The sequence below is a fragment of the Stappia sp. WLB 29 genome (assembly GCF_023507705.1).
GTDB lineage: Bacteria > Pseudomonadota > Alphaproteobacteria > Rhizobiales > Stappiaceae > Stappia.
Genome location: NZ_JALBGD010000006.1, coordinates 226580 through 267490 on the forward strand (window position 1 = coordinate 226580; position 40911 = coordinate 267490).

The 40911-nt window shown below is 67.0% G+C and carries 39 protein-coding genes (1 of these 39 running past the window's edge); 14 read left to right on the forward strand and 25 right to left on the reverse strand.

Annotated features, from left to right (window positions below; all coding sequences use genetic code 11):
- Together MNI96_RS13770 and MNI96_RS13775 are read right to left on the reverse strand one after the other, a co-directional pair.
- A protein-coding gene (locus tag MNI96_RS13770; RefSeq protein WP_249694044.1) for a DUF2336 domain-containing protein crosses the window boundary here: on the reverse strand, positions 1-1019 show its 5' portion. It extends 31 nt beyond the left edge of the window; 1019 of the gene's 1050 nt are visible here — the first part of the coding sequence; its start codon is at positions 1017-1019; its stop codon lies beyond the left edge, outside the window.
- Positions 1020-1160: 141 nt separating this feature from the next.
- The gene (locus tag MNI96_RS13775; protein WP_249694047.1) at positions 1161-2348 is read right to left on the reverse strand and encodes a protein phosphatase CheZ; all 1188 of its coding nucleotides are present in this window, start codon (positions 2346-2348) and stop codon (positions 1161-1163) included.
- A 127-nt stretch (positions 2349-2475) separates the two neighbouring features.
- Between MNI96_RS13775 and MNI96_RS13780 the strand changes: the two genes are divergently transcribed.
- On the forward strand, positions 2476-3723 hold the full coding sequence (locus MNI96_RS13780; RefSeq protein WP_249694048.1) for an MFS transporter: 1248 nt from the start codon (positions 2476-2478) through the stop codon (positions 3721-3723).
- Positions 3724-3732: 9 nt separating this feature from the next.
- Here the strand turns inward: MNI96_RS13780 and dgcA are convergent, their stop codons facing one another.
- Positions 3733-4716: an N-acetyl-D-Glu racemase DgcA gene (dgcA, locus tag MNI96_RS13785; RefSeq protein WP_249694049.1), complete on the reverse strand. Its 984-nt coding sequence runs from the start codon at positions 4714-4716 to the stop codon at positions 3733-3735.
- Positions 4713-5726 carry an N-acetyltransferase DgcN gene (dgcN, locus tag MNI96_RS13790; protein WP_249694122.1) on the reverse strand — a complete coding sequence of 338 codons (1014 nt, stop codon included), beginning with the start codon at positions 5724-5726 and terminating at the stop codon, positions 4713-4715. Before dgcN ends, dgcA begins: the two co-directional genes overlap by 4 nt.
- A 230-nt stretch (positions 5727-5956) precedes the next feature.
- Between dgcN and MNI96_RS13795 the strand changes: the two genes are divergently transcribed.
- Genes MNI96_RS13795 through MNI96_RS13810 form a run of 4 tightly spaced genes read left to right on the forward strand, consistent with a single transcriptional unit; the run spans position 5957 to position 10212 of the window.
- Complete coding sequence (locus MNI96_RS13795; protein ID WP_249694052.1) at positions 5957-7102, forward strand: ABC transporter permease; 1146 nt, start codon at positions 5957-5959, stop codon at positions 7100-7102.
- Positions 7103-7912, forward strand: a complete 810-nt coding sequence (locus tag MNI96_RS13800) for an ABC transporter ATP-binding protein (RefSeq protein WP_249694054.1) — start codon at positions 7103-7105, stop codon at positions 7910-7912.
- An 18-nt stretch (positions 7913-7930) separates the two neighbouring features.
- Positions 7931-9580, forward strand: a complete 1650-nt coding sequence (locus MNI96_RS13805; protein ID WP_249694056.1) for an MlaD family protein — start codon at positions 7931-7933, stop codon at positions 9578-9580.
- Positions 9581-9600: 20 nt separating this feature from the next.
- Positions 9601-10212, forward strand: coding sequence for an ABC-type transport auxiliary lipoprotein family protein (locus MNI96_RS13810; RefSeq protein WP_249694058.1), 612 nt, complete (start codon positions 9601-9603; stop codon positions 10210-10212).
- Between the two features lie 590 nt (positions 10213-10802).
- On the opposite strand, the gene MNI96_RS13815 is transcribed toward MNI96_RS13810, so the two are convergent.
- Positions 10803-15212, reverse strand: a complete 4410-nt coding sequence (locus MNI96_RS13815) for an apolipoprotein A-IV repeat region-like domain-containing protein (RefSeq protein WP_502960342.1) — start codon at positions 15210-15212, stop codon at positions 10803-10805.
- Positions 15213-16772: 1560 nt separating this feature from the next.
- Between MNI96_RS13815 and MNI96_RS13820 the strand changes: the two genes are divergently transcribed.
- The 3 genes from MNI96_RS13820 (at position 16773) to MNI96_RS13830 (ending at position 18065) form a co-directional block, all read left to right on the forward strand.
- The gene (locus MNI96_RS13820; RefSeq protein ID WP_249694060.1) at positions 16773-16991 is read left to right on the forward strand and encodes a hypothetical protein; all 219 of its coding nucleotides are present in this window, start codon (positions 16773-16775) and stop codon (positions 16989-16991) included.
- A 266-nt stretch (positions 16992-17257) separates the two neighbouring features.
- A complete protein-coding gene (locus tag MNI96_RS13825) occupies positions 17258-17638 on the forward strand; it encodes an Hpt domain-containing protein (protein ID WP_249694062.1) in 381 nt (126 codons plus the stop codon).
- A 106-nt stretch (positions 17639-17744) separates the two neighbouring features.
- A complete protein-coding gene (locus MNI96_RS13830) occupies positions 17745-18065 on the forward strand; it encodes a 2Fe-2S iron-sulfur cluster-binding protein (RefSeq protein ID WP_249694064.1) in 321 nt (106 codons plus the stop codon).
- A gap of 60 nt (positions 18066-18125) precedes the next feature.
- On the opposite strand, the gene MNI96_RS13835 is transcribed toward MNI96_RS13830, so the two are convergent.
- From MNI96_RS13835 to MNI96_RS13845, 3 genes are all read right to left on the reverse strand, one after another.
- Entirely contained in the window at positions 18126-19007 is an 882-nt protein-coding gene (locus MNI96_RS13835) for an AraC family transcriptional regulator (protein WP_249694066.1), read from the reverse strand.
- A 181-nt stretch (positions 19008-19188) separates the two neighbouring features.
- Entirely contained in the window at positions 19189-20487 is a 1299-nt protein-coding gene (locus tag MNI96_RS13840) for an MFS transporter (RefSeq protein ID WP_349629177.1), read from the reverse strand.
- Between the two features lie 253 nt (positions 20488-20740).
- On the reverse strand, positions 20741-21943 hold the full coding sequence (locus MNI96_RS13845) for an MFS transporter (protein ID WP_249694067.1): 1203 nt from the start codon (positions 21941-21943) through the stop codon (positions 20741-20743).
- A gap of 77 nt (positions 21944-22020) precedes the next feature.
- Between MNI96_RS13845 and MNI96_RS13850 the strand changes: the two genes are divergently transcribed.
- The gene (locus tag MNI96_RS13850; RefSeq protein ID WP_249694069.1) at positions 22021-22986 is read left to right on the forward strand and encodes an AraC family transcriptional regulator; all 966 of its coding nucleotides are present in this window, start codon (positions 22021-22023) and stop codon (positions 22984-22986) included.
- Between the two features lie 112 nt (positions 22987-23098).
- Here MNI96_RS13850 and MNI96_RS13855 read toward each other — a convergent pair whose 3' ends face one another.
- From MNI96_RS13855 to MNI96_RS13885, 7 genes are read right to left on the reverse strand one after another with little or no spacing between them, the layout of a single operon-like run.
- Entirely contained in the window at positions 23099-23911 is an 813-nt protein-coding gene (locus MNI96_RS13855) for a transglutaminase-like domain-containing protein (protein ID WP_249694071.1), read from the reverse strand.
- Between the two features lie 20 nt (positions 23912-23931).
- Positions 23932-24207 carry a DUF1488 family protein gene (locus tag MNI96_RS13860; RefSeq protein WP_249694074.1) on the reverse strand — a complete coding sequence of 92 codons (276 nt, stop codon included), beginning with the start codon at positions 24205-24207 and terminating at the stop codon, positions 23932-23934.
- Positions 24198-24512 (reverse strand): hypothetical protein, encoded by a 315-nt coding sequence (locus MNI96_RS13865; RefSeq protein WP_249694075.1) that lies wholly within the window; start codon positions 24510-24512, stop codon positions 24198-24200. The genes MNI96_RS13860 and MNI96_RS13865 overlap by 10 nt, the downstream gene beginning before the upstream one ends.
- Positions 24513-24534: 22 nt before the next feature.
- Positions 24535-24792: a hypothetical protein gene (locus tag MNI96_RS13870; RefSeq protein WP_249694076.1), complete on the reverse strand. Its 258-nt coding sequence runs from the start codon at positions 24790-24792 to the stop codon at positions 24535-24537.
- A gap of 31 nt (positions 24793-24823) precedes the next feature.
- Complete coding sequence (locus MNI96_RS13875) at positions 24824-24967, reverse strand: hypothetical protein (protein ID WP_249694077.1); 144 nt, start codon at positions 24965-24967, stop codon at positions 24824-24826.
- Entirely contained in the window at positions 24945-25262 is a 318-nt protein-coding gene (locus MNI96_RS13880; protein ID WP_249694078.1) for a hypothetical protein, read from the reverse strand. The genes MNI96_RS13875 and MNI96_RS13880 overlap by 23 nt, the downstream gene beginning before the upstream one ends.
- A complete protein-coding gene (locus tag MNI96_RS13885) occupies positions 25259-25519 on the reverse strand; it encodes a hypothetical protein (RefSeq protein ID WP_249694079.1) in 261 nt (86 codons plus the stop codon). The genes MNI96_RS13880 and MNI96_RS13885 overlap by 4 nt, the downstream gene beginning before the upstream one ends.
- Before the next feature lie 388 nt (positions 25520-25907).
- Here MNI96_RS13885 and MNI96_RS13890 point away from each other — a divergent pair, with 388 nt between their 5' ends.
- Positions 25908-26681 (forward strand): AraC family transcriptional regulator, encoded by a 774-nt coding sequence (locus tag MNI96_RS13890; protein WP_249694080.1) that lies wholly within the window; start codon positions 25908-25910, stop codon positions 26679-26681.
- Positions 26682-27042: 361 nt separating this feature from the next.
- Here MNI96_RS13890 and MNI96_RS13895 read toward each other — a convergent pair whose 3' ends face one another.
- The 6 genes from MNI96_RS13895 to MNI96_RS13920 all read right to left on the reverse strand — a co-directional run bounded on the left by MNI96_RS13895 (position 27043) and on the right by MNI96_RS13920 (position 32358).
- Positions 27043-28224 (reverse strand): vWA domain-containing protein, encoded by a 1182-nt coding sequence (locus MNI96_RS13895; protein ID WP_249694082.1) that lies wholly within the window; start codon positions 28222-28224, stop codon positions 27043-27045.
- A 59-nt stretch (positions 28225-28283) separates the two neighbouring features.
- Entirely contained in the window at positions 28284-29360 is a 1077-nt protein-coding gene (locus MNI96_RS13900; RefSeq protein WP_249694084.1) for a YcjF family protein, read from the reverse strand.
- Positions 29357-30823, reverse strand: a complete 1467-nt coding sequence (locus MNI96_RS13905) for a YcjX family GTP-binding protein (protein ID WP_502960337.1) — start codon at positions 30821-30823, stop codon at positions 29357-29359. Before MNI96_RS13905 ends, MNI96_RS13900 begins: the two co-directional genes overlap by 4 nt.
- A gap of 59 nt (positions 30824-30882) precedes the next feature.
- Entirely contained in the window at positions 30883-31461 is a 579-nt protein-coding gene (locus tag MNI96_RS13910) for a SixA phosphatase family protein (protein ID WP_249694086.1), read from the reverse strand.
- Positions 31462-31557: 96 nt separating this feature from the next.
- Positions 31558-31776 (reverse strand): helix-turn-helix domain-containing protein, encoded by a 219-nt coding sequence (locus MNI96_RS13915; RefSeq protein ID WP_249694087.1) that lies wholly within the window; start codon positions 31774-31776, stop codon positions 31558-31560.
- Positions 31777-31788: 12 nt separating this feature from the next.
- Positions 31789-32358 (reverse strand): DUF2975 domain-containing protein, encoded by a 570-nt coding sequence (locus MNI96_RS13920; RefSeq protein ID WP_249694089.1) that lies wholly within the window; start codon positions 32356-32358, stop codon positions 31789-31791.
- Between the two features lie 96 nt (positions 32359-32454).
- Here MNI96_RS13920 and MNI96_RS13925 point away from each other — a divergent pair, with 96 nt between their 5' ends.
- Positions 32455-33108 carry a hypothetical protein gene (locus tag MNI96_RS13925; protein WP_249694092.1) on the forward strand — a complete coding sequence of 218 codons (654 nt, stop codon included), beginning with the start codon at positions 32455-32457 and terminating at the stop codon, positions 33106-33108.
- A 159-nt stretch (positions 33109-33267) separates the two neighbouring features.
- Here the strand turns inward: MNI96_RS13925 and MNI96_RS13930 are convergent, their stop codons facing one another.
- Positions 33268-33795, reverse strand: coding sequence for a hypothetical protein (locus MNI96_RS13930; RefSeq protein ID WP_249694094.1), 528 nt, complete (start codon positions 33793-33795; stop codon positions 33268-33270).
- A gap of 15 nt (positions 33796-33810) precedes the next feature.
- On the reverse strand, positions 33811-34656 hold the full coding sequence (locus MNI96_RS13935) for an AAA family ATPase (protein ID WP_249694096.1): 846 nt from the start codon (positions 34654-34656) through the stop codon (positions 33811-33813).
- Positions 34657-34942: 286 nt separating this feature from the next.
- On the opposite strand from MNI96_RS13935, the gene MNI96_RS13940 reads away from it, so the two are divergent.
- The 3 genes from MNI96_RS13940 (at position 34943) to MNI96_RS13950 (ending at position 39848) form a co-directional block, all read left to right on the forward strand.
- Positions 34943-36346: a flagellar hook protein FlgE gene (locus MNI96_RS13940; protein WP_249694098.1), complete on the forward strand. Its 1404-nt coding sequence runs from the start codon at positions 34943-34945 to the stop codon at positions 36344-36346.
- An 80-nt stretch (positions 36347-36426) separates the two neighbouring features.
- Complete coding sequence (gene flgK / locus MNI96_RS13945) at positions 36427-38310, forward strand: flagellar hook-associated protein FlgK (RefSeq protein WP_249694100.1); 1884 nt, start codon at positions 36427-36429, stop codon at positions 38308-38310.
- Positions 38311-38318: 8 nt separating this feature from the next.
- Positions 38319-39848, forward strand: coding sequence for a flagellar protein (locus MNI96_RS13950; protein WP_249694102.1), 1530 nt, complete (start codon positions 38319-38321; stop codon positions 39846-39848).
- Between the two features lie 178 nt (positions 39849-40026).
- On the opposite strand, the gene flaF is transcribed toward MNI96_RS13950, so the two are convergent.
- Both flaF and flbT read right to left on the reverse strand, forming a co-directional pair.
- Positions 40027-40350 carry a flagellar biosynthesis regulator FlaF gene (flaF, locus tag MNI96_RS13955; RefSeq protein WP_249694104.1) on the reverse strand — a complete coding sequence of 108 codons (324 nt, stop codon included), beginning with the start codon at positions 40348-40350 and terminating at the stop codon, positions 40027-40029.
- Positions 40280-40774: a flagellar biosynthesis repressor FlbT gene (flbT, locus tag MNI96_RS13960; RefSeq protein WP_249694106.1), complete on the reverse strand. Its 495-nt coding sequence runs from the start codon at positions 40772-40774 to the stop codon at positions 40280-40282. The genes flaF and flbT overlap by 71 nt, the downstream gene beginning before the upstream one ends.
- Between the last annotated feature and the right edge of the window lie 137 nt (positions 40775-40911).

A 40911-nucleotide genomic window follows, 5' to 3' on the forward strand; every position in this document is an offset into this window, starting at 1 on the left:
CGCATCGTGCGATAGGTGAAGACGTCCTGCGCCACCGTCTTAGTGCCGATGCCGAGCCAATCGCATCTCAGCCGCAGGAACTGGCCGTAGGTCTGGTGGCCGATCCCGGTCTCCTTCATCAGCATCGCGACGGCGCCGCCCGCCTGCGAGGCGAAGGTGTCGCGCACGGAGGAATCGCGCAGCGACAGGTGGCGCGACACCAGCCAGATGATGGCATTCATGTCCTTGCGCTCGACCAGCGTCCGGAAAATGCTCTCGAAGCCCAGTTCGCCCGAGGCGATCTGGATCTGGATCTCGTGGCGGGAGAGCTGCTCGCCGCCGACTTCCAGCCCTGCGTCCCGGTCGTCGTCGATGGCCGTCAGCGCCAGCCGGTCCAGCTCGTCCTGGTTTTCGAGCGCGCGCTCCAGATCGCCGGGCATCAAGGGACAGTCCGTCTGAGAGATCATTTTCATGTCGCCGAGAAAGCCCTCGTCCTGTGCGCAGCGGCGGGCGAGGGCGCCGAGCAGCCGATGGTCGGCTGCCGACAGGATCAGCACCGCGAGCAGGGCGCGGACGGCGAATTCGGCACCCCGGTTCTGCAGCAGGGCATTGACCACCGGGAACGCGCCGCGCGCGATCAGCGTGTCGACGATCTCCTTGGGCACCTGCATCCGGCGGGCGATGGCCAGGCGATGGCGGTCGGACCGGTTGCGCGAGATCTCGAGCAGTTTGCCCGTGCTGACGACCGGCGAGTGCTCCAGAACGGGCTCGCAGATGTCGAAGGGCTCTTCGGTCAGGCGATCAGCGAGCGGCTGGGTGATGCGCGCGGTGCGGGCGAGGCGCACGACGATGTCGAGGCGGACGGAGTGATCGAGCTGGTCGAAGACGTCCAGCACCAGTCCGGAAAACAGATGGCGTTCCGCTTCGGTCGGCTCCCGCTCGAGCTTGTCGGCATATTGGGCGCTGAGCAGGCGCACCAATTCGGATCGCGCCGACGGTTCCTGCGCCCTTGCCAGTTCCTCGAGCCGGTCGCGGATCATGCCCCTCCATCCATTTCGGCGTCTGTGTCTGCCTCGCAGAGATACCCTTAGATACTTGTCGGTCAAAGAGAAAACAGCGACGCGCCGTATTCGGTCTCCGGCCGGTCCGCATCCGCCGCCCCACCGGACTAACGGGCCGGATCAGCTGAACAGCGATTGCTTCTCGCCGGGGGACAGGCGGTCGAGCGGATCCTCGCCCTCGTCCGCCGGTTCGGCCCGCTGTTTCGGCGCGGGCGTCGCCTCGGCGTTGGGCACCACCTCGAATTCGGCGTCCCAGGCCGCGGTGTCCTCGTCGTCGACCATCACCACATCGTCGAAATCGTCTCCGACCGGACGGTCGGCCTTGTGCTCGCCCGGCTTTTCGAAGATGTCCGCATCGGCAAAGTCGATCTCGTCGAATTCGAGGCCGGCCATCCGGCGGGCGCTCTCCTCCTGCTTGTCGGAAAGCTCGCCGGCATCGAAGATATCGGCGTCGGTCTCCGCGTCCGCACCCGCACCGGCCGAGGCGAAGATCGCGTCGATCTCGTCGGCTGAGGCCGTCTCTCCGGAAAAGCCGCCGGCCGCTTCGGCGGCCTCAGCCGCTCCATCGCCGGCAACGTCCAGCGCATCGAAATCGACCGCCTCGATGTCGAACATCTCGTCGACCGCGTCCTGCGACACGCCCTTGCCGTCGAGCTGGGGCCCGTTGAGCAGATGCGCGTCGGGCCGGCTGTCTTCCACGAATGTGGTGTCCTGGGCACGGCTGCCCTCGAGGCCCCAGATGGAGATCATCAGGTTGATGCGCGATTCCAGATACTGCAGCACCTGGACGATCTTCTGGGTGCGCTGGCCGGTCAGGTCCTGGAACGAGCAGGCCATGAAGATCTCGGTGGCGCGCGCGTCGATGTCGTCGCAGCTCTCCTGGTCCGCGCCGTTCTCGCGCAGCGTCCAGGCGGTTTCCTGGATGGCTTCGGCGGCGGCGAGGATTTCCTGGGTGGCGCTTTCGGTCTTGGTGACGATGGCGTCGAGTTCGTTCGAGGCCTCGATGAAGCGGTTGCCCTCTTCCTGCTCGTGCTTGATGTTGGCGATCTCGCGCTTGGTGCGTTCGATCGCCTCCTGCATATCGGCGATGTCGAGGCGGATGCGGTCGATGCTGGGGACGGTGCGCTCGCGCACCATGACCTTTTCCAGGCGGGCGATGGCGTCCAGCACCATCTGGGTCTCCGGCTTCTGGTTCCGGCGCATGTATTCGTCCAGGAACCAGCGACCGCGATCCGTGTCCGTCAAGGCGGCCAGGAGCGCTTCGTAGTCGCTTTCCCGGATCGCGCTCGGCGTGCCCATATCAGCCATAACTGTCGTTCCGCGTTCCTGATCCGTCTCGGTTCCGGCTCGTCCGAAGACCGTCGGTCATGCTTAATCGCCAAATCCTTAAAATCGGTATAGAAGGCAGTTCCTCTCGGCTGGCGGATGTTTCCACATGCCTCTTCACGCAAGGGTTGCGGCGATCTTCGCAGCCTATTTCTTCGGCCTCGGCCTGTTTCTCCCGTTCTTTCCGCTGGTGCTGTCCGAAGCGGGACTGAGCCCCGGCGAGATCGGCACCCTGCTCGCCATCCCGATGCTGGTGCGGCTTGCGGCCAACCCGTTGATCGGCGCGGCCGTCGACCGGTTCGGCACGCCGGGCCGGGCCGTGGCCCTGCTCAGCATTCTCGCAGCCGTTGCGTTTTCTGGATTTTTCATCGCGAAAAGCTTCTTCGCCAGCGCCGTGCTGTTGGTGGTCATCTCCATCGCCTGGTCGCCCCTGATGCCGCTGGGAGATGCCCTGGCCGCCCGCGTGGAGCGCGAGGGCAAGGGCGATTACGGGCGGATGCGGCTGTGGGGCTCGGTCTCCTTCATCGTGGCGAACGTGATCGGCGGCGTGCTGATCGGCGAGTGGACGACCGGGGTCGTGGTCGGGGGCATCGTCGCCGGACTGGTTGCGGCCGGCGCCGCGGCGTTCAGCGTCAAGCTGCCGCGAATCCGGGTCGACGAAAACGAATCGGTCTCCATCGCCTCGCCCGACACCGCGCTTGCCGAGGTCATGGAGGAGGGAGCGCCGCGCGCCCTTCCCGCCCGCCGGCGGGGTCTGGCGGCCCTGCTGCGCGAGGGGGCCTTCGTGACGCCGGGCTTCCTGCTGGTGATCCTGGCGGCGGGTTGCGCGCAGGCCAGCCACGCGGCCTATTACGCCTTCAGCGCGCTCCACTGGTCGCAGACCGGCGTTTCCGGCGCGGCCGTCGGCATCTACTGGGGCCTGGGGGTGATCACCGAGATCGGCCTGTTCGCGGCCTCCGCGCGGGTGCGGGCGGCGTTGGGCGTCAACGGGCTGCTGGCCATCGGCATTGCCGGTGCCGTCCTGCGCTGGATCCTGTTTCCGTTCGTGGAGGATCCGGTCTCCATCGTCCTGGTGCAGCTGCTGCACGGCCTCAGCTTCGGCGCGACCCATCTCGGCGCCGTCGCTTTCGTCGCGCGCATGGCGCCGCCGCAGTGGGCGGGCGCGGCGCAAGGCGTCAACTCGATGGTGATCGGCGCGGTGACGGCGCTCGCCTCCGCGGCTGCGGGCGTGCTCTACGCGTCGAGCCCGGTCTCGGCCTTCCTGGCGATGTCGGCGCTGTCCGGCATCGGCGGCCTGTGCCTGGTCGCCGGCCTCGTCGTGTCGAACCGGGCGAAGCGGGCGAGCCGAACCGGCTAGCCCCCGCTCTTAGCCCCAGAGCTCGGGGCGCGGCGGATGCATCAGGCTGCCGTCGAAGACGAGCCCGGGCTCCCGGTCTTTCGACAGCAGCAGCGGCGCGTCGAGATCGACATAATCGGCGTCTTGCGCGATCAGCGCGCCCGGCGCCATCGCCAGCGACGTACCCAGCATGCAGCCGATCATCACCTTGAAGCGCATCTCGCGCGCCTTGCGGGCCAGCAGCAGCGCCTCGGTCAGGCCGCCGGTCTTGTCGAGCTTGATGTTGACCGCGTCGTAGAGCGGGGCAAGGCGTTCCAGATCCGCCGAGGTGTGCAGGCTTTCGTCGGCACAGACCGGGATCGGGCGCGGCAGGTGGGCAAGGGCCCCGTCCGCATCGGAAGGAAGGGGCTGCTCGATCAGCTCCACCCCGGCCGCGCGGCAGGCCTCCATGTTGCGCGCAAACAGCGCCTCGCTCCAGGCCTCGTTGGCATCGACGATCAGCCGGGCGGCCGGCGCGGCCGCGCGCACCGCGGCGATCCGCTCGTCGTCGCCTTCGCCGCCGAGCTTGATCTTCAGCAGCGGGCGGTCCTTCGCCTTCGCCGTGTCGGCGGCCATCTTCTCCGGCGTGCCGAGGCTGATGGTGAAGGCGGTGGTGACGGGGCCCATCTCGCGGATGCCGGCGAGGCTCGCCGCGCTCGTTCCGGCCCGCTTGGCGGCCAGATCCCAGAAGGCGCAGTCGATGGCGTTGCGCGCCGCGCCCGCCGGCATCGCCTGCTGCAGGCCGGCGCGGTCGAGCCCTCGGGCGATGTCGGGTGCGATCCGCTCGATATCGGCCATCACGCCCTCGACCGTCTCGCCGTAGCGGGCGTAAGGCACGCATTCGCCCCGGCCGCGATGCGGCCCTTCGCTCAGGGTGACCATCACCACATTCGCGTGGGTCCGGCTTCCCCGCGAGATGGTGAAGCCGCCCTCGATCGGCCAGCTGTCCGTGGCGACGTCCAGTTTGAGCGTCATGGCTTGCCGAACTCGGCCGCGATCCGCTCGACGATGGCCTCGCAGCCGAAGCGGACGGGGTCGGTTGCCGGCAGGCCGTATTCGGCCTCGGTGTCGGCGAGCAGCTTGCGCGCCTCGGCCTCGTCCAGCGCCACCGTATTGATGCTGATGCCGACGCAGCGGATGTCCGGATTGGTCAGCTTGCCGAGCGCCACGGTCATGTCGATGACCTGTTGGATCGTCGGCAGCGGCGTCTTGACGCCGCGCATGTTGGTGCGGGTCGGCTCGTGGCAGACGACGAAGGCGTCGGGCTGGGACCCGTGCAGCAGGCCGAGCGTCACGCCGGCGAAGGACGGGTGGAACAGCGACCCCTGGCCCTCGACCAGGTCCCAGTGGTTCTCGTCGGCGGCCGGCGAGATCCATTCGGCCGCGCCGGAAATGAAGTCCGCGACCACCGCATCGAGCGAGACGCCGCGCCCGGAAATGAACACGCCGGTCTGGCCGGTGGCGCGGAAGTCGGCGTCGAAGCCCTTGTCCCGCATTGCCTGCTCCAGCGCCAGCGCGCAGTATTTCTTGCCGACCGAGCAGTCGGTTCCCACCGTCAGCAGCCGCTTGCCGCTGCGCTTGGTGCCCTTGCCGGTGTCGAAGCGCATGTCGGAGTGGCGCACGTCGAACAGCTTGCGGCCGTTGCGCTCGGCCGCCTCGCGGATGGCGGGGACGGCGCCGAGGCGCATGTGCAGCCCGCTCGCCACGTCCATGCCGGCATCGAGCGCCGCGACGATAGACGCCACCCAGTGCTCGGGCAGCACGCCGCCGGCATTGACCGCGCCGATCACCATGGTCCGCGCGCCGGCCCTGGCGGCGTCGCGCGGCGACATCTCGGGCAGTTTCGCGTCCGCTTTGCACCCCTCCAGCCGATGCTGGCCGATGCACCAGTCGCGGCGCCAGTCGACGATGCCGAGACCCGTCTTGGCGGCCAGCGCGTCCGGCACGTCGCCGAGAAACAGCAGATAGGGATGGGCGATTTCCATCATGGTCTCCTGACAGTCGGAATTTTCGGTGTGGCTAGCCCGTCGCTGGCACACGTGTGGGGAGGGCGAAAGCGGTGGCCGGCTGGACGCTTGCATCGGCGCCAAGGTATACGTGGACCTTGGGAGGCTCGGCAAGGGGGGCGGGGCGTCCCGAATCCGCCCCGTCACGCGAGGGGGCAGGCAGCCTTGCTGCCTGAGGCAGGATGAACCGGGACGGGACGACGGCTGGCATGACTGTTGAGGCTGCACAGGAGATACCGCGTATCTCGGCGAAGGAGAAGGACGGCGACCTGCTCCTCGTGCTGGCCGGGCCGTGGACGATCCATCACAGCGACATTCTCGAACAGGCCATCGACGGCATCGGTGTGCCCGACGCCCGGCGCATTCATTTCGACCTGTCGCAGGTCGGACGGATGGATACGGCGGGCGCCTGGTTGATCCACCGCTTGCGCGGCGACCTGGAATTCCACGGCGCGCGCGTCAGCCTGCAAGGGGTGCGGCCGTCCTTCGATGCGCTGATCTCCGAGGTCGAGCAGCACCACCCGACTCCCTGGGCGCCGGTGCGTCACAAGCTGTCGCTGTTCAGCATTCTCGAGACGACGGGGCGCGAGGTCGTCGGCATCGGGCGCGACTCGCTCGCCATCCTGCATATCGTCGGCTCCCTGGTCAGTGTGTTGTCCGGCGTGTTCCTGCGCCCGCGCTGCCTTCGAATCGTCTCCATCGCCACGCAGTTCGACAGGGCCTGCATCGGCGCCGTGCCCATCGTCATGCTGATGAGCTTCCTCATCGGTGCGATCATCGCCCAGCAGGGCGGTTTCTATCTCCGGCAGTTCGGCGCCGACGTCTATGTGGTCGATCTGTCCGGCGTGCTGGTCCTGCGCGAGATCGGCGTGATTCTCACGGCGATCATGGTTGCGGGCCGGTCCGGGTCCGCGTTCACCGCCGAGATCGGCTCGATGAAGATGCGCGAGGAGATCGACGCGCTGCATGTCATCGGGCTGCGGGTCACGGAAGTGCTGATCCTGCCGCGGCTCTTCGCGCTCATTCTCGCCCTGCCGATCCTGACCTTCCTGTCGAATCTGGCGGCCCTGTTCGGTGCCGGGCTGGTCTCCTGGCTCTATCTCGACATGGCGCCGCGGGTCTTCATCAACCTGATGCAGCAGTCGGTCACCGTCGAGACGTTGATGGTGGGCATCGTCAAGGCGCCGTTCATGGCGCTGATCATCGGCCTTGTGGCCTGTGTGGAAGGCATGAAAGTCTCGGGTTCGGCCGAGTCGCTCGGCCATCACACGACCATGTCCGTCGTGAAGGCGATCTTCATGGTAATCGTCGTCGACGGACTGTTCGCCATCTTCTTTTCTTCGATCGGAATCTGAATGCAGTCCGATACCGCCCTTGCGCCGCCGACCGCGGACGAGACGAACGCGCCCGGCGAGGAGGTGATCCTACGCGCCCGCGGCGTGACGGTCGGCTTCGGCTCGACGGTGGTCCTCAAGGACCTGGATCTCGACGTGCGGACACGGGAGATCCTGGGCTTCGTCGGAGGATCGGGCACGGGAAAGTCGGTGCTGATGCGCGCCATCCTCGGCCTCACGCCGAAGCGGGCCGGCAGCATCGAGGTGTTCGGTGTCGATCTCGACAAGGCCTCGCCGGACGAACGGCAGGCGGTGGAGCGCCGCTGGGGCGTTCTGTTCCAGCAAGGCGCCCTGTTCTCCTCGCTCACCGTGCGGCAGAACATCCAGGTGCCGATGCGCGAGCACATGCGCATGTCGCAGCGGCTGATGGACGAGCTCGCCCTCTTGAAGCTGGACATGGTCGGCCTGCCGCGCAATGCGGCGGAGAAGTTCCCGTCCGAGCTCTCCGGCGGCATGATCAAGCGGGCGAGCCTCGCGCGCTCGCTGGCCCTCGATCCGGACCTCGTCTTCCTCGACGAGCCGACCTCCGGTCTCGACCCCATCGGCGCCGCCGCGTTCGACGATCTCGTGCGCAAGCTTCGCGACACGCTCGGGCTCACAGTCTACATGGTGACCCACGATCTCGACAGCCTGCATTCCATTTGCGACCGCGTCGCGGTATTAGGAGAAAAGAGGGTGTTGAAGGCGGGAACGGTCGCCGAACTGATGGAATTCGACAATCCCTGGGTACAGTCGTATTTCAACGGCGAACGGGCGTTGCGGCGGGTATAGGCAGGAACAGGCGTAAGCATGGAAACCCGCGCGAATTATATTGCCATCGGTGCGTTCGTCTTCGCGACGCTCATCATCGGTTTCGTTTTCATCTACTGGCTCGGCAGCCGGGCGGAAGGCCCGCGTGCGCTGCCGGTGAAGGTCGTGTTCAACGGGGCGGTGACCGGCCTGTCCGTCGGCGGCGCGGTGAATTTCAACGGCATCAAGGTCGGCGATGTCGGCGAACTGGGCTTCGATGCGAAGGACCCGCGCGTGGTGATCGCGACGATCCGCGTCAGCCCGAACACGCCCCTGCGCACGGATGTGAAGGCGACGCTCGGCTTCCAGACGCTGTCGGGCATCGCCTATGTCGATCTGTCCGGCGGGTCGACCAATGCACCGCTGCTGCTCGATCCCGGTGCCGAGGAACCGCCGGTCATCTATGCCGAGCGTTCGGCCTTCGAGGATATCGTGGAGGGCGCGCGGGACATCCTCAGCCGCGCCGACACCACGCTCGCCTCCATCGAGAGCGTGGTGAACGACAACCGCGAAGAGGTGAACAAGATCATCGTCAATGCCCGCGTCTTCTCCGATGCGCTGGCGAGCAATGCCGATGGCGTCGACAATTTCATGGCCAGCGTCGCCAGCACCGGCGAGGCGCTGCAGAGCCTGTCCGGACGGCTCGAGGGGCTGGTCGACAGCGCAACCGCCGTGGTCGATGCGGTGCCGCCTGCCCGCGTGACCGAGATCGTCGACAACGCCGCCGAGGTCACCTCGAAGGCGGCGCAAGCCGCCGACGGGCTGACGAGCCTGGTCGCCAATGCCGAGACCGCGGCGCAGGACCTGCAGCAGTTCGCCTCCGGCCTGACCACGAGCCTTGCCAAGGTCGATGCGGTGATCGACACCGTTCGGCCGGAGGCGGTCACGCGAATCGTCGACGGGGCGTCGGCCTTCGCAACCGTCCTTCAGGAGCGCTCCGCGGATATCGACCGGCTGGTGGTGTCCTCGACCCGGACGATGGAGAACCTGGAAGAGGTCAGCACGACGGTCGCCGAGGGCAGGGAAGACATTCGCCAGGTCCTGGCGGATGCGCGCACCATCGGCACGCAGCTCGTCGCCACTGTCGACCGGATCGACCGGGTCGTCGCCGCCGTCGATCCGGAGCAGGTCGAGAGCCTCGTCGCCTCCGTCGAGCGCTTTTCCGGCGAGATCGCCGGCAAGACGAAGATCGTGACCGACGCCATCGAGAAGGCCGGCGAGGCGGTCGACAATGTCAACGAATTCAGCCAGAGCCTGAAAGGGCGCGGTCCGCAGATCGACCAGATCGTGCGCGATGCCCAGGAACTGGCGTCGAAGCTCAATGCCACCGGCACCCGTGTCCAGAGCGTCGTCGACAAGGTGGACGCCATGGTCGAAGGCGACGGCGAGGGCCTGATCGCCGAGGCGACGCAGGCCGCCGCGTCGATCCGCAAGGTCGCCGACGTGCTGGCCGAGCGGGTCGGGCCGATCACCACCGGGCTGGAGCGCTTCACTGCGCGCGGCTCGACCGATTTCTCGAATGCCATGGCGCAGCTCAGCCGCACGCTGCTGGAGATCCAGCGCACGGTGTCCGATCTCAACCGCGATCCGCAGCGCGTGATCTTCGGCGGGCCGGACAAGCCGACCTTCGGAGGGGCACAGCGGCGATGATGCGAAAACTGGAGTTGCGGATGCGCGGGACGGGTCGCATCAAGGGGGCGGTCTCGGCCGCGGGACTTTCGCTGGCGCTGCTGCTTGCGGGCTGCGGGTCGGCCAGCACGCCCGACGCCTATTACGGGCTGACCACGCCGGCGCTTGCCGAAAAGGCGGCGGCGGGCCGCAGCGGCACCATCCAGGTGCTGGTGCCGGCGCCGCGCGCCCTGCAGGCGCTCGACACCTCCTCCATCGCCGTGGTCGATGCCGGTCCCGTCTACACCTATTTCCCCAAGGCGGCATGGACCGATACGCTGCCCAAGGTGGTGCAGGCGAAGATCGTCCAGTCGCTGGAGAACACCCGCGGCCTGCGCGGCGTCGGCCTGCCGGGCGAGGGGCTGCTGATCGACTACCAGCTGCAGACGGACCTGAGGTCCTTCCAGCTGCAGATCGACGGCCAGAACCGCGCGGTGGTCGAGGTGATGGCCCGCCTGGTCAACGACCGCAACGGCCGCACCAAGGCGAGCCGCGTCTTCCGGGCGGAAGCTCCGGCCCGCAGCACCAATGTGCGCGATGCGGTCGATGCGATGAACGCGGCGGCGGACAGCGTGCTGCGCGAGATCTCGGCCTGGGTCCTGTCCAACGTCTGATCGGCGCTCGTCTGGCGCCTTCGCGGCCGCCCGCTAGGCGAGGCGTCAACCGCCCACCAGTGGCATCTCCGGGTCGCGGTTCGCCTTGCCTGGGTTGACGCCCTGAGAGAAGGGCACGGTCCCGCATCCCCTCTGCCGTCACCCCGGACGAGCATCGCGAGATCCGGGGCCTATTCATTCCCAGAGCGGCGGCGAAACACACCAGCACCTACCCCACGCTGAGCCTGTCATCCCGGTTTCGGCGAAGCCGAAGACCGGGATCCAGTACCCCCGAACGGTTCGGCTCTGGCCTCGGCACTGCCGCGAGCGCCCCTCGCCGAGAAGCATCCGCTTTCGCGCCACCATCCGCCCCGGCGGATACTGGATGCCTGCCTTCGCAGGCATGACAGCCGAGATTGGGGCAAGCGCCTCCCGCCTCGCACCCGCTCAGGGCGCCAATGGTTCCCGGTTCTGCGCTTCGTTTGACCGGGATGCCCTCCGAGGGGGAGTGACCTTTCACCCCTCTGCCCCCAAACGACAAACGCGGCCCCGAGGGACCGCGTCTGCATTTCATGAAGCCTGGTCGGGCAGGGCGCCGCCGGCCCGCCGGATCAATCGAGCCGGCCGCTGGCATGCGCCAGCATGGTGTAGACCTTGCCCGTATCGGACGTCAGGTAGGTCTGGCTCATGATGTTGTCGCGGTCGTTGCGGGCGACCTGGGACAGCAGCTGCTCGAAATCGGCGAGATAGCGGTCGACCGCCGAGCGGAACTCGGCATCGCGCGCATATTTCTGACGGATCTCGTCGAAGGTCTGCTGGCCCTGCAGGGTGTAGAGGCGGCGCGTGAACACGTGCCTCTCGCCCTGCTTGTAGCGGTCCCACAGGTCGATGAAGGTCTCGTGGTCGATCGCGCGGGCAATGTCGATCGACAGCGAGTTCAGCGACTCGACCATCTGCAGCGGCGAGCGGCCCTGCGGCTCGTCGCCGGCCGGGGCCTCGTCCTGCGAGGCACGGCGCAGCAGGTCGGAAACCCAGCCCTTGCCCTGGCCGCCGCCGCGCGGAGCCTCGGCCTGCGGGGTCTGTTTCGGCGCGTCGAAGTCGCTCAGGGTCTTGCGGCGCAGCTCGCCGCGGATTTCTCCGCCGCGTGCGGGGGTCGCAGGCTGCTGGCGCGGGGCCGCCGGCTCCGGAGCCGGGGCCTGGCGGGCCGGCGCTGCCGCCGTCGCGACACTGGCGAGCGTTCCGGTCGCCGCACGCTCGCCGGCGCGCGAGGTGTCCAGCACGTTCGACTGGCGGGCGACGATCTCCGACAGCTCGGTCAGCGCGCGAACCTGCTCGCTGACGATCTTGCGCAGGGCCGAGGCGGACTGCTCCGCCTCTTCCGGCAGGTCGAGAATGCCGCGCTTGAGTTCGGCGCGGGTCTTCTCCAGCTCGCGGTGCACGTCGCGGGCGACGTCGCGCATGCGGGTCGTCGCCTCGGTGAAGCGCTCGGACGCCTCCGACAGGGTCTTCGACATTTCGGCGACGATGTCGTCCTGGGCGGCACGCACGGCCTCGCGGGCCTTCTGGCCTTCCAGGCCCGCCGACAGGCGCATCGACTCGAACTGCTCGCTCACCGATGCGGTTGCCGCCTCGGCCGCGGCCGTCAGCATGCTGGTCACCTCGCGGCTCTTCTGGTCGGCGCCGGTCAGGGCCGATTCGAGCTGCTTGGAGAAGGTGCGCATCAGGCTGTCCACCGCCTCGGTCTTGGCGAGCAGGGTGTCCGCCACTTCCTCGATGGCGGTCTTGCGCTCGCCGACGCGGGCGTCGACCTCGCGGTTGGTCTCGTCCAGGTGCTGGGCCGCCTCGCTGAGCATGCGGCCATGGTCTTCCAGACGGCTGGCCAGCGAGGAGATGTCGGAGAGCACCTCCTGCGAGATCTGCTTGAGCACCGAGGTCTGGGTCTCCAGAGACCCGGCCGAGGCCGTCGTCTCGCTGAGTGCCCGGTCGATGGCTGTGCGGAACTCGCCGGCGCTGCGCGACAGGGACGTCTCCACCTTGCCGAGATTGTCGCCGGCATTGGCGACGACGTCGCTGAGCAGGGCGTTGGACTCGGTCAGGCGGTCCAGCAGGGCGGTGATGTCGCTTTCCAGCTGCGTCTTGGTGCTGCCGAGCACCTCCGCGGCCGAAGCGCTGCGCTCGTCCAGCGTCGCGACCAGCGCGTCGCCGGCTTCCACCAGCTTGCGGGTGGCGTCGAGGCCGGTGCGGGCGAAGTTGTCGGTGACGTCGCGGCCCTTGACGGTGATCGCCTCCAGGATCGCGTCGTGGATCTCCGACACGCGTGAGGTGAGGGCATGCGCCCGCTCCTCGATGGCGTTGACCATGGCGTTGCCGTCCGTGCCGAGCAGCTGCGACAGCGTGCCGGCGCGCTCGTCCAGCGCCTGGTTGAGCGCATCCGCGCGGGACACCAGGTCCTCGGCGACCGCGTTGCCGCGCTCGGCCAAAAGGTCGGCCGCGGCGCGCACGGCGCCGGCCACCTGCGAGCGGACGCTGTCCGCCTCGCCGGAGACGGTGTTGCGGATCTCCTCGACCGTGCGGGCCAGCACCATGCGGGCCTGCTCGCTCTCTGCCGACAGGGTGCCTGCGACATCGGCGACGGTGCGCGTCAGGTCCTCGCGGACCTTGTCGCTCTCGCTGCCGAGAGCGCCGCTCATCTCGCCGAGCGTACCGACGAACAGGGTGCGGGCCTTCTCGCTTTCCGCGGCCAGCGAGCGGGCGGCTTCACCCACCGCCGACAGCAGCAGCTCGCGCAGGCGTTCGCCCTCGCTCGACAGGTTGCCGGTGGCGCCGGTGAGCGAGGCGACGATGGCCTCGGCGGCCTTCTCGCTTTCGCTCTGCAGGGCGCCGCGGGCTTCGCCGACCGAGCCGAGGACGATCTGGCGCAGACGTGCCCCTTCGCCTTCCAGCTTGGTGGTCGCCTCGTCCAGCGTGGTCTCGATGATCTCCTTGAGCTTGCTGCTTTCGCCCGACAGCGTGCCGCTCAGGCGATCCACCGTGCCGCCGGCCTCGATGACCACCTCGGAGAGGGTCTCGCGGGCGCGCTCGGCCTCGTTGGTCAGGGTGCCGGTGATGGCGGCAAGGCGCTCGGCCAGCATCCGCTCGAGCTCGGCAGAGCGGCTGTCGAGGGTCTCGGCGACCTCGAACACCTTGGAGCCGAGCGACACGTTGATCTCCGCGATGCGGTCAGACAGCGTGTCGGTGAGCTCCTGGCTCTGGCGCGACAGCACTTCGCCGGCATCGGTGAGACGCTGGTCGAGCGACTTCGACATCTCGGTCTGGCCGTCGACGAAGGCCGCGGCGATCTCGCGGGTCCGGGCGATCAGCGTCTCGCTGATCTGGCGGGCGCGGGCGTCCAGCGCCTGGTCGATGCGCTCGGTGCCGAGCGACATCGTGTTGGCCAGGTGTTCGGCCTTGTCGGACATGGCGTTGGCCGCCTGCTCGACCTTGGAGCCGATGGAGCCCTCGAAGGTGACGAGATGCTGCTCGATCGCCTCGCCGATCAGGCGCGAGCGCTCCGACAGGCTGGTGCCGATTTCCTCGGCGCGGCTGCCCAGCGTCGCGCCGACCTGGTCGACCTTGTCGGACAGCTGCAGGGTGATCGCCTGCGAGCGGTCCTCCAGCAGGTCGGACAGGGCGACGGTGCGCTCGTTGAGGGTCTTCTCGAACTGGCCGGTGCGCGCGTCGAGCGTCGTGGACAGGCGCTCGATGCCGCCGGACAGGGTCTGGTCGAAGCCGTCGATCCGGCTGTCCAGCGCTTCCGCCATGGTGGAGGCGCGCAGGTCCAGCGTGGAGCTCAGCGTTTCGATGCCGCCGGTGAGGGTCCGGTCGAAGCCCTGGATCCGGGTGTCGAGCGCTTCCGCCATGGTCGAGGCACGAAGGTCCAGCGTCGAGTTCAGCGACTCGATGCGGCCGTCGAGCGTTTCGCCCAGCTCGCTGGTGCGCCGCTCGAACGAGGCGACCAGCTCGGTGCCGCGCTCGCCGATCAGGTACTCCATCTGCTCCAGATGGCCGCTGAGGCCGCTCTGCAGGCTGGTGCCGCGCTCGTCCAGGGTCTGGCTGAGGCGGTCGCCGATGGAGGTCAGCTCGCCGGCGACGCGCTCGCCGCGCGAGCCGATGAGATGGGCGAGCTCCGTGCCGGTCTCCGACAGGGTGCGGGCGAAGTCGCTGGTATGCATCGACAGCGAGGTGCCGAGCGTCGCCGAGGCCTCGTCGAGCGCGGCGCGGAAGGCGCGGGTCTGGCCGTCGATGAGCTTGGCCATCTCCTGGCTGCGGGTCTCCAGGCGCTGGTCCAGGGCCTCGCCGTTGACGGAGATGGCTTCGTGGATCTTGTCGCCGACGGAGCCGAGGCGGTCGGCCAGTTCGGTGCCGCGCACGGTGATCGTCTCGGTGAGGCTGCCGGCCGTCTCGTCCAGCTTGGACGCGATCTCGCCGCCGCGCAGCGACAGGTCGACGACGATGGATTCGCCGGTGCCGCGCAGGATTTCCGCCACTTCGCTGGTGCGCGAGGACAGGGTCTCGACGATCTCGGCGCCCTTGACGGAGATCGTGTCGGTGACCTCCTGGCCGCGCAGCGAGATGCTCTCGACCACCCGGTCGCCGGTCTCGGCGAGCGAGGCGTCGAGGCCGGTGACGCGGCTGTCGAGGGTCGACAGCAGGTCCTCGGTGCGGGTGGTGATCGTGTCGATCAGCTTGCCGCTGGTCAGCGACAGGCTGGCGGTGATCTCCTCGCCGCGCTGGCTGATGGTGTCGCCGACGGTCTGGCCGGTGGAGGTGAGGGCCTCGGTGATCTCGTGGCCGCGCAGCGACAGGGTGTCGACGATGGACGCGCCGGTGCTCGCCAGCGTGTCGTTGATCTCCGTGCCGCGGCTCTCCAGCGTCTCGAACAGATTGGCCGAGGTTTCCGCCAGGCGGTCGTTGATCTCGCCGCCGCGCAGCGACAGGGTCTCGACGAATTCGGTCGCGGTCGCCGCGAAGCGGTCGTTGATCTCGCCGCCGCGNCTCGACGAATTCGGTCGCGGTCGCCGCGAAGCGGTCGTTGATCTCGCCGCCGCGCGTCTCCAGCGTTTCGGCGAATTCGCGACCCGTGCGGCTCATGCTGTCGACCAGCGTCTCGCCGGTCCCGGTGAGGCGGGCGACATAGCTCTCGCCGTGCGAGGCGAGGTTCTCGATCAACTCGCCGCCGGCGGTGCTGAACGTTTCGGTGATCTCGCGCACGCGGCCGTCGACGGTCGCGTTGAACTCGCTCACGCGCGCCTCGATGGCGCCGGTCAGACGGTCGGTGGCGCTATCGGTGATCTCGCCGATCTTCTCGGAGGTCGCCTGCAGCTGCGCCGCCAGGCTCTCATGCGCGCCGGTGATGCTGTCGCGGACGCGGTCGGCGTTGGAAACCACCGCCTCGCGCTGGGTGACCAGCTCGTCGATCAGCGCGCGGATCTTCAATTCGTTGTCGTTATAGGAGCGCTCCAGCGAGGAGACCTCGTTGTGCACCAGCACTTCCAGTTCGCTGGCGCGGGCGATGGCGCGCTCGATGCCGTCGCCCATGGCGGCGACTTCGCGGCGGATGGCCTGGCCGACGCTGAGGATCGACTCCTTGGCGACGTCCTCGGGCTCGGCGAGGCGCAGGGCGACCTCGGTCATGCCGCGGGCGACGATGCGCATTTCCTGGGCGCGGAAGATCATCAGGGCCATGGCCCAGAAGAACAGCACCGGCACGACGACGGCGACCGACAGCAGGATGAGCGAGGGCGAGGACGCGATGTCGCCGGCGCTCTGGACGCTGGACAGTTCGGTGCCGAAGATGGCGGAGGCCAGCCACCAGCCGACGGCCACCCAGACGACGCTGAGGGCGAGGGCGAACCAGAACGGGGCGGAGCTCGGCCGCCGCTGCAGGGCATAGATGAGGTTGCCGATGGTGCGGCGGTCGTCATTGGCCGCCGATGTCGGACGTCCGCCGCCGCGACCGCGCTTGGCCGGCGTGCGCTGGCTGTCGCTGGACGCAGGTGTCGCGGAGATGTCGCCGGCGCGCTCGCCGGTGCTGCGCTCGGAGCTTGCCGGTCCCGCACTCGCGGTCTCGGACCCGCTGCCGCTGGCCTTGTCGCTTTCGTCCAGGTCGCCGAAATCGATCTTCAGCGCCTCCTCGACAGCCGACAGGGCAGCCTCGGCGGGATCCTTCGCCTTCGGGGGATTTGCCATATCTAACTCGCCTCGCGTCCGTACTCGTTACACATCGGGTGCCGCGGCGCAAAACACGTCGCCGCAAGACCTTGCACAGCTTCACGGATTCGGCGATGCGCCTGAATCGCTTCCGGGAGAGGACTGCTGTTCGCGCCGCCGACCGGCCTCTGGTCGCTGGGCGCGGCTCTCCCGAACTTGCCGCACACCTAAAGCTAATGACACAATCTGCCGAGGCGAACAACAATTTGCAGAGTCATGACAAGGAGATGAGGGGGATGGCGAGGGCAGCGGCAAGGGGAGGGCGCGGATCCTCCACAGCAAGCGATGGCGCACGCGGTGCGCCTGGACGGGGCGGCCGGGCACCCTCCGCAGTGCAGGCCGCGTGGCTCGCCAGGGGGCTCGATCAGGCGGGCGGCAAGCTTCCGCTTTTCGATGCTGAGGGGCGCCGCGTTGCGGAAAAGACCATCCGCGCCTGCATTGCCGCGGGATGGGCAGAGCCTTGGTTTTCCAACCCGATCAAGCCCGACTGGCTCGTTTGCCGGCTGACGGAGGCCGGCCGGGCGGTGGCCTCGAACGCGCTGGAAAGCTGAGGCCGCGGGCGGCGGACTGTGCGTTTCCGTCCTCTTGCGATTGCGGTGCGGCGGGGCGATGCGGGGCGGCAAGGCCGGATCCGGCCGGCGCCTGGTCGCAGGCCGAGTGTTTACGCGCGTTAACCAAAGATTCACTTTGTTGGCCGGGGCGGTGGAAATCGCCGGCATGCTTAACCCGGTTTTCGCGGATTTTAACGATCCTGGACGGCAGACCCATGCGCGAGTGCTCCTGCGAGCCTCGTTCAGCTACAGGAGGTGCTGCCGTCATGCAGGCAACAGCGAGACATTCCGATGCCGGCCCCCGGCATGCCGAGCCTGCGTCCGGGACGCGGCCTCCGGTCGATCTGGTCCACCTGACGCGCCACACGCTCGGCAATCGCGACCTGGAGCGCGAGGTGCTGCGGCTTTTCGCCGTCCAGGCGCGGATGCTGGTGGGCCGCATGCAGGACGTGCAGGACGAGGCCGTGCTGCGGCGCCTGCTGCACACGCTGCTGGGATCCGCCAAGGGGATCGGCGCCTGGCGGGTTGCCGGCGCGGCAGAACGGCAGCAGGCGGCGCTCGACGAAGGCGCGCCGGCCGATCTGCCCGTGCTGGCCGGCACCGTCGAGGAGGCGGAGGCCTTCATCGAGGCGTTGCTGCGCGAGTGAGCGGCGGCGGCGTCGATCTGCGGCAGGATGCTTGACGTTTCGGCGCGAATGGTTATGTCGAAGGCGAGATATTCCAGTGCCATTCCAGCGCCGAGACCAGCCGCCAATGCCCAAGATCACCTATATCTCCGCCGACGGTGCCGAAACTGTCGTGGATGCTCCCGTCGGTTCCACCGTGATGGAAAACGCCATCAAGCACATGGTGTCGGGGATCGAGGCGGAATGCGGCGGCGCCTGCGCCTGCGCCACCTGCCATGTCTATGTGGACGATGCGTGGACCGGCGTCACCGGCTCGCCCGAGCCGATGGAGGAGGACATGCTGGACTTCGCCTACGACGTCCAGCCGACCTCGCGCCTGTCCTGCCAGATCAAGGTGACCGACGCGATGGACGGCCTCGTCGTCCGCGTTCCCGAGCGCCAGGCCTGACGAAAGGGCCGGGTGCTCGCGCGCCCGGCCCCTCGTCTTCTTCTTGCGCGTTGCGCGCTCTCAGCCTTTCAGGGGCAGGCAGACGGCGGTGAGAAGATCCGCCTGCGGCGTCTCCCGCGGATTGTTGAGATATTCCTCCATCGTCGGCCTGTCGTCCGGTTCCTCGCCGCTCCGCGGCAGCCAGGCCGAGAACAGCCTGTCCCAGGTCACGTGCAGGTCCGCATACGGGCCCTTGTGCATCGCTATCGCATAGCGTCCGGCCGGCATCTCCCGCAGCTCCAGGCCCGCGGGCAGGTCGCCGGCAAAACCGGCCCCGAAACCATCCGGCAGGGCGACGGCGGCAAACGACCTCAGCTCCCGCGCCGGCATCGAATTCGGGTCGTCGTAATACAGCCCGATCATCCGGGTCGCCGGGCCGAGCAGGCCCGCCCCGCCGGCGAAGGCGAAGGTCTTCTCGAAGGTGCTGCCGATCTCGATATAGGGTCCCTTGTGGGGGATGCCGGCAAGGCGCAGCGTGCCTATGTCCTCGATCCGGACCTGAAGGTTTTCCATGACGGTCTCGTCTCCCTGTTGCCTCTGGTAGCAAAGCGCCGGGTCGCGGGGCAGGGCGCGGAAGGCCGCCGGCGGGATGCCGTAATGGGCGGCGAACGCCCGTGTGAAGGCCTCCGTGCTCGCGTAGCCGGCGCGCCGCGCGATGCGGGGCACGGGCAACGCCTCCCCCACCAGTTCCGCCGCGGCCCGGTGCAGGCGATAGCGCCTGACCGTCTGGGCGATGGTCTCGCCCGTCTGGGTCCGGTAGATCCGGTGGAAATGGAACGGAGAGAAGCAGGCGATCTCCGCCAGTCTCGCCACATCCAGCGGTGCGTCGAGATGGCGCGCGATGTGGTCGACGACGCGGGCGATGCGCTGGGCGTAGTCGAGCCCGGTGGAAGGTCGCTGCATGTCCGTCCTGTCCCTATTGGTGCGGGCACGAGTGCTACAGGATGCCGCCTGACAGAACTTGCGCATTTGCCGGCCGCCCCGCCACCCTGTCGCAGGAACCGGCGCCTTTGCAAACGAAACGGCCGGGCGCTGGCCCGGCCGCTCTGTCGTTTCTCGCCGGCGCTATGTGGCCGGGTCCGGCTCACTCCGCCGGCGCGGCCGCAGGCTTGCGCCAGAAGAACACCACCTCGTTGCCTTCCTCCGGCACGTCCGGCACCAGCCGCGACAGGATCAGGCTGACGCAGGCCATGGCCGCGCCGATCAGGAACACGGCGGCCGGAGAGACCAGCCAGATCAGGCCGAACAGCGCCGGGATGAACACCGCGGCGATGTGGTTGATGGTGAAGGCGACGCCGGCGGTCGGGGCGATGTCGGCCGGGTCGGCGATCTTCTGGAAATAGGTCTTCATGGCGATGGCGATCGCGAAGAAGGCATGGTCGATCACGTAGAGCGCGCCGGCCAGATAGGCGTTGGTGACGAAGGCATAGGTCGCGAAGACGCCGATCAGGCCGATATATTCCACCGTCAGCGCCGTCTTTTCGCCGACCTTGCCGATCCAGGCGCCGATCTTCGGCGCCAGCAGCATGTTCACCGCACCGTTGATCAGGAAGAGCGCGGCGACCTCGTGGACGTCGTAGCCGAAGCGCTCGACCATCAGGAAACCGGCGAAGACGGTGAAGATCTGCCGGCGGGCGCCGCCCATGAAGGTGAGGGCGTAGTAGAGCCAGTAGCGCTTGCGCAGCACCAGCTGCTTGCGCTGCGGCACGCCCTCGCGGAACTGCGGGAAGGCGACGACGAGGAAGGCCAGCACCACCAGCGTCAGCAGGCCGGCGACCAGGAAGACGGTGGTGAAGCTGAGCTCGAAGGTCTTCCAGGCGACGAAGATCAGGCCGTAGGCGACGAGCTGCGCGGCGGCTCCGACAGACAGGATCTTGCCCATGCCGGCCGCCGCCCGGTCCTTCGGCAGCCACTGCAGCGACAGCGACTGGTTCATCGTCTCGTAGTAGTGGAAGCCCACCGACATCACGAGCGTCGTCAGGTAGAAGCCCCAGATCGTCGGGAAATAGCCGGTCGCGGCGACGCCGATGCCCAGCAGGCCGAGCGACAGATAGGCCAGCGTCTGCTCGCGCATGAACAGCAGCAGGTAGATCGCGGTGAAGGCGAGCAGGCCGGGGATCTCGCGGATCGACTGCTGGATGCCGATCTCGCGCCCCGTGAAGCCGAGCTCATGAACCGCGAAATTGTTCATGAGGTTCCACCAGGCGGCGAAGGACAGCTGCATCGCCGCCGCCATGATCATCAGCAGGATCAGCGGCGACCGCCAGCCGGTTCCGGTCGGCGCTCCGCCGGCCGGCCTCGTGCCGGGAATGGCAGCGCCGGCTTCCGCGGCGGCGAAGGCCGGAATCGGGTCCGGCGCGGTGTGGGGGGCAGGCTCTCGCATCGCAGGTTTTTCCGCAAAAAGACAGGAAGGACTTGCAGGGCCGGCTCGCCGGCGATGGCACGGCCGGCTCTGCAAAAAGAGGCCGCTCGGCGACCCGTGTTGTCTTTCATTACAGCGAGGCGCGGTTTGCGTGTTATCGCCATTTTGTCAATTTATGTCTGCGAGGCGCCACGGCCCGCCGCACAGGGATGCGCGGCGGGCTTTCCGTCGAGGCCGGCCCGTTTTCCCGGACCGTTTTCTCTGGCCCGTTTCCTCAGGCCCGCGCGGGGACCCTTGCGGTCTGTACGCCGGCCAGCACGGTCAGGGTCGCCAGCACCAGCACCGCACCGCTGGTGAGAAAGACGCTCACCACGCCGCTGAGATCCAGCACCAGCCCGCCGACGGCCGCCCCGGCGGCGATTGCCAGATTGATGGCGGCGACCAGCAGCCCGCCGGCGCTTTCCGCCTCGTCCGCGACGGCCCGCGAAATCCAGGCCGACCAGGCGACCGGCACGGTGCCGAAGGCCAGGCCCCACAGCGTGATGATCGCAAGCGCCGAGGGGAAGCTCTCGCCCAGGTTGGTGAGCAGGTAGGCCAGCGTCGCGATGGCCAGCGGTGCGAGCGCCAGCGTCAGCCGCAGGGAGCGGGCCACCAGCATGCTGCCGAGATAGTTGCCGAGGAAGTTGGCGATGCCGAAGGCCAGCAGCGTCGCCGAGATCGCCGTCACGCCGATGCCGGTCACCGTCTCCAGGAACGGCCGGATATAGGTGAACAGCGACATATGGCCGGCGAAGACCAGCAGCACCGCCAGCATCGCCAGCGCGATATGCCGGCGCGACATCAGCTCGACCAGCGTCGACAGGCGGGGACGGCCGCGCGGCGGCAGGGCGGGGAGGGTCGCCAGTTGCACCGCGAGCACGGCGACCCCCAGGCCGGCGGCGCCGGCGAAGACGTAGCGCCAGCCGAGCAGGTCGCCGAGATAGCTGCCGACGGGGGCGGCGAAGATGGTGGCGGCCGAGACGCCGGACACCATGATCGACAGGGCCTTCGGCACGCTCGCCTCGGGCACGAGGCGCATGACCACGGCGGTGGACAGCGACCAGAAGCCGCCGAGCGCCGCGCCGAGCAGCAGCCGGCCGGCCAGCAGCACCTCGACGCTGCCGGCGAAGGCGACGACGAGATTGGACAGGATCAGCAGCACCGAAAAGCCGGCAAGGACGGTGCGCCGGTCGATCCGGTGGGTGAGGGCGGCGACGAGCAGGCTGGCGACCACGCCCATTGCGGCGGTTGCCGTCACGGCCTGGCCGGCGAGCCCTTCGGTGATGCCGAGGTCCCCGGCCATCGGCGTCAGCAGGCTGGCGGGCAGGAATTCCGCCCCGACAAGGCTGAAGACGCCGAGGCTCATGGCGAAGACGGCAGACCATGCGGGCACGGTCGAAGCCGCCGGCACGCCGGTGGAGAGGTTTCTGTCAGTCATCTGTGTGATCCACACTTGGTGAGAGTTGACCACAAGATGGCTGGAATTTCCGGACGATCCATGACACAATTTCCGTCATGCTTGACCGATCGTCCGAATTTGATGGCGGCTCCGGCCCCGACCCCGTCAGCGAACTGCTGATGGGCATGCGGCTGCGCGGCGCCAGCTACAGCAAGATGCGGTTTTCCCCGCCCTTCGGTATCGGCTTTGCCGAGGCGCGGGAAGCCCGGTTCCATTTCGTTGCCGCCGGTCAGGCCGTTCTCAGGACGCCGTCCGGCGAGATGGTTCCCGTCTCCTGCGGCGATGCCGTGCTGCTGCCGCGCGGGGGCGCACATGCCATCGCCTCCGGTCCCGGCGTCGGCATCCGTCCGTTCGACAGTTTCGAATCGGTGCCGCTGTGTCCGGACATCTGCTGCGTCGATGCGCTTCAGGAGCAGCAGTGCCGCTCCCGCGATGTGCTGGTGTTTTCCGCCCGCATGCAGCTCGAGCTCGACACGCTGCATCCCCTGATCGAGCTGATGCCCGACTTTCTGCTGGTCGGCGCCCCGTCCGGGCGGCAGCCCGAAGTGCGGCCGCTGCTGGATGCGATGGAGCGCGAGATGACCGCCAGCAGGGCGGGATCGGCGAGCATCCTCGCGCGGCTGGCCGAGGTGGTGGCCGTGTCGGTGATCCGCAACTGGGTCGAGTGCGGCTGCGGCGACGCCACCGGCTGGGTCGCGGCCTTGCGCGACGAGCGGCTCGGCCGGGTGCTGGTGGCGCTGCACCGCGATCCCGGGCGCAACTGGACGCTTGCGGAGATGGCGGCGACGATGGGCAGTTCGCGCTCGGTCTTCGCCGAGCGGTTCGCCGCGGCCACCGGCACCACGCCTTTGCGCTATGTCGCTTCCTTGCGCATGCGTCTTGCCGCGCAGTGGCTGACCCGCGACCGGGTGCCGGTCGAGGAGATCGCCCATCGTCTCGGATATCAGTCGCAGGCCGCGTTCAGCCGCGCCTACAAGCGCGTCACCGGAACGCCGCCAGGCCAGGCCAGAAAGGCGCGCTGAGGGAGTTCCCGTGCCGGTGCCGCCGGACCCTGTCGGCATGGCGCGGCTCCCCGTCCCCCATGTTCCGGCGAGCCTTTCGCCCGCGGCGAGGGCATTCGGGACAGGTGGGCGGCTATGCCGGGATCCGGTCCTCGTAGGCCCAGACGCGGAACTCCTTCAGCACATGCGGGCCGAAGGAATTGATGAGCGGAATGTCCGCGGCATCCCGGCCCCTTGCGACGACGATGCGGCCGATCCGGGGGATGTTGTTGCGCGGGTCGAACGTATGCCATTCCCCGTCCAGAAAAACCTCGATCCAGGCGCTGAAGTCCATGGGATCGACCACCGGCACGCCGATGTCGCCGAGATATCCATTCACGTATCGGGCAGGAATGTTCAGGCAGCGGCAGAATGTCAGGGCCAGATGGGCGAAGTCGCGGCACACGCCGACGCGTTCGTTGTAGGCCTCGAAGGCCGTTCGCGTGGCCCTGGCCTGCATGTAGTCGAACTGCAGGTGCCGGTGGACGAAGTCGCAGATCGCCTGCACCCGCTGCCATCCCGGCGGCAGGGACCCGAACAGGTCCCAGGCCGTCTGGCTCAGATGGTCGGTTTCGCAGTAGCGGCTGCCGATCAGGAAGACGAGACAGCCGTCGGGCAGGTCCTGGACCGGCATCTCGCGCGCATCGCGCCGGGCCCTTTCGATGTGGCCGCCATCTGCAACCGTTGCGTCGCTGCGAATGGTGAACGCGCCGCTTGGGGCCACCATCCTGCGGCACCGGTTGCCGAAGAGATCGCGATAGAGGGTCGTCGGCACGGCGGGAGAGGTGCTGAGGGTTTCCGCAAAGCGGATGTCGGCTGCACGCGCGTCCTCGATGGACATCAGGCAGACCAGCGCGGTCGGTTGCTGGCATTCCAGCCGGATCTCGTAGCCGCAGCGAATGAGCATGTTCGGGATCTCTCCCTCTATCAGCGGAAGTCGGAGGCGTTCAGCGTGTAGGAGGACCGGCGACGGCTGCCATGGATCTCCCGCGCGACGTCGTGGATGGCGGACCTCAGCCGGTCGAAGGCCGAAAGGCAGTCGTCCTGCGAGGCCTCGGGCCGGTGGGCCGCTTTGCTCGCCTTCGCCAGGGCGTCGGCTTCGATGAAGAAGGGCACCTCGAAAACGCCGTCATGACCGACGAAACGCACGCCCTTGCGGCTTGCATCGAAGCTGCGGCTGGGATTGGGGAAGTTCAATGCCATGACAGGCCTCCCGTCTTGCGCCAGGCTGCCAGCAGGAAGGCGGAGAGCCTGTTGTGCGGCGTCTCCTGCCGGGTGCTGCGGCGCAGCCTGCGCTCGGAATTGCGATTGTTGAGGAACAGCATGCCGTCGGTGGCGTCCATGCGGCTCAGGCCGATCATGTCGCTGCCGTCGGAGGATGCGGGCACCCCGGTATAGACGTGGTAGATCGTCCAGGTCCGGTCCTCTTCGATCCGCCGGCCGAACTGTTCGTCCATCCGGCCGCGGCAAGCGGCGCCGCCTTCGTTTTCCCAGACGCTGATCGCCATGCGGCCTGTGTCGTGTCCGGGGTCATGCCTGATGGTGTTCATGGCTGTCGGTCTCTGTCGTCTCGCGCCCGGTGGTGAAAAGGGCGGAATGGAGGGGCGCGCCGTCGGCATCGGTGATCGTGACGCCGTCGGGGCGCTGGGGCATGTCGAGGCTGGCCCGCAGGCGCGCGGCAAGCGCGATCGCATCGTCCCGGTCCACGGCATCGAGCGTCTCGCAGCCGATGATGGCATGAGCGCCGTCCGCTTCGCGGACCCGGAAGAACCTGATGACGATCTTCATCGCCGCGTCTCGCAGGCAGGCCGCCGGTTCGTCAGCTCTTGCCCTTCGGGCGCGGGGCGGCCTCCATGGCGGAGAGCTTGACCCGGTTGGCGAAGGGGACCTCCGGTTTCGCTTCCGCCTTCGCCTGCTTGGGCTTGCGGATCTCCCGGTTGCTACGCTTTTGTCCTTTGGCCATATCCGAATGTCCTTTCCATCAAGGTTGCCTGCGCACCGGGGCCGGCCGCGTCGAGCGGCTCCAGTTCGTCCTGCATCGCCACCCGCTCGTGGTTCTCGTCGGCGTTGCGGATGCGGTATTGGGGGGCGCCGGCCTCCACGGGCATGACGCCGGTGATGCGGTAGATGTCGCCCTTGGTGGCCTGCCTGCCCCTCGTGCTCCTCAGGCGGACGTCCTGTCCGATCGCCAGCAGGTGCTGTCCCTGTTCGGGCGCGGGCGGGCCGGCTCTGCGCCGGGTGAAGAGTGTTGCGGTCATCTGAAAGGGTCCTTTTCTGTAACGGCGTCGATCTCGGCCGGGTCGATCGGCACCAACTGCCGTATCGCTGCCCGCACGCCGATTGCCGGCAAGTGGATGAAAGTGCCGACCCGTCTCCAGGCGATCCAGGAAAGTCCCTCGATCAACTCGTCCTCCCGGTCCACCTGGTAGTCGCCCGGCGGCTGTGGCTCGACGATGTCGGACACAAGGAAGGATGTCTGGAAATGGACGACGGTCTGCGTGGTGCGCGTGGTCATGGGATCGACCTCAACGGGCCTGGACTGCAATCCCGGCGTCTTCCGGGTCGGGCCAGGCGATCCGGGAACGGTCGTCGCGATTTTTCTGGTGGTGCCGCCGCGATGAGCCCGATGGCTATCGTTTTTTGCCGGGCATCTTTTGAATTGCGAAATCCATCATGATGTCGAATTGAGTTTCAATCAAGGCGATATCGTATTTTTATGAGATTTTCTGATTTTTTATTTTGGCGCGTGAAATATTTTTGGTGGCCGTCCCGGATTTTTATTTTCGAATTTCGGCTACAGGAGGGGCGAAAAGCGGGCGCCGCACCGCATCTTCCGAGCATGGCAGGAGCGGTGCAGTGCCTGTATGGTGCTTAGGTGCCGGCATCCCGAGATCCGCGGTCCCATGATACACCCGCTGCGCCTCAACAAGTTTCCGGAAGAGCATCCGGACCCGATCATCTCCTTCGTGGGGACCGAAGCGGCCGGTGCCGTGACCAGGCCGCACGCGCATGCGCGTGCGCAGCTGTTTCACATCCTGCGCGGTTCCGTCACCGTGGTGACGCAGGGCGGCAGCTTCGTCGTGCCGCCCGAACGGGCGATCTTCATTCCGCCCGGCATCGTCCATCACTCCAACTACCACACCGAGACCGACGTCCGGTTTCTCTACATGCGGCCCGAGGGCCTGCCGACGATGCCGGACACGCCCTTCGTGGTCCATGTGACGCCCTTGCTGAGAGAGCTGATCCTGGCCTTCATGGGGGCGGCGCCGGACTATCCCCCGGACGGTCCGACCGGGCGCCTGGCTGCCGTGCTCGTCGATCAGATCGCCGCCTCGCGCGTCGCGCCGCTGCATCTGCCGATCCCCGAGGAGCCGCGTCTGCGCGAGGCGATCCGTCCGCTCATCGACGATCCGGCCGTCGATCTTTCGGCAAGCGAGCTTGCGGCGCGGGCCAATCTGTCGCTGCGCTCCTTCGAGCGGCATTTCCCCGCCCAGACGGGCCTCTCCTTCCGCGCCTGGCGGCAGCAGGCCAAGCTGATGAAGGCGGTGGAATGGTTGTCGCAGGGGCTGTCCGTCGGCGAGGTGTCCGACCGGCTCGGCTACGAGGGGCCGAGCGCCTTCGTCGCCTCGTTCAAGAAGTCGTTCGGCGTCACGCCGGGACGCTATTTCGGCGACTGACAGGGGCTGCCGAAAAGCCGTTTCCGCCTCCGCCGAGGCGGCCGGAAACGGCCTCGGGGCTTATCCACGGGGCCTGCGGGCGAAATGCGCCGGTTCTCCGGGTTTACTCGAAATTTGCGGCGAGTTGAGACGGATTTCGATGTCGGATTCTCGAAATTCGCCGGAATCTCTTCAATTCCGCGCAATGTCGCCTCCGCGTCCCTTCGGGGACAGGCGGGGGACAGGATCGCGGCGGCCGGCGCGATCTCAGCGACGATGGCGGGGATAGTGCGGGCACGGCGCCGCCTGCCGGGGATAACTCGTTTTTCGCGGTTTCAACCCGAAAACGGGGATAGGCCGGCGCCTATCCTCGCGCCGTGCGCTAGCGCGACAGCTCCTTCATGGCTGCTTCGAGCCCGTTCAGCGTCAGGGGATAGTGGCGCCCGTCCATCAGCTCCCTGATCATCTGGATCGAGTGGGTATAGCCCCAGTGCCGCTCGGCCACCGGATTGAGCCAGACGCTGCGCGCGTAGTGGCTGGCGAGCCTGTCGATCCACACCGAGCCGGCCTCCTCGTTCCAGTGTTCCACCGAGCCGCCGGCATAGGCGATCTCGTAGGGGCTCATCGAGGCGTCGCCGACGAAGATCAGCTTGTAGTCGGGGCCGTACTTGTGCAGCACGTCCCAGGTCGGGATGCGCTCGGAATGGCGGCGGGCGTTGTTTTTCCAGACGAATTCGTACGGGCAGTTGTGGAAGTAGAAATACTCCATGACCTTGAATTCGGAGCGGGCCGCGGAAAACAGCTCCTCGCAGACCCGGATATGGTCGTCCATCGACCCGCCGATGTCGAAAAACAGCAGCACCTTCACGGCGTTGCGCCGCTCGGGCCGCATCCGGATGTCGAGCAGGCCGCGATGGGCGGTGGCGCGGATCGTGTCGTCGAGGTCGAGCTCGTCGTGGGCGCCCTGGCGAGCGAAGCGGCGCAACCGCTTGAGGGCGACCTTGATGTTGCGGGTGCCCAGTTCCACCGTGCCGTCGAGGTCGCGGAAGGAGCGCTTGTCCCACACTTTCACCGCCCGGCGGTGGCGGCTTTCCGCCTGGCCGATGCGCACCCCTTCCGGGTTGTACCCGTAGGCGCCGAAGGGCGAAGTGCCGGCCGTGCCGATCCACTTGCTGCCGCCCTGGTGCCGTCCCTGCTGCTCCTTCAGCCGCTCGCGCAGCGTCTCCATCAGCTTCTCGAAGCCGCCGAGCGCCTCGATCTGGGCCTTCTCTTCCTCGGTGAGATGCTTCTCGGCGAGCTTGCGCAGCCATTCCTCGGGCAGCTCGCGCGCCTCGGTGCCGTCGCCGCCGCCGAGCTCCAGGCCGTTGAAGGTCTGGCCGAACACCCGGTCGAACCGGTCGAGATTCGCCTCGTCCTTCACCAGGCAGGCGCGAGAGAGGTAATAGAAATCATCTACGCTCTTGTCGGCGAGGTCGGCCTTCAGCGCCTCCATCAGCGTCAGGTATTCCCGCAAGGAGACGGGCAGGCCGGCGGCACGCAGATTGGTGAGGAAGGTCAGGAACATGGGCGAAGGTTAGGGAGAACACGGGCGCTTGTCGAGCGTGCGTTTGCAGCGAACGCGGGTCAGGAGCGCTCGCCTTGCGGGCGGCCTTCCGCCTTTTCCAGCAAGGCCTTGGCTTCGGGATCGGCCCGGAACAGCTCGCCCATCACGTCGGACACGCCGGGGCCGGACCTGCCGATGAAGGGGATGGGACGGCAGACCTCGATGGCGGCGATGCCGACGCGGGCGGTCAGCAGCCCGTTGACGACACCCTCGCCGAGGCGGGCGGAGAGCCGCGCGGCAAGACCATGGCCGAGCAGCTGCGAGACGAGACTGTCCCCGGCCGCCATGCCGCCGGTCATGGCCAAGTGCGCACCGACATGGCGGGCGAGCCGCAGGAAGCCGATGAGGCCGGGACGCCCGCCATAGAGCGTTGCGAGGCGGCGCATGATCCGCAGGTTCTCGATCAGCACGATGGCAAGGTCGAGGGCAGCCCGCGGCGAGACGGCGGTGACCACGGACACGCGTTTGACGCTGTCCCTGACGATGCGCACGGCACGCGCGTCCAGCTCCTTCAGCAGGTCCCGCTCGGCCAGGACGATGAGGTCGCGGCCGTCGATGATCTCACGCATATGGCCGCTTAAGGCATTGCGCCCGCGTGCGGTTTCCGGACGCGCCGTGTAGAGGGCGATCAGTTCGCGAAGGCCGGCGCGCGCCTTGTCCTGGTCGTCGGCCTCCGCCGCCTCGGCGAAAGTCTTGCGCAGGCTCTCGATATGGCGCAGGCGCAGGATCCCGAAGATTTCGCGGAGGATCAGCCCCAGTGCACCGAGTGCTGCAAGGGCGGCAAGGCCGATGCCGAGCCAGCCGAGCCAGTCGTTGCGCGAAAAGAGGTCGCGGATCAGCGCGTCGACGGACAGTCCCACCGCCAGCGACACGAGTCCCCCGAGACCGACGGCGAACCAGCGACCCCAGCGGATGCCGGCCTTGCGTTCGGGCGCAGGCAGCCCGGCGGCGTCCCCCTCGCGGGTCGGTACGATCCTCGCTTCGCCGGCCAGCGTCGGCTGCGGGTCCTCCTCGGCGGTCATGCGCACGCGGGCGTCGTCCAGGCGGAAGGCTGCCGGCTTGCGGTCCTGCCGTGGCCTGTCGTTCCTTGAGGTCATGCCAGACGATCTCCGATGAGAAACTGCAGGGCGCGGTCGAGACGGATATGGGGCAGCGACAGCTTTACGCCCTCGGCGGTCACCTGCAGTTCGGGCGGGCGAAACCGCACGAAGCGGACCGAGGAGGCGGGCGCATCGGCGGCGAACAGCACGTCCGGATCGTCCGGCAGGTCGCCGGGGAACAGCGCGATTTCCGTGCGTCCGTCATAGGTCTCGCCGTTGACCCGCTCGCCGGTGAGCGGGGTGCCGAGGATTGCCGGCATGGTCTCGCCGTCGTGGGTCAGGCTCGCCTCGCGCGTTGCGCGGATGGCGGCGAGCGCCAGCACGTCGACGTCGGCACCGCTGTATTCGGCGCGCTGGATCGCCCGTCCGACGAGACGTTTGAGGATGGCCTCCAGCCGGTCGTGATCGGTGCGATTGAGGTGATCGGCCTTGGTCGCGGCGAACAGGATGCGGTCGATGCGCCGGGCGAAGATCGAGAAGATCCGCGCCACCTTGCCCGGCCGAAAGGCCGAGAGGATCTCGGCCAGCGCGACCTCCAGGTCGGCCAGCGCGGCCGGGCCGGCATTGAGCGCGTTGAGCGCGTCGACCAGCACGATCTGGCGGTCGAGACGGGCGAAGTGATCGCGGAAGAACGGCCGAACCACGTGCTTCTTGTAGGCCTCATAGCGGCGCTCCATCATCGCCGCCAGCGAGCCCGGCTTCAGCGTGCCGTCGTGGCCGGAAAGATCGAGCGGCGCGAAGGTGAGGGCGGGCGAGCCTTCCAGGTCTCCCGGCATCAGGAACCGGCCGGGGGGCAACATGGAGAGTGCCCGCTCGTCCTCGCGGCAGGCGCGCAGATAGTCGGTATAGGCGGCCGCAAGCCGGCGGGCCTGCTGCTCGTCGGCTTCCGCGCCCGGATCGGTCTCGGCAAGGATCGCGAGATAGGGGGCCGCGACCGTCTCGCGGACGGGCTCGCGCGCCCGCACCAGAGCTTCCGCGCAGAACGTGCGGAAGTCCTTTTCCAGCAGGGGCAGGTCGAGCAGCCACTCGCCGGGATAGTCGACAATGTCGAGATGCAGCTTGCCGCGTCCGAGGGCGCGCGACAGGAAATGGGCGGACTCGAATTCTATCGTCAGCCGCAGCTCGGACACCTGGCGGGTCGATTGCGGCCAGATCCGCTCTTTCAGCAGCGTGTCCACATGCGCCTCGACGTCGAAGCGGGGCACGTTGTCGTCCGGCTGCGGCTCGAGATAGGCGCGGGCGATCCGCCCACCGGCCGCGGCCTCGAACAGGGGCAGCCGTCCGCCGTGGATCAGGTTGTGCACCAGCGCGGTGATGAACACCGTCTTGCCGGCGCGCGACAAGCCGGTGACGCCGAGCCGCAGCGTCGGCGTGCCGAGCGTCGATGCGGTCTCCGTGATGTTCTCGATGGAATAGCGGACCTCGTCGGTCACGCGGGTCAGAAAGCTGCGTTTCGTCAAGATGGTTCTCCGCCGACCCATGTGGGGAAGCGAGGCGGGGCTTGCAAGCGCGTCCCGGATCAGCGGTCTTGCGCGGGCGTGCAGTCGTTTGCCGCCTCGGGCAGGGCGGACATGGAGGTGGTGGCCGCCAGATGGCGCGGCAGACAATAGGCGACGACGCGCCCCGAGCCCGGTTCGACCGTCGACCAGTCCGCTGCATCGAAGTCTACCACCGCCAGGGCAGCGGTGGGATATTTCGCCGCGATCGCCTCGCGCAGCGTCGGATTGCCCGTGCCGATCAGCGACAGGGCGGTGTCCTGCGTCGCCGGGTTGTGCCCGACCACCAGCAGGCTGCGCGCCGTGCCGCCGCGGCTGCGGATGATCCCGAGATAGTCGAGATCGGACTCGTCGTAGAGCGAGCGGGTCAGGTGGATGTCCGCCTCGCCCGAAAGGGCCGGCAGGAGCGCGGCAAGCGTCTCGCGCGTGCGCTGGGCGGTGGAGCAGAGAATGCGAGCCGGCTGCAGGCCGTGCCGCGCCATATGGGCGCCGACCTCGGGGGCCGCCTGGCGGCCGCGCTCGTTGAGCGGGCGCTGGAAATCGGAAAGGCCGGGCTGGCCCCAGTCGGATTTTGCGTGTCTCAGCAACAGCAGTCGCAGCATGGCAGGCTTGGCTCCCCGGCATTGGCACTGGAGAGGGATTTAATCACAGGCATCCGGCGGGTGTCCGGTCAAATCGCGGTCGCACAGCGTCGCCGCTCAATCGCCGCTCTCGGAGGCGCGATATTCCAGGATATCGCCGGGCTGGCAGTCGAGCACCTCGCAGATCCTCTCCAGCGTCTCGAAACGCACGCCCTTCACCTTGCCGGACTTCAGCAGCGAGACGTTCTGCTCGGTGATGCCGATGCGCTCGGCCAGATCGCGCGATCGCATTTTCCGGCGCGCCAGCATGACGTCAAGGTTGATGATGATCGGCATGGCCCGATCCTCCTACACGAATTGACGGTTTTCGTCCGCAATTCTTGCAGCCTCTTCCAGGGTCCAGCCGAGCACGATCAGCAGGATACCCGAGATGATCGTGGTGATGTCATCGCTGGAGATGCCGACGACGACCTCTCGCTGACCGGGAGGGTTCGGCAGGCTGAGAACGACGCTGGCCAGGGCGCGCAGCAGGATCTCGAGCGGCCCGAGGGCAACGATCACGATGCCGATGCGCCGCAGGATGCGGCCGCTGGCCGGGACCAGGATCTGGCCACGGGCAAAGCCGAGGAAGAGACGGTGGAGCAGCAGCAGCACCATTACTCCCAGAGCCGCGGGCACGGCGGCAATGACCATGGCAGCGATACGAGTCTCGGGGGTCAGCACCGTCCGGCTGGACGCCTTCAGCGCCTCCATGAGCCAGTCGTCAAGACCGGGAGGATGGAAGACGAGCACGGCGAGCAGGGCAGCGGGAACCGCTGCCGCGGCAACCAGGGTGATCGTCGCCATGGTGCGGCTGACGCGGACGATCCGGGCGAGGCGGGGGTTGTCGCCGGCCATGGCTTTCGCGTTGGACGTCATTTTGTACTCCTCATCCTTTAATTTATATTTTTTACTGTTATACAATAAAAAAATATCGTCAATCACGATTTTGGTTCGACTCCCTAGGAGGCCTTCATGCGCAAGCCGCATTTCCTTCCATTCTCCGTTCGGCAGCTCGCCTATCTCGTGGGCATCCTGAGCGCCGCTGCACTTGCCGCCTCCTGTGGTCACGTGCCGCTGGGAAGCCTGATCAGCTTGCGCAATTTCGACCTGGAGACGACCGATCCCGAGCGGCTGAGGATTGCCGTTCGCCATCCCGACTGGATCCGGGTGATGCCGGGCGGCGCACGCATGGTCGTCGAGCAGAAGCGCAAGTCGGACGGCCGCACGGTCCTGCGGGAGGAGGTGCGTTTTCGCGAGAGCGCGACGGGAGAAGACCTCGTGGCGCTTGGCAGGGAACGGCGGCGAGGCACCGAACTGCGCGTCTACCGCGTCGCCGCTGAGGATGTGCGCCGGTTTGCCGACGTGCAGGCGCTTTTGCGCCGGCAGTCTCCCGAGGAGCGAGCCGCGCTGGAGGGAAGTCTCAGCGTCGCGGTCGCCGGCTGCCGGCTGCCGGTCGTGCCGCCGGGTCCGGCGCTTGTCTCGACCTATCTTGCCGCGGAGGAGACCGACGGTTTCGTGCCTCTGCTGCGCGACTTCGACCTCGGCAAGGCGATGATCACGGCGGGCGCGCCCGAGGCCGGGCCGATCAGCCTTTGCCCGCAGGCCGGAGGCGAAGGGGCGGACTAGTCACCCGACTCTGAAGTTCGTCGCGTTGAGCGGCATGCTCTCGACGAACTTCAGAGTTCAAAGGGTGACTAGCAAGCATGTGTTTCTGGTGTGGTTTCCGAGTTTGAAATACGCTCCCCGGCACGTTGCAAAAACGAGGCGCTTTTCAAATCCACCACGCTAGCGCGAGGCCAGCAGTCCGGCAAAGGCGGTGACCAGCGGGCCGATCTCGTCGGCCTCGTCCGGGAGGGCGTAGGAGATCCACAGCGTGTAGTCGGCGGTGCCGTTGCGGAAGCGCCAGAGGGTTTCGCACCGATCCGAAGTCCCACGCCTGCCGGTCAGGAAGGAAATCCCCGATGCTGCGGCGCCGGAAGTGGCGACCAGCTTGAAACCGGCGGCCCGGAAGCGGTCGCGGAACGATCGGGCCGCCTGTTCCCCGGTTCCCGAAGGATGGCTGCGCAGGACGGCCGAAATCCCTTCCGCGTTCTGGTAGACGCAGCCGGCCAGCCGGTCGGCCGAGCCGACGAGCACGCGCGTGCGGTTGAGGGTGGCCAGCGTGTCGGGACAGACGAGGCCGGTGAAATGCCGCATGCCGTCGACGACATTGGTCCAGCCGGCATCCGTTCCCCGTTCCTGTGCGGCGGCAGGCGGCGTCCATGCCACGGCGAGCGCAAGGGCGGCGACGGCGAAGACTGCCCCATGCGCCATTCGCCTGGCCATGGCTCAGCGTCCATCGCGCCGGTTGAGGAAGGCCAGCTTCTCGAACAGCTGCACGTCCTGCTCGTTCTTGAGCAGGGCGCCGTGCAGCGGCGGGATCAGCTTGCGCCCGTCGCGTTCGCGCAGCGTCGCCGCATCCACGTCCTCGTTGAGCAGCAGCGTGATCCAGTCGAGCAACTCCGAGGTGGAGGGTTTCTTCTTCAGGCCCGGCGTGTCGCGGATGTCGTAGAACATCTTGAGCGCCTCGCGCAGCAGTTCCCGCTTCAGGCCGGGGAAATGCACCTCGACGATCTCGGACATGGTCTGGGCATCGGGGAAGGTGATGTAGTGGAAGAAGCAGCGGCGCAGAAAGGCGTCCGGCAGTTCCTTCTCGTTGTTGGAGGTGATGATCACGACCGGGCGCTGGCGCGCGGCGATGGTCTCGCCGGTCTCGTAGACGTGGAACTCCATCCGGTCGAGCTCGCGAAGCAGGTCGTTCGGGAACTCGATGTCCGCCTTGTCGATCTCGTCGATCAGCAGCACCGGACGGGCATCCGCGGTGAAGGCCTCCCAGAGGCGGCCCTTGCGGATGTAGTTGGCGATGTCGTGGACGCGGTCGTCGCCGAGCTGGCTGTCGCGCAGGCGCGAGACGGCGTCGTACTCGTAGAGACCCTGCTGCGCCTTGGTGGTCGACTTGATGTGCCACTCGATGAGGTCCGCCCCGAGAGCGGAGGCGATCTCCTGCGCCAGCACGGTCTTGCCCGTTCCCGGCTCGCCCTTAACCAGCAACGGCCGTTGCAGCGCGATCGCCGCGTTGACCGCGATCCGCAGATCCTCGGTTGCGACATAGCCGGTCGTGCCTTCGAAGCGCATGAATTTCCCCGCAAGACTGATCTCGTTGCGCTGCACAGTATGGGGCGGTGCAAGGCTGCGCAAGACCTGCCCGGTCGGCACCGGCGCTCGGCATTTGTTGCCGGGAGGCAGGGACAAAGCTGCCGCCCTCAAGCCCCGATCCGGTCGGTTTGAAAAGCTGTATCGTTGTTTTTCAATGACTTGCAGGTTGTCCCGAAACTGGCACGACACTTGCCAACTCCAGACATCAAGATCGTGGTCCGTCTGATGGGCCCGTCACGCCATCCGATCCGTTCTGGAGGTTCACATGGGTGTTTTTGGTGCATTGAATGCGGCCGTGTCCGGCCTTTCCGCGCAGGCCTATGCGCTGGAGAACATCTCGGGCAACATCGCCAACTCGGCGACCGTCGGGTACAAGCGGCTCGACACGTCGTTCTCCGACCTGGTGGGCGGCGGCAAGGGCGCCCAGCCCGGCCAGATCGCCGGCACGGTTTCGGCGAGTTCGCGGGCGACCAACGGTATCCAGGGCGACCTGCAGCAGAGCCAGGTCGATACCTATATGGGTATCAACGGCAGCGGCTATTTCGTGGTGCAGGGCCGCGCGGGCGAGGTTGACGGGCGGTCGATCTTCACCGGCAACGACCTCTACACCCGCCGCGGCGACTTCGAGATCGACAAGGAAGGTCGCCTGGTCAACGGCGCCGGCTACTACCTGATGGGCCAGCCGATCGACCCCGTCACCAAGAACGTCTCCGGTTCGGTGCCGTCCATCATCACGATCGACAGTTCGGTGATCCCGGCGGTAGTGACCGACCGGATCTCCTACGAGGGCAACCTGCCGACGACGCCGCAGACCAGCGCCTATCTGGCCGGCGGATCGGACCTGCTCGATGCGGCCTTGACCAAGGCCTCGACCGGCGCGGCTCCGGATGCGGTCCCTGCCCCCCAGGTGGTCGGCGCGAATGAGATTTCCGCCGATGACGAAGTCAACTTCCTGAACAGCTCCATCGCCGGCGAGGCCATCACGGTCTACAACGCGAGCGGCACGCCGGTGAACGTCCAGATGCGCTGGGCCAAGACCTTCGAGGACGACGGCGCGCAGTCCGACACCTGGTCGCTGTACTATCTCTCCGATTCCGATGCGACCGGCACCGACCCCAAGTGGACCAAGGTCTCCGACGCCCAGTTCGGCTCGGACGGTCGCATGGCGATCCCGGCGACGAGCAACATGACGATGGCCGGCCTCACCGTCGACGGACAGCCCGTCGGCGACGTGACGCTCGACTTCGGCACCAATGCGCTGACGCAGTTTGCCGACAGCAACGGCGCGGCCAAGATCTCCAAGCTGCGCCAGAATGGTTATCCGGCCGGTGACCTGACCGGCGTGTCCGTTTCGGAGGCCGGCCGCCTTGTTGCTTCGTATTCCAACGGCCGTACCCGCGAGCTCTACGAGATTTCCCTCGTGTCGTTCTCCGGCGAAGCCTGGCTGGAGCGCGTCAACGGTGGCGCCTTCGAGGTGACGCCGGCGTCCGGCGAGCCGATTGCGGGTGCCAACGGCACCATCGTGGGCAAGCGCCTCGAGGCGTCGAATACGGACATTGCCGACGAGTTTTCCAAGCTGATCGTGACTCAGCAGGCCTATTCGGCGAACACCCGTATCGTCAGTTCCAGCGACGAGATGCTTCAGGAAGCGATCAACATGATCCGCTGACGCGGGCCGGGGACCAGCCGGCCGGCGCACACCGCGCCGGCCGGTCTTTTGGACGCGAAGACTAGACGCCGGGTGAGACCATGGGACTGGGCAGCGCTCTCAACACTGCATTGATCGGGCTGGGGTTCAACCAGCGCCAGCTCGATGTGACGGCGGGCAACATCGCCAATGCCGGCAATGTCGGCTACACTCGCAAGTCGATCAGCGCGTCCGCGTCCTATGACGGCAACGGGCGCATTACCGGCGTCGACGTGGACAGCATGCGGCGCTATCTCGATGTTGCCGTGCAAAGCCAGTACCGCACGTCGCTTGCCGAAAATCAGTATGCGTCCGTCTCGCAGCAGTATCTGTCCCGCGTCGATACGATGTTCGGGACCATCGGCGATTCAGGATCCCTGTCGAATTCCTACAATGAATTCGTTGCGTCGATGTCGAACCTGGTTTCGGGTCCGGAGGACTATTCCAACCGGCTGGAAGTCCTGAGAATGGCAGACCAGCTGGCCGGCAAGCTGAACGCAATGTCGTCCGATATCCAGTCGATGCGACAGGAAGTCGAGTATCAGATCTCCGACCAGGTCGACCGGGTCAACGAGCTGCTCGGCGATATCCAGAAACTCGACCGCCAGATCGTGGCTTCGTCCCAGGACGGCTCCGATCCCGTCGGCCTGATGGACCAGCGCGACATGATGCTGGAGGAACTCTCCGGCTATATTGACATCACCGTGAAGCCGACCGAGCAGGGCGGCGTGCGCATCCACATGGGCGGCGGCACGCTGCTCTACGATGTGGACGTGATGAAGCTGAAGTTCGACGCCCGGGGCAGCGTCAACGCCGATTCGCTCTACTCGCTCAATTCGAACGAGCGCGGCGTCGGAACCCTGGTTCTGGAGAATTCGGAAGGCAGCCAGATCGACCTGCTGTCGACGCGGACGCTGCGCAGCGGCTCCATCGCAGGTCTCGTCAACATGCGCGACGAGGCACTGGTGCACGCGCAGAACCAGCTCGACGAGCTCGCAGGCTCGATCGCCAGGGCCTTCTCCACCCATGAGCAGCAGGGAACGCCCTACGTCGATGCCGGCGTCCAGACCGGCTATGAGGTGGACCTTGGCAACCTGCAGCCGGGCGACAGTCTCAGCTTCGAGTTCAAGGACCTTGCGACAGGGCGCACCAAATCGGTGACGATCTACCGGAGCGACGGCCCGGTTCCGCCGGCCCTGACCTCGACCAACGATTCCAACGACATCTTCCTCGCCGTGGACTTCTCCAGCGGCGACTACAACACGATTGCCGGCAATATCCAGGCGGCGCTGGACGGGGATCCGCGGATCGGCGCAGGTGCGTTCGCCGCCTCCAATCCTGCGGGGTCCACGCTGCGTCTGGAGAGCACGGCGCCCGCGAGCCAGCGCATCGAGGGCCTCAGCGCTTTCGAGACCGCGAGCGGTCCGTCCGCCTATGGCGACGCGTTCTCGCTCTTCGTGGACGATGCGGGGCAGCCGTTCACGGGAATGGCGGATGGGCGTCCTAATGTCACCGGGTTCGCATCGCGGATCCGCATTTCGGAAGACCTGCTCAACGACCCGTCGCTGCTGGTCGAGTATGCACCCGGCGTCGCCAGCGGCGACACGACACGGCCGCAGGCAATCCTGGACAAGCTGACCGGCACCTCCACGGCCTTTTCGCCGGGCACGAAGATCGGCGGCGCAAGCTCCGTGTTCAAGGGCTCGATCGCCGACTTCGTGACGGCCAGCGTCTCGCACCAGAGCGGCCGCTCGGCCCAGGCCAAGGCCACTCTTGCCGGCCAGGAGGTGGTGACCGCCAACCTGAAGACCCGGCTGGATGACAGCTCGAAGGTCGATGTCGACCAGGAACTGGCGCAACTCGTCACTTTGCAAAACGCTTACGCGGCCAACGCCCGCGTCATGCAGGTGGTGCGGGAACTCTACGATATCCTGATGCGGAGCTAGCGAGAGCGATGGCGATCAATCCCTATTCGAGCAGCTTCAACATGCCGCGACAGGCCAGCTACCTGACTTCGCTGCGTTCGCAGATGGACGATCTGCAACGGCAGCTCGGTACCGGCCTGAAGTCGCAGACCTATGGCGGGCTCGGCTCCGAGCGCGTGCTCGACCTGTCGCTGCGACAGCAGCTCACTTCGGTCGGGGTGTACAACCAGACGATCCAGATCGCCGAGTTGCGGCTCGACACGCTCGACAAGACCAGTTCCCGGATGGAGGCCATCCGGATCGAGTCCAAAGCCTCAACGGACAGGAACAATTTCGAGCTGTTCAGCAACGGCCGCACGTCCTCGCAGACATCCGCGGAGATCTCGTTGCGCGAGTTCATGGCGCATCTGAACACGGATGTCGGCGGACGCTATCTGTTTTCCGGAAAGACGGCGGACACTCTGCCGGTCCAGAGCCTCGACTACGTCCTGGCGGGGGACGGCAACTATGCCGGCCTCAAGACGGTGATCAGCGAGTACAATCAGGCGGATCTCGGTGCGCTCGGCAACGGACGCACCACCACCGCCGTCGCAGGCACCACGGCGACACTGTCGGAGGACGGGGCACACCCCTTCGGCTTCAAGATCGACAGCGTTTCCTCGGGCCTCAGCAATGTCACGGTGAACCAGACCGCGGGACCGCCGGCATCGCTCGATGTGGACTTTACCGGCCAGCCCGAGCCGGGGCAGGGCATCCGCATCTTCATGAACCTGCCGGACGGCACGAGCACCGAGATCACCATCGGCGTCGAGGGCGGCCAGGACGATCCCGAGTTCACCTTCCAGCGCGGAGCGACGCCGGCCGATACGGCGGCAAACTTCAAGGCGACGCTGGACACTGCGCTCCAGAAGGTGGCCGGCACCGAGTTGAAGGCCGCCTCGACCGTCCGGGCGTCGGACAGCTTCTTCGACACTGCACCGAAGTCGCCGGTGCCGCCCGGCTACCTGCCTCAGGCGCGGGTGGTGCCGAATGCCGGCGACTTTGCGACCGCGACCTCGCTGCGCGACGGCACGTCCGACACGGTCTCCTGGTATGTCGGCGACAATTCGGGTGGAGATCCGCGTACCGACATGCGTGCGACCATCGACGAGAACCTCACGGTCAGCTACGGAGCGCGTGCCAACGAGGACGGCTATCGTCAGGTGGTGCAGGCGCTGGCCGCCTTCGTGGCGTCCGACTTCTCGTCGTCGCAGCCCGAAAACCAGGGCTTCTACCAGGCGATGGCCGACCGGTCGAACGCGGTGCTGACCCCGGACGGCGCAGAGGCATCGGGGATCCGCAAGAACCACATGGAGTTTGCGGCAGTTCAGCGCACGATGGCGGATGCCAAGGAGCGCCATCGGGTCGAGGAAGGCTCGCTGAAGCTGATGATCGACGAGATCGAAGGTATCAACCGGGAAGAAGTCGCGGCAAAGCTTCTCACCCTGCGGACGAACCTTGAAGTGAGCTATCAGGCAACGAGCATCACGCTGCAGATGTCGCTCGCCAGCTACCTGTAGGTCGTGAACTCGTAATTCTGGCGTATCTCCGTGCCCGGCGAAGTCTCTTCGCCGGGCTTTGTCGTGTGCGGCAGTCGCAGGCACGGAAGCGCGCAGGCCGCCGGAACGCAAAACGCCGGCGCAAGGCCGGCGTCCGAAAGTCAGGGAAGGGGAGGAGGAGCCCAAGAGCACCCCGGCGTCAGGTGCCTCGCAGGCCCTGAGCGATGTTGCGATTGATCTGGATCAGCGTCGTCAGCCGCTCGGGGCTCGGATTGGTCATCACATCAAGCGTGTGCTTGAGAATGAACGCGCCAAGCGAACCGAGGTTCTGCTTGATCTCCATCGGCATCGGATTGTCGTTGCTCGTGACCGAGGTCGCGAGGATCGTCCAGAGGCGACGGTTATAGGACAGCGCTTCGTCCAGCGTCACCGGGCCGTCGTCGTTGCCCCAATCATCCTTGACTGCCTGAAGCCTGGCTGCCGCCTTGAGAAGCAGCGTGGCCTCCAGTTCGCGCGGGCTCACGGTCGATTGCGTCGTCTGCTGATATGCTGCAGTGGCCAGATTGTGCATGTGCGATCAGTTCCCGTTCGTACTCGACCAGTTCCTTAGCCCGTCGCAAGGCAGCGTAGAGAGAACCGGTTAAGATCTCATTGTTGACGGCGTCGATCAGGCCGATAGTGCTCGGCGCCGCCTGAATGAAGTCGTTGATCAGATCGAAATAGACCTTCCTGTGCCGCTCGATATCCTGATTGAGATACATGAGCTGCACCGCAAGATAAATCCGTTTCGCGGGCGTATTTGCGGTTTCGGCTGTGTAGATGTCTTTCTCGCGAAGGATCGGCTCGCTGCCCTCGATGAAGATATGCGTTCGATGGTCGCCGTTGGTGATCACGGTTGACCCGACGATAAATCTTTCCCTGGGGCGTAGTTCGATCTTCAGTGCCATGGTCGAATACTCTCATAGCGCCGTGATTCAAGCAAGAACTTAAGCGCTTCCAGAATAAAAAAGGCGGCGGGAGGCCCGCCGCCTGGAAATAGTTGCCTAGTATTTACCTTAGAACAGACGCAGCACCGCCTGATCGG

Bases quoted from the DNA above. Each gene is read 5' to 3' on its own strand.
- MNI96_RS13860 (WP_249694074.1), bottom strand. From the start codon at position 24,207: ATGGCATTGAACTTCCCCAATCCCAGCCGCAGCTTCGATGCAAGCCGC.
- MNI96_RS13825 (WP_249694062.1), top strand. From the start codon at position 17,258: ATGCAGGCAACAGCGAGACATTCCGATGCCGGCCCCCGGCATGCCGAG.
- MNI96_RS13850 (WP_249694069.1), top strand. From the start codon at position 22,021: ATGCTTGACCGATCGTCCGAATTTGATGGCGGCTCCGGCCCCGACCCC.
- MNI96_RS13845 (WP_249694067.1), bottom strand. From the start codon at position 21,943: ATGACTGACAGAAACCTCTCCACCGGCGTGCCGGCGGCTTCGACCGTG.
- dgcA (WP_249694049.1), bottom strand. From the start codon at position 4,716: ATGACGCTCAAACTGGACGTCGCCACGGACAGCTGGCCGATCGAGGGC.
- flbT (WP_249694106.1), bottom strand. From the start codon at position 40,774: ATGGCACTGAAGATCGAACTACGCCCCAGGGAAAGATTTATCGTCGGG.
- flgK (WP_249694100.1), top strand. From the start codon at position 36,427: ATGGGACTGGGCAGCGCTCTCAACACTGCATTGATCGGGCTGGGGTTC.
- MNI96_RS13900 (WP_249694084.1), bottom strand. From the start codon at position 29,360: ATGACCTCAAGGAACGACAGGCCACGGCAGGACCGCAAGCCGGCAGCC.
- MNI96_RS13835 (WP_249694066.1), bottom strand. From the start codon at position 19,007: ATGCAGCGACCTTCCACCGGGCTCGACTACGCCCAGCGCATCGCCCGC.
- MNI96_RS13935 (WP_249694096.1), bottom strand. From the start codon at position 34,656: ATGCGCTTCGAAGGCACGACCGGCTATGTCGCAACCGAGGATCTGCGG.
- MNI96_RS13840 (WP_349629177.1), bottom strand. From the start codon at position 20,487: ATGCGAGAGCCTGCCCCCCACACCGCGCCGGACCCGATTCCGGCCTTC.
- MNI96_RS13910 (WP_249694086.1), bottom strand. From the start codon at position 31,461: ATGCTGCGACTGCTGTTGCTGAGACACGCAAAATCCGACTGGGGCCAG.
- MNI96_RS13885 (WP_249694079.1), bottom strand. From the start codon at position 25,519: ATGACCACGCGCACCACGCAGACCGTCGTCCATTTCCAGACATCCTTC.
- MNI96_RS13855 (WP_249694071.1), bottom strand. From the start codon at position 23,911: ATGCTCATTCGCTGCGGCTACGAGATCCGGCTGGAATGCCAGCAACCG.
- MNI96_RS13890 (WP_249694080.1), top strand. From the start codon at position 25,908: ATGATACACCCGCTGCGCCTCAACAAGTTTCCGGAAGAGCATCCGGAC.
- MNI96_RS13865 (WP_249694075.1), bottom strand. From the start codon at position 24,512: ATGGCGATCAGCGTCTGGGAAAACGAAGGCGGCGCCGCTTGCCGCGGC.
- MNI96_RS13895 (WP_249694082.1), bottom strand. From the start codon at position 28,224: ATGTTCCTGACCTTCCTCACCAATCTGCGTGCCGCCGGCCTGCCCGTC.
- MNI96_RS13925 (WP_249694092.1), top strand. From the start codon at position 32,455: ATGCGCAAGCCGCATTTCCTTCCATTCTCCGTTCGGCAGCTCGCCTAT.
- MNI96_RS13915 (WP_249694087.1), bottom strand. From the start codon at position 31,776: ATGCCGATCATCATCAACCTTGACGTCATGCTGGCGCGCCGGAAAATG.
- MNI96_RS13880 (WP_249694078.1), bottom strand. From the start codon at position 25,262: ATGACCGCAACACTCTTCACCCGGCGCAGAGCCGGCCCGCCCGCGCCC.
- MNI96_RS13875 (WP_249694077.1), bottom strand. From the start codon at position 24,967: ATGGCCAAAGGACAAAAGCGTAGCAACCGGGAGATCCGCAAGCCCAAG.
- MNI96_RS13950 (WP_249694102.1), top strand. From the start codon at position 38,319: ATGGCGATCAATCCCTATTCGAGCAGCTTCAACATGCCGCGACAGGCC.
- MNI96_RS13870 (WP_249694076.1), bottom strand. From the start codon at position 24,792: ATGAAGATCGTCATCAGGTTCTTCCGGGTCCGCGAAGCGGACGGCGCT.
- MNI96_RS13795 (WP_249694052.1), top strand. From the start codon at position 5,957: ATGACTGTTGAGGCTGCACAGGAGATACCGCGTATCTCGGCGAAGGAG.
- MNI96_RS13830 (WP_249694064.1), top strand. From the start codon at position 17,745: ATGCCCAAGATCACCTATATCTCCGCCGACGGTGCCGAAACTGTCGTG.
- dgcN (WP_249694122.1), bottom strand. From the start codon at position 5,726: ATGGAAATCGCCCATCCCTATCTGCTGTTTCTCGGCGACGTGCCGGAC.
- MNI96_RS13920 (WP_249694089.1), bottom strand. From the start codon at position 32,358: ATGACGTCCAACGCGAAAGCCATGGCCGGCGACAACCCCCGCCTCGCC.
- MNI96_RS13805 (WP_249694056.1), top strand. From the start codon at position 7,931: ATGGAAACCCGCGCGAATTATATTGCCATCGGTGCGTTCGTCTTCGCG.
- MNI96_RS13930 (WP_249694094.1), bottom strand. From the start codon at position 33,795: ATGGCGCATGGGGCAGTCTTCGCCGTCGCCGCCCTTGCGCTCGCCGTG.
- MNI96_RS13800 (WP_249694054.1), top strand. From the start codon at position 7,103: ATGCAGTCCGATACCGCCCTTGCGCCGCCGACCGCGGACGAGACGAAC.
- MNI96_RS13780 (WP_249694048.1), top strand. From the start codon at position 2,476: ATGCCTCTTCACGCAAGGGTTGCGGCGATCTTCGCAGCCTATTTCTTC.
- MNI96_RS13940 (WP_249694098.1), top strand. From the start codon at position 34,943: ATGGGTGTTTTTGGTGCATTGAATGCGGCCGTGTCCGGCCTTTCCGCG.
- MNI96_RS13810 (WP_249694058.1), top strand. From the start codon at position 9,601: ATGCGCGGGACGGGTCGCATCAAGGGGGCGGTCTCGGCCGCGGGACTT.
- MNI96_RS13775 (WP_249694047.1), bottom strand. From the start codon at position 2,348: ATGGCTGATATGGGCACGCCGAGCGCGATCCGGGAAAGCGACTACGAA.